Raw genomic sequence first — 55972 nt, 5'->3', positions numbered from 1 at the left:
CTTTTTCAGCTAAAATATGTCCATCTTCTTCTCTTACGCGGTAACGCTTTTGTTTCATTTTACTAACGATGCCTTCATATGTATGTTGATCTAATGTTTGATTTGTTTCGCTGAAAAGACGCTGCCTTCTCATAAAACCTTCTTTTTTGACAACCCCTTGATTTTTGAGTGCGCGATAAAGTGGAATCACTCGATCAAGGCTGCAAATCACAAGGGAAATTCCGATAGATGCGACAAGGGCTAAAAACCACCAAGAATTATAAAGATCATGGAATCCAAGGATGTAATATAACTTGCCAAACGACCCATATTGCTCCTCATAATAAGTGGAAGCTGATGCACCTGGCGGAATAAACCGCTCCTGCGGAAAAATAGTTCCTAGCGAAGAAGCTAACAGTGTGATGACAATGAGCCACACACCCACTTTTACGGAAGAAAAAAAGTTCCATACTTTATCAACAATCGTTTTGTTGTATGTTTGCGAGCGTCTTGCACTGCCGTCATATCTCATATCAAGCAGCTTTGATGAATTTTTCTCTTTTGCTGCAATGGGATTCCCGCATGATTCACATAGAACAGTACCGATTGGATTAATATGTCCACACTCGCACTTTACCTCTTTCATTCTATGACCCCTTTGGTTTAATCAAATTCATATATTCATAGACATTACGTTCTGTCATCGTCCCCTTTATGACTTTGATTACTTTGCCTTCAGGATTAATTAAAAATGTGGTTGGCAGCGGCGTAATATCATATGCCTCTGTCACTTGACGATCTTTGTCCATGGCAACAGGAAAATTCACGCCATAAGCATCCATAAAATTCTTCACAGCAATATTGGATTCCCCCACATTCACGGCAACAATTTCGACACCGCGATCCTTGAACACTTCATACTGATTTGCCATATAAGGGAATTCCTGCTTACATGGACCGCACCATGTACCCCAAAAATTGAGAAAGACGCCTTTGCCTTTTAAGTCCTTTAATTCAATCCGTTCCCCATCTACCGATTGAAGGACAAAGTTCGGCGCAATAGATCCTTCTTTGATTTGATCCTGTTTGGCAAATACTGAGTTATACATCGTATAACACAGTGCAGCAAGCATCACGAGGAGAATGCCCGTCCGTATGAAAAATCGTCTTTTCTTCATCTGAAGTACCCCTTCCCCATAGACATTCAGGTAAATTATAGCATTCTCCTTCTTTTGATGCTTCTTCATTTTTTGAAGTTTATGTGAAAATTAAAAAGCGCTTTTCCCATGATCCGCAATCGCTCTTAGGCGTTTTACTTCATGCGGCGTCAATTCTCTGCGATCTCCTGGTCTCATGCCTTCAATATGAAGGAAAGCATATTGCTCTCTTTTGAGTTTTAAAACGTCGTGACCGATTGCTTCAAACATGCGGCGAACCTGTCTATTTCTGCCTTCATGAATGGTTAATTGCACAATACATGTTTGCTTTCGTTTATCAATCGAGAGCATTTTGGCACGGGCAGGTGCTGTTTTTTTATGGTCTAACATGATTCCTTTTTCTAGCTTTCTAAGCAATTCTTTTGAAGGGATGCCTTTTAGTTTCGCTGCATACGTTTTATCAATTTCATATTTCGGATGCATGAGCTTATGAGCAAATTCGCCATCATTTGTAATCAAAATTAAACCGCTCGTATCATAATCCAACCGGCCGATTGGATACAGACGCTGCGGAACATCATCAAAGAAGTCTGTCACGACTTTTCGTCCTTTATCATCCTCGGCAGCTGAAATGACGCCGCGCGGTTTATAAAGCATAAAGTAAACCGGTTCTTCTCTTTCAAGCTTTAAGCCATTGACTTCAATTTTATCTGAAGAGCCCACCTTTACTCCGAGCTCTGTCACTGTTTCACCATTAACGGTAACTCGTCCTTCTTTAATTAATTCTTCAGCCTTTCGTCTAGAAGCGACGCCGGCATGGGCAATTACTTTCTGTAAACGTTCCATTTGTCTTTCACCTCATGTACTATCTTACTTGCTTGGCTTGAAACAAACAAGCATTCGTGGAAAAATAAGCGTTTCATCTGTCTAATTTCAACAAAAAAGCTGTTTTCCATCCACGAAATAAAAAAAGCACCTGATTAGGCGCCGCTAAATAACAAACTGACGATAATAATTGATGCAATGATCCCAATCAGGTCTGCAAGCAGCCCCACTTTCAGTGCATCTCCCATTTTTTTAATACCAACTGCTCCAAAATAGACGGTTAAAATATAAAGGGTCGTATCCGTTGACCCTTGCATAACGGCGGCAAGCTTGCCGATAAAAGAATCTGGACCATAAGTCGCAATTAAGTCTGATGTCATACCAAGCGCCGCTGTTCCTGATATAGGGCGTATCAAAGCAAGCGGCACCACTTCTGTAGGAACACCAATCGCTGTAAACACAGGTTTTAATAACTCCATGACAAAGTCAAGTGCCCCTGATGCTCGGAAAATCGTAATGGCGACAAGCATACCGACTAAATATGGAATGATTGAAAAGGCAATTTGAATGCCTTCTTTCCCGCCTTCTACAAATGTTTCGTACGTCGGTACTTTTTTAATCGTCCCTGCAATCAATATTCCTGCGATGATCAGTGGAATCAAAGCAAGTGACAGCCAGTTAATAAATGCCACAAGATCACCCCCGCCTGCTTCTGCGATAGTGGAAATAGCGATCAATCATAATCGCACCGATACCTGAAATAAGTGTCGCCAAAATGGTTGGGCCTACAATATCTGTTGGCTGATCTGCGCCATAGGTCATACGAATGGCAATGACAGTCGTTGGCACAAGTGTGATAGAGGATGTATTGACTGCTAAAAACGTAATCATAGACCGGCTCGCCTCATTTTTCCCGCCATTTAATGCTTTCATCTGCTCCATCGCCTTAATCCCAAGTGGAGTAGCAGCATTGCCAAGCCCAAAGAAATTTGCCATGAGATTGGACAGAATATACCCCATCGCTGGATGATTCGCAGGAATCTCAGGAAATAGTTTTGAGATAAAGGGCCGGCATAATTTACTAAAGAAATGTAACAACCCCGCTTCTTCTGCGATCTTCATCAATCCTAGCCAGAATACAAGAACACTAATCAACCCAATTGAAATGGTGACCGCTTCTTTTGATCCTTTAAAGACCGCTTCATTCACTTCATGCATCGTTCCGTTAAACATTGCATAGACAAGACCGATGACCGTGAGGAATACCCAAATCAGATTGACCATGAAGATCCGCCTATCGATGTCTGAAAGACAGACTTAAACATTTCTTGAAAGCTTTTTTGGGGCATTCGGTTGCGTTTGTTTTCATAAAAAATGGGGACTTGCTCAATTACCTGACCATCCAGTAAGAACGTCATTTTCCCTACTACATCTGGGATCGCTTCTTTGTTTTTCTCCCATTTCTTTTCAGGCGTCAGCATTTCCGTTTCGATTTCCACTAGTTTTTTCTCATCCTCATTTAGTAAATAGTCCACATCCCGCTTAATAAACGCTTTTTTTTCGTAAAAAGTCCCTTTTAACGAAGCGAGCCTGCCTTTTTCAGCAAGCACATACGTTTTATAGTGATCAAATGCATACTCAAACATTGAGATATGATCCTTCCAGTCATCCGGTGCATTAATCGTCACAGCAATGAGCGCAGCATCTCCTTTTGCAGCTGTGGAGACAAGTGTGCGTTTTGCAAGTTTTGTATATCCTGTCTTCCCTCCAGTCGAATATTGATACAAACCCGTGAGCAGCTTGTTTTTATTTTTCCAATAACCCTCGATTGTTTTTGCTTTATAAAAGGTGGTACCGGCAATTTTTTGATATTGCTGATGCTTCATGGCGTATTTCGTTAAGATTGCCATATCGTAAGCTGATGAATAATGGTTTTTATGATCATCGAGTCCATGCGGATTTTGAAAATTCGTATTCTCCATGCCTAGTTCAGAGGCCTTTTGGTTCATCATAAAAATAAACCCTTCTAAGCTGCCGCCAACATGTTCTGCAATGGCAACAGCTGCATCATTTCCAGAGCGCAGCATGAGCCCGTATGTCAAGTCTTCTAAGCTCACCTTCTGTCCTTCCTTTAAATAAATCGAAGAACCTTCCGCTTGAATCGCACGTTTTGACACTTTGACCATGTCGTTCATTTTTCCTGATTCAATGGCTAATACAGCCGTCATAATTTTTGTGATACTGGCGATTCTTCTTTTTTCGTGCTCGTCCTTTCCAAATAGGACTCTGCCTGACTGTCCATCTATTAAAATGGCGCTTCTCGCACTCACCGATAATGAGACGTCTGCTTGAGCGTGTGAGGAAAAAGGCAGTAAGAGTGTTAATAGAAGAAGGACTGCTGTTCCAATTTTTAAATATGGCATGTTCATTCACGTCCTTGTCCGTTTTGTACAAGTGTATGCGCGGCTGAAAAAGTTATGATGCCTCGTCCATAAAAAAAAGCAACTCTCATGTGAGAGTTGCCTTGTCTTCTTTATACCATTTTCATTTGCTGATGAGATGTTGTATATTCCAGCTCTTCTCTCATCGTTAAAAAATCTTTTTCTAATGAAGAAAACAAACGTTTGACCTCAGCCGATACTTCATGATGGAAAACAATGCAGCTTTTTCCTGTGTAGGCTGAACGGCTATCTTCATACCATGTATCCTTTTTTGGTGTAAAAAATTCTTCAATACATTGATGATAAATACGATGAAGCGTCTGCTGTGCGGCTTGCTGCGGGAATGTCTGCTGCTGCCTGATTTTCCTACAAACCGCCGCGGCATCCTCGCTATAAACTGCAAGCTTCCGCAATGTACTTAATATGTCACAATAATAGGCTTCCGCTTCCGGGTTTAATCGTTTCAAGCTTGATAAGGTAGCTTCGTTCAGAAAATCATTCACTTCAACTGCAACCTTTGATAAAAAAACGCCTGCTTGATCAACTTGAGCCTTTACATTCATATGTGCCATTTGTTTCGTGTTTACCTTCCCCTCATGGCTTTGTCACCATTTTATCTTTCAAATGAAGATTTTAGACCTAAAATCTTTTTTATATTTTATCATACATTTTTCCTTATTTTGAACTATTTTATCTCTTCAAATGTTTGATTGAAGTTTTCAAAAAAGAGATCAGCCTCTTCTTGTACCCCATCTGCTTCCACATTCTCTGGAAGTGGCGGTAATTCATCTAAGGCTTTTAAACCAAATTGCTCTAAAAAGGTAGGTGTTGTCCCATAAAGGATCGCTCGTCCCGGTCCATCGGCACGTCCTACTTCACAGAGCAGTGCTTTGGCAACTAAACTATGCAGCACTCGTTCTGATTTAACGCCTCTGATCTCCTCGACTTCGCTGCGTGTAATCGGTTGTTTATACGAGACAATGGCGAGCACTTCTAGCGCTGCCTGTGACAAACCTTTCGATGGTGTCTCTACTAATTTTTTTAAATATACGCTGTATTCTTTTTTCGTCAGCAGCATATATGAATCTGCATATTCAATGAGCTCAATTCCTCGTTCTTGTTTTTGATATTCTTCCTTTACGGCAGACATAATATCAAGCAACGCTGCCTCATCAACTTCAAGAACAGACATGAGCTGTTTTCTTGTTAAGCCTTCGTCACCTGCTGCATAAAGCAGCGCTTCTAAGATGGCTTTCCAATTCACGATATCAAGCGTCATGAATCGTTTCACTCCCTATGATATAAATATCTTCAAAGTTTCCTTCTTGCTCCAGCATGATTTGATGGCTTTTCATCAATTCGAGAACAGCAAGAAACGTCACGACAAGGTGTTCCTTTTGATCATGTTGAAATAAAGTCATAAAATTGGTTCGCTTTTTTGTTTTTCTTAAATGGTTCATAATCTCATTCATTTTGTCTTCAATCGGGATTTCTTGTCTTGTAATCTTTGATGGTGCTGGTGTTGTTATTTTTTTGCGGTTCAATACCTTTTGGAACGCACCTAACATATCATACACCGTGACGTGTAAGTTTGTGTCCTTCGCTTCTGCTTCTTTTGCAAATTCACTTAAATCACTTGGTGGTTTTGTGAAGGCGTTTTGCCGCTCTTCTTCACGTTCCTTCAGTTCTTGCGCTGCATTTTTATACTTGCGGTATTCAATTAATTTACCAATCAGCTCATCACGAGGGTCCTCTTCTTCTTCCATCAGGTCTTCATCAAACAGCTCTTCCTCTTGTTTTGGAAGAAGCATTCTGCTTTTAATGCTCAGGAGAGTTGCAGCCATCACCAAATACTCACTTGCAACATCCAGTTCAAGCTCCCTCATCGTGTGGACATATAATAAATACTGCTCCGTAATTTTAGCGACGGGAATATCATAAATATCAATTTCCAAACGGTTAATTAAATGTAAAAGCAAGTCCAGAGGACCCTCAAACGAATCTATTTTCACCTGATATTCCAGCATTCTTTTCTCACCATTTCTACTGTCTTCTAAGTACCGTTTTCATCGGCTAACCTTTAGTATAAGACACGATAAAGCTCTCGTCCAATATAATTTCGACCATGAGGCAGCAGGCAAAAAAAGAAAAACAGTGGATTCGCCCATACCAATGAGGGCATTTATACATAGAATACCATTGTAATCAGAACTGATGAAAAAGGAGGCCGTAACATTATGGGAGATGGTTATTACTTCGGCGGAGGATTTGCGCTTATTGTTGTGCTGTTCATCTTGCTGATCATCGTTGGCGCGGCTTGGGTTTATTAAAGAAACAGAGCGTCCTTTCATAAAGGGGCGCTCTTTCTTCTTTTCTTTTCGGTATGTTAGACTGATAGTGGAAAAGGAGATGACCGCTGTGTATCCTAAAGCGTACGTGGCTTTTTTACATGAATTTCATACGACAAGAGATTATTTTGAGTGTCATGAAATTCTTGAAGAATTTTGGAAAGAAGATCCTCCTCATCAGCGCAAAAAGTACTGGGTGGGTCTCATTCAGCTTGCTGTTGCTTTGTATCATCAAAGACGAGGAAATGGAAAAGGAGCAAAACGGCTGATTTCAAACAGCCTTCATATATTAGATTCGGACCGGAACGTACTAACAGAATTAGGTCTTGATGAAGAGGCATTTCTTTTACTGCTGAGAACACTGAAAAAGAAAATCGATGAAGACATGCCCTACGAAAGTGTGATGCTGCCAATCCGAGATGAAACGCTTCTTTCTTTATGCCAAGAGATGGCGGAAAAAGAAGGCTTAACCTTCGGACAGGAGAGCAACTTATCCCATACATTCTTAATTGAAAAGCATAGACTGCGTGATCGGACGGACGTATTGCTTGAACGTGAAAAACAGATGGAACGTAAAAAAAGCAGAGGCATATAACCTCTGCTTCAGCGTGTAGACAAACCCTCGCATTCGGTGTCAGTCCTGCGTGCCGGTGCTCACGAATATCGAATTCGCTCCGCTCCAGTACTCGTCCTTCCTAGACTGCAAAGGTTTCTATCACGCTGAAAAAAAGAAGACAAAGGGCTAAAATCAAGTTCATTTTAGCCCTTTGTCAACAATCTAAAGCAGAGGCATATAACCTCTGCTTTTACATGTGTGATATTTAGTTTGTTTCATTGTGACACTTATGAAAGAAGCCTTGCGTTAATTCATTTGGAATGAGTGTTTTCGTTTTGAATACTTCTTCCACGGCTAATACCATTTCCTTGCCGATGCCTTGGTCACGATGGGACGGATTGACACTAATATGTTCGATTTGTACTTGGTCGTCTGTTTTCAGCACACCAATCGCACCGACGATATCCTCACCATCTTTCCAAAGGAACAGCTGCCGATCTTCATCCATTTCATACGACTTTATCGTCTGCTGAAGCTGTTTGACGTCTTTCTCACCCGGCATAAAGGACAGGAGTCCCATGGCAATTTTTTCAAAAGACCTCTTGTAACGAATTAACATATATACCCCTCAATATTAAAATTATCCTATTTTCCAGCAAATGTCTTATGAATCACTTGCTCATCACACATTATAAACACTTTTAGGTTGTTTTTAAACTCTTTTTCATCAAATTAACGAAACGTTCGATTTAGGTTGGCCATTTCAATAGCCGCTGCAGCCGATTCACTGCCTTTATTTCCAGCCTTTGTACCGGCTCTTTCAATGGCTTGTTCAATAGATTCTGTTGTCAGTACACCAAAGATAATCGGCACCCCTGTTGAGATGGCACTTTGTGCGATTCCTTTAGCCGCTTCATTACAAACATAATCGTAATGTGATGTTGCCCCGCGAATCACGGTTCCAAGTGTAATGACTGCATCATATTTTTTTGTTTCTGCTAGTTTTTTTGCCATATACGGAATTTCAAAAGCCCCCGGCACCCACACGACATCAATATCGTCACCGTTTGCTCCGTGTCTGAGCAATGTATCTTCTGCTCCATCTAGCAGTTTGCTTGTAATAAAATCATTAAATCTAGCGACGACGATTCCAAACTTTAATCCTTCTGCTACTACATTCCCTTGTATTGTATTCATATGTTCATCATCCTTTTTTGTGATTTTTATTTTGTTTTCATTGTCGTTGTTTGCTTGTTTATATATGCCTGCAACGCTTCAATCGTCAGCATCTTTAAATCGTGTTCTTTTTGAATTTTTTGTAGTTCGGGTACGCGGGCCATGGTTCCATCTGCATTCATAATTTCACATATGACACCCGCTGGCACTGAACCCGCAAGTTTAGCAAGATCAACGGCTGCTTCTGTATGACCTGGTCTTTCTACTACGCCTCCCTCTTTCGCAATAAGAGGGAAAACATGACCTGGGCGGGCAAAATCTTCTGGTTTTGACTCTTTATTTAACATGGCCAAAATGGTCGTTGAGCGCTCAAAAGCACTTATACCAGTTGTCGTTGACGTATGGTCGATGCTCACTGTAAATGCTGTATGATGTGCATCCGTATTTCGCTCGACCATGGGATGCAGATCCAAGTGTTTCGCAATCGAGGCATGAACTGGTGTGCAAATAAGACCTCTTCCATGTAAAGCCATGAAGTTAATGACTTCCGGCGTTGCATGCTCAGCAAGTGCCACAAAGTCTCCTTCATTTTCTCTGTCTTCATCATCTACTACGATAATGATTTCTCCTCGTTTCAGGGCATTTACTGCCTCATCAACTGAATGATACATACAATCGCCTCCTAGAATCCGTGCTCTTTTAAAAATGATGGGGTTAATCGTGATGGCTGCTTTTCGTTTTGCTCTTTTGTTAAAAAGCGATAAATGTATTTACCGATCATGTCACATTCAATATTTACTACATCCCCCATAGATTTAGTCGGGAAAATAGTTCCTTCAAGCGTATGTGGAATGATAGAAACTGTCACATGAGCATCTCGTAAATCGAAAATAGTCAAGCTGACGCCGTCTATTGCGATCGATCCCTTTTTTGTGAGCATATCTGTGAGGGTCTTGTCCATTTTCAAATCATAGTAAATGGCATTACTCTTCTTTTCTACACGGGTAATCACAGCCGTTCCATCAACATGGCCTGAAACAAAATGACCGCCGAATCGTCCATTTGATGACATCGCTCGCTCTAAATTCACTTGGCTACCTGGTGCAAGCTGATCAAGTGATGTCGCTTTGACCGTCTCAGGCATCACATCTGCCGCAAACTGTTCTTTTGTGAAGCTTGTGACAGTGAGACAAACGCCATTGATGGCGATACTATCGCCTAGGTGAACATCTTCTAGTACACGACTGCACTTGATGATAATTTCCATGGCATCTGCGGATCTTTTGCTCAATGACTGGACTGTACCCACTTCTTCAATAATCCCCGTAAACATGTGATCCTCCCTTTCTCTTTCTTTTGTATTTCTCACTTTATGAAAAAGCGATGTTTGGGACATGTGATCGATTGAACACCTTCGTCGCTTTTTATGGTCCATACAAGGTAAATGAGGGATCACCTAATAAACACTGCATGCGATGACTATATTGACATACAGAAAGCCCCGGAAAAATTCCGGGGCTGTGGTTTTTTTGCATTAGAAATAAAACTATGATCAACACATATTTTTTGTTCATACATAGCTTTCGTTATCCTTCTCCCATCCAGACTTTCACTGTCGGCTTCAGCTTCTCACTGAATCAACCGTTAATAAATTAACGGGTCACGGGCTGTAAAGCATTTGCTTTATTACCGTCGGTCGGGATTTTCACCCTGCCCCGAAGGATACAATCGATATTTAGCTGTCCTTAGGGGCTATTATAGCGATCCTTGTGGTCAAATGCAACAATCAAGATTTATCACCTGTTCATAAAAAAAAGCCTCCCTATAGGAAAGGAGACTTGTTAATTGACGACTTTTACTACTTTTATAAGACCGTCTATTCTTTTTTCATTACTAAAGTATGCTTTAATACGATCGCCTTTTTTCAGATCGGCCACATCATCTTCAAATTTCTTTCCGTTAAAAATGATTTTCGTGCCATTTTTGGCTTGACCGTAATACTCATCACCATCAATTTTTGTAATGGTATATTCATAGATGGTGTAATCTTTATCATTATTCGTTAAACTTTCGCCAATGGCTGTTGGCACATCTTCAATTTTCATGCCATTCATGTATAAATAACCTGCGCCTAAACAAAGCAGTAAAACAAATAAGATTGCGATTTTTAATTTGATTTTCCCCATATTTAGAACCTCCATCATCTGCACTTCGCCTATTTGTATGTTCTATTCCTTCTTTTGATGAAATAAAACCAAAAAAGCTGATTTTCATTAATGGTTACTTATATAACGATTCAAGTGGACTTTTGGTTCCACCTTTTCATCATTACATATGATACGAATATGCGTTCTTTATTAAGGGGGTCTTTTTTCCTCTTTATCTGTTAGCAGGGTGAACAAGAAAAACGAGCTTTTTGATTATATTCTTTTCTCTAATGCGAATAGATCTTCCTCTAACAATTGAGATCTTTGAACAGCGATATTTCGGCTGTCACGAACCCCTTGATTATAATAGTAGCTTCCAAGATGTTTTGTGATAAATTCTAATATATTGATGGCTGCTAATTCACCAATCTCCTCTTCTCGTTCTTCAGCAAAGTAACGCTGAATGGCAATCATCATCTGGTTTTTTTCTTCTTTTGTTAATGGTTTCAAAGTATCTCCTGCTTTCTTTCAGCATGATCACACGCTTTTTAGATGTGCACTTTCACTTATTTTTAGAGCTACATATGGTGACACTCACGAATACGAATGTTTGTTCCCTTATCATATCACAAAAACGTGTCCATCACACCCTAAAAGAAAAAGCGTGCTTTAATCAATGGATCAAAATACGCTTTCTTTATATAGACTATTTATTTCAATATGGATAGTATCGTCGCTACAGAATGATCTACAAATGAACGCTCTGGGCGAGATTTCATGAGGACTGTAAGTCCAATAAAAGAAACAACCAGCGCCTGTGCTAAGGCTTTGGCATTCAGACTGCTTTCGAGCTCACCCGAGCGAATACCTTGTACAATTTTTTCTTCAAAAATGACCGAAAGATACATCTGATGCTCTCTTGTAAGAATTTCAAATTTCTCTTCGTGGGGGGCAAGCTCGACTATTGTATTGATGCAGAAGCACCCTTTACTCGGCCCATTTCCATATTCCTCTTCTACTAATTCAGCAAATAATATATGAAATGCTTCCTTTACAGATAGATTGTTTTGAAGTTTTGTTCGAATGTGGGCAGCATGCTGAGTTGTATATTTGCGTAATGCCGCTTCAAACAATTCCTCTTTATCACCGAACGCTGAGTATAAGCTTGGCCGCTGTATTCCCATTTTTGCAGTTAAGTCGCTTAATGTAGTCGCTCTATACCCCTTCTCCCAAAAAAGCAACAAGGCCTCATCCAACACTTTTTCCTCATCAAATTCCCGTTGTCGAACCATTATCAACCCTCATTTCTATCATAAAAATCTCTTCACTAAATCAATCATCTATTTCTTATAAGGATTTTTTACTCATCGGTATATTATCATTTTATTTTATTGACGTATCATTGTCAAACCGACTGCCCCTCTCAAGATCTTCACTACATCATCTTGACTTTAAAACGTTTCTCTGGTTATCCTTAACAGGAATCATTTTATACCAAACAGTATATTATACTATTTAGTACAAAAAGAGAGGATGACATGCATGAAAAAAGAAAAAATGAATGCCGTTGAACATTCTGATCTAGAAACGACTCATTTACAAATAAACACCCGATCAACGATGACTCGCAATATGGCTCTACTGTTTTCGACAGCCTCAGGGATGGCAGTTGCAAACATATACTTTGCACAGCCATTATTAGACTCCCTCGCAGCCGAGTTTGGTATCAGCTATTCATCCGTTGGTATGGTCATTATGATTACTCAGCTTTGTTATGCGCTAGGACTGCTACTGATCGTACCACTTGGTGATCTGTTCAACCAACGGCGGCTCATCGTAGCTCAAATGCTAGTATCCGTGTTATCTCTCATTCTAGTCGGTATCGCCCCTACCGCCACCGTCCTGTTCATAGGACTAGCTGCGGTGGGACTGCTCGCTGTAGTCACTCAGGTACTCGTAGCATTCGCAGCGACATGGGCCTCTCCTGAAGAACGTGGCCGCATAGTGGGCTTGGTTCAAAGTGGAATTGTGATTGGTATTCTTCTCGCACGAACGTTTGCTGGTGTACTAACCGATCTCGCCGGCTGGAGATCAGTCTATCTCGTTTCCGGCGTGATGATGCTGATCATAACTGGCGTGTTGTACCGGTATCTTCCGCGTGCTGACAGCAAGAGAGTCTCCATATCCTATGTGAACTTGCTCGCTTCAATGTTTATATTGTTCAGACAAGAACGAATTCTACTTATTCGTGGCGTACTGGGTTTTCTGATCTTTGTTGTGTTTGGCACGCTGTGGACTTCACTTGTGCTGCCTCTCAGCACTACGCCATACAATCTGTCACATACGGCAATTGGTGCATTTGGCATTGCTGGAGTTACCGGAGCATTAGGTGCCGCTCGAGCTGGAAGCCTTGCTGATCGAGGCTTAGGACAGTTAACAACGTGCATCGCCCTTGTCCTATTACTCTTTTCATGGTGTTTTATCTTTTTCACTGAATATTCCCTCATTTTATTAATCGTTGGTATAGTCATTCTTGACCTATCTGTGCAGGCCGTTCATGTGACCAATCAAAGTATGATTTTCATGGTCCGGCCTGAGGCGAGAAGCCGGCTGACTGCTGCTTATATGATTTTTTATTCCCTCGGCAGTGCGCTCGGTTCTATTGTATCAACTAACATATACGCAAACGCTGGCTGGAATGGGGTATGTTTATTTGGAGCCTCTATCAGCGCCTTAGCCCTTTTATATTGGATGATCACCTACCGCTTCACGGCACAGATCACAGGAACATCAGATGTAAAATAAAAAAACACCGCAATTAAGCGGTGTTTTGGATTAAGCATCGATCACTTCGACTTTTTCCATGCCTTGTCCTTGTTCCATATCAAGAACAGCTTCGATACCAGATGTTACTTTGCCAAAAACAGTGTGAACACCGTTTAAGTGCGGCTGTGGGTCATGTACGATAAAGAATTGGCTGCCGCCAGTGTCTTTACCAGCGTGTGCCATTGATAATGAACCTCTCTCGTGCTGATGAGGGTTTCCTTCTGTTTCACATTTAATTGTGTAACCAGGTCCTCCAGTTCCATTACCGTTTGGATCGCCACCTTGGCTTACGAACCCTGGGATCACGCGGTGGAATTTCAATCCATCGTAGAAGCCTTCATTCGCTAATTTTTCAAAGTTTGCTACTGTACCTGGAGCAGCCTCTGGGTAAAGTTCAAACTCAATTTTCTTTCCATTCGTTAATTGTATGTATCCTTTTTTCGCCATTTTTCACATTCTCCTTTCAGGTTAAACAACGCTCATTATAGCACATTTTCGGTGATGTTAAACATCCCCTGCTTGTCGAATGTGATTTACCTCTTTTGCCATCATTGATAAAATAAAAGAGCTTGATCCTTTTCTCCTAAGGAAATGATCACAGACTGAGCAAATCACTTCATCATATTGGAGGTTTCAAACATCTTTAAAAGAAAATTGAAACGTCAGACTGATTTGTTACGTCTATATGATGGAGTACGATTCAAATCATGTACTCAAAAGATGAGTTTCTCACCATCGAGAAACGCTTTCGACTTGAAGGAGGTCAACATGTTTAAAAAAACAATGCTTGGTATGATGGCAGCGCTCCTTTTACTGATTGGTGCGCCAAAAGTCAGCTTAGCGGATGCAGCTGTCGGCGATGTCATCGTCACACTCGGGCAAGACTTAACACCGGCTGATCGCCAGAAGGTGCTTGACGAGTTGAATCCACCTGAAAATGCGACAAAAATTGAAGTAACCAATAAAGAAGAGCACGAATATTTAGGAAAGTATATCCCTCGTTCTTCTATCGGGACGAGAGCATTATCATCTTCATCCATCACCATTGAAAAATCAGGTACGGGTCTGACCGTGGATACACATAACATTAAGACCATTACAGATGAGATGTATTTAAATGCTTTAATGACCGCAGGCGTGAAAGATGCAAAGGTTGTCGTGACGGCGCCGTTTGAAGTATCTGGTACAGCAGCACTGACAGGTCTATTAAAAGCCTATGAAGTGTCAAGCGACAAAGCCATTCCTGAAGATGTGAAACAGGTGGCAAACGAAGAACTTGTAACAACATCTAAACTGGGAGACTCTATTGGAAAAGACAATGCCTCTGCCCTGATTGCAAAAATCAAAGATGACATTGCCAAAAATGGAGTTCCTAAAACAACAAAAGAAGTGGAAGAAAAAGTAGATCAAGCCGCTTCTGATTTGAACTTAAATCTAACGCAAGACCAAAAAGATCAACTTGTCTCTCTCTTTGATAAGATGAAAAATATCAATATCGATTGGAAACAAGTCGGATCTCAAATTGATAAAGCAAAAGACAAGATTACAAAATTCATAGAATCAGATGAAGGGAAAAACCTTCTACAGAAGATTTGGGATTTCTTTGTCTCCATTTGGAACGCGATCGTTTCTGTATTTACTGGTGGAAAATAAATGTCATAGAAAAAGCTGCCTGATGATCAGGCAGCTTTTTTTAAGTCGATGATTTCACTTTTGATTGATAAGGTAAATCCAATTTGACAATGTCCTCATATGTCTCACGCTCAACGACAAGCTGCGCTTCCCCATCTTCTACAAATACTACAGCCGGGCGAGGGATGCGGTTATAGTTGTTTGACATGCTGTAGCCATAAGCTCCTGTACAAAAGACAGCTAACAAGTCTCCCTGTGATAACTCTGGCAGATCAATATCCCAAATGAGCATATCTCCACTCTCGCAGCATTTCCCTGCAATGGACACAGTTTGATCATGCGTTTGACTCATTTTATTGGCGCTTGCTGCTTCATATTTTGCTTGATATAAAGCAGGTCGAATGTTATCACTCATTCCGCCGTCAATGGCTACATAATCGCGAATGCCAGGTACATGTTTTGATGAACCAATCGTATAAAGAGTGGTTCCCGCATCTCCAACAAGTGAGCGGCCTGGCTCAATCCAAATTTCAGGCATCTCAAACTCATAGCGGGCTACATTTTCTTTCACCGCTTGAATAATTTTCTCCACGTATTCAGTTGCTGGAAGTGGTTCGTCCTCTTCTGTATAACGGATGCCAAAGCCTCCGCCTAAGTTCAGCACTGTGGAAATAAATCCAAATGATTCTCTCCATTCATCCAGCTTCAAGAAAATTTTATCTGCCGCAAGGACAAAACCAGCTGTATCAAAGATTTGAGAGCCGATATGACAATGAACACCTAAAAGCTCGATCACTTCTGATTCAAGTACTTGTTTGACCGCTTCGTCTGCTTGTCCATTATGAAGATCAAAACCGAATTTTGAATCTTCTTGACCTGTTGTAATATAGTCATGCGTATGTGCTTCAACGCCCGGCGTGATGCGGAGGAGTACATTCACCTGTTTTGATAGCTCTTGCCCAAGCTGTTCAATGAGGTTGATTTCATAGAAATTATCAACAACAATACAGCCGATTCCATGCGCTAATGCCATCTTTAATTCTTCTCTGCTTTTGTTGTTACCATGGAAATGAATTTTTTCTACTGGAAACCCGGCACAAATGGCTGTGTGCAGCTCCCCGCCTGAAACGACATCAAGTGATAAGCCTTCTTCTTTTGCCAGCTGGAACATGGCAATAGAAGAAAACGCCTTACTCGCATATGCCACCTGAGCCTTTAGTTCTTCTTCAATAAATGCTTTCTGAAAGCTTTTTGCACGCTCCCGTATTAAAGCCACATCATATACATAAAGTGGTGTCCCATACGTTTCAGCTAAAGAAACGGCATCAACACCACCAATTTCTAAATGTCCGAGTTCATTTTGTCTGCAAGTGCCGTGTAAATACAATGTCATTCCCTCTTTCTCCGCCTCGGCTGAAAAAAGACAGCTGCACAAGCTGCCTTTTGCCGTTTCTCAAAGTTAAAAATACAATATCACAATCTTCAGCCACTTTCAACGAGCGTTAAGAATTTGGCGGAATTTTTGATCTGTTCTGAGGGTGAACGATGCTCGGCCTTACTTTTGAGCCAGGAACAGACGTCCGAATGAGCACTTGCCACAAAGCCTTTCCATTAAAAGGAATAAACGGCCACATATAAGGCGTCTGTAAGGAACGAATGGATGTTAAATAAATAAGTAACAGCGTAAAACCGATGATCAGTCCATTCAGCTTAAAGATCGCTACTAGTGCTAATATGATCAGTCGGATGATTTTATTAGCGACACTCAGTTCATAACTTGGAGTGGTGAATGTGCCGATGGCTGCTAGCGAGACGTATAATATGACCTCTGGTGTAAATAAACCGACATCAATTGCAATTTGTCCAATTAAAACGGCTGCAATCAAACCCATGGCAGTCGACAAGGCGGTCGGCGTATGAATCGCCGCCATTCGTAAAAATTCCACCCCAAAATCAGCAAGGAATACTTGGAGAATGACAGGGATATGAGAAGGTTTGTTAAATCCAATATAGCTTAGATTGTCTGGCAGAAGATTCGGTTCTAGAATAAAAAGAAACCAGATCGGCAAAAGAAAAGTAGAACATAAGATGCCTAAAAAACGCACCCATCTTAAAAAAGTCCCAACCGCTGGCGCCTGGCGGTATTCTTCAGCATGTTGAACGTGATGAAAAATAGTGGTTGGTGTAATGATGACACTAGGGGATGTATCCGTAATGATGATGACATGCCCTTCTAATATATGGTTAGCGGCTACATCTGGGCGCTCGGTGTATCGCACAAGCGGGAAGGGATTATATCCTTGCTTAATGATAAATTCTTCTATTGTTTTATCAGACATCGTCAGTCCGTCAACTTTAATCCCAGACACTTCTTTTTCGATAATATCAACAAGATCAGGGTCAGCTATGTCTTCAATATAACAAACACAGACGTCTGCTTTAGAACGCTCGCCTACTTTAAGCATTTTGTATCGCAGTTTTTCATCCCGCACTCTTCTGCGAATGAGTGCTGTGTTCACAATGATGTTTTCAACAAAGCCGTCTCTTGCACCTCTGACAACCTTTTCTGTATCCGGTTCCTCCGGCATTCTGCCAGGGTAGCTCCTGACGTCAATAATAAATGCGTAATTTTCACCTTCGACAACGACTGCCACAAGTCCAGACAACACTTGATCCACTGCTTCATCAAGTGTTTCAACTTTTGAGACTTGCTGATTGACAAGACGGTTTTCTACCACACGTGCAAGATCATCTGATTCAGGTTCGTTGTCATTGATTTCAATCAGTTCTTTTAATAAATAGATCACATATTGTGTATCACATAATCCATTTACATAGTAAAGCTGGATTTCCTGATCATGGACATAAATTTTCCGAACGCCAAGGTCAAAGCTGAGACCCATCCCGACATTGTCTTTGAAAAAATCTTCATTTTTCTTCGGATCTCGGTACACGTGTACCTTGTCTTTCTTCATGGAAACCGCTCCTTTCTAAAATTAATTCGACTGCCTTCATTGTGATGGGGGACCCTTTGCTTAGATCATCTTTCCGTCCCATCTTGCCAATATCTCCAATGCCGACAACAATCGGAAGCTGTAGTGAATCGAGACAATACACTGTATCTCCACTCATTTTGTGTGGTTCCATTTCTGGAAGTCCATGTTTGTCAACGCCGTATTCTGTCAGTTCACCTTCCCGGTCAATGGAGACATGTACCTTTGTCCATTCCGCTTGATGGGTTTTAGATGCCACCGCAATGGCGCCAATCACTTCAATTTCAGGGTGACGTGCTACGTGCTTCATCGCCGTCTCCCCTGTTCCTTCACCTGTTAGGCCAGAATCATCAAACATGACAAACACTGGGTCATACGGCGTTTTTAAAATCATCTGGACCAGTTCTGGTCCTGTTCGTTTGCTCGGATTCCCTTTTGAGCTGGAAATACATCTTCCGCCGACTTTCTTTGCGACAAGCTCAATCGTTTTGGCAGCATATATATCTCCATCTGTCACTAAAATGACTTTGCGTCTTTGCCCCATATTAGGTTATCCTTTCGGTTTAAAGATAAGTGCAATGATAAATGAAAATAAAATTGCAGCTGATATTCCAGCAGAGGTTAACTCAAAAATCCCAATTCCGATTCCAATAAATCCGTGGACATCAGCCTGATGCATCGCCCCATGAAGCAAGCTATGACCAAAGCTTACGATAGGGACGGTAGCACCCGCTCCTGCAAATTCAATAAATTTATCATAAATACCAAACCCGTCTAAAATCGTCCCCGCCACAACAAAGGTCGTCATGACATGTGCCGGTGTGAGTTTCAGTACATCAAGTAAAAGCTGGCCGATCACGCAAATCAGTCCGCCTGCAACAAAAGCAATCAAATAATCCATTAGCTTTCTCCTCCTGCACGCTCAAATACAACTCCGTGCGCAATGGTTGGAATGGTCTCTTTTTGCTGAACCATCATTGGGCTGAGAAGCGCCCCGGTTGCTACAACTAATACTCTTTGTAAATTCCCTGCTTTCATTTCTTGAAAGATGTGACTGAATGTCACGACAGCTGAGCAGGCACAGCCGCTGCCTCCAGCGAATACATTTTGATCAGGTGTGTATATGATTAATCCGCAATCATCATGCTTCCGTCCAAGCTGAATGCCATCTTCTTTCAGAAGATCCTTTAAAATAGGCGATCCAATTCCAGATAGATCTCCTGTTAGGATGAGATCATAATCATCTACTGTTCTTCCTAAGTCTTCTAAATGTTGTTTGATTGTGTCTGCCGCTGCAGGTGCCATAGCTGATCCCATATCGAATGGATCTGTAATCCCAAGATCCATCACGCGTCCGACGGTGGCACTTGTAATTTGAATTTGGGAAGGTTCTTGGCTGATGACGACAGCACCGCTCCCTGTCACTGTACTTGTGGCTGTATCGGGTTTTTGCCCGCCATATTCTGTTGGATTACGAAATTGCCGCTCTGCCGTCGCATTGTGACTGCTTGTCGCAGCAAGTGCTCTATTGGCAAAGCCACCATCTATTAACGCTGAGGCAATGGCGACTGATTCCATCGATGTGGAGCAGGCACCAAATAAACAAAGAAACGGGATTTTGAGTTCTCTTGCCACATAGTTGGCAGTCACGTTTTGGTTCAGTAAATCTCCTGCCAGCAGAAGGTCAATATCACTTTTTTGCAAATTCGCTTTTGATAAGGCCATTGATATGGCATCATCCATGAGCTGCCTTTCAGCCATTTCCCAGTTCTTTTGATAACAGTGCATTTCATCATAGGTTTTATCAATGAGATGACCGATTGGGCCTTCTTTTTCTTTCGGTCCTGCAGCTGTTCCTTCCGCATTCACATAAAGCTTGTGTTCAAATACCCAAGATTGCTTACCTGTTAGTTTCACGTTTTATTCCTCCTACGAAAACATCTTTTCCAAGACGTATCGAATAATCCCTACGACATATGCCGAGACGACACCAAACACAATGACGTTCCCAGCCAGTTTAAACATGTTGGTCGCTACACCTAACACAAGCCCTTCACTTTTATGCTCAAGAGCCGCACTTGTCATGCTATTTGCAAATCCTGTCACCGGGACAGCTGATCCCGCTCCAGCAAACTGGCCGATTTTATCGTAAATACCAATACCAGTTAAAATAGCAGAAATTAAAATAAGGGTCGCCACCGTTGGATTCCCTGCTGTCTTCTCATTAAAATCAAAAAAAGTAATATAGAAATTTTGCAATCCCTCGCCTATCGCACAAATCAAACCGCCGACAAGAAAAGCCTTGATGCAGTTCAGTACATAAGGAGGTTTCGGCTGATACGTTTTCACTTTAGATGGATAGTTCTCTTTTAAACTTGACACGTGTTGTTCCCTCCACATTTTTAAATATAAATAAGCCAATGAAATAGCGAGCCAAACACCTTTCCTAAGACGATGGCCATGAGCAGCAGCACAATTTTCCCGTCCATTCCAATTCTTTTCGTTAAGATAGGAAGTACATTTAACACTTCAGTGAGTGCGGCAGCAAGCATGCCGACAAAAATGCCAGATAAAAGACCGATCGGTAGCGCCAGCCATTTGGATAAATGCAAATGGACTTGACTTAAAGTAGCCCAGCCGCCAACGACCGCTCCACTTATCACGGCAGCCTCATATCCTTGAATAAAACGCTGCGTTTTCGTTAATTGCATTAATCGAGGGATAATACCAAGCACTGTGAGAAACGCCACAAATCCTGCCCCTACCGTTAAACCGCCGCCGAGCCCAACAAGCACTACAAAAAGCCATTTACCGATCATGGATATCTTTCAATGTTTCTTTGTTTTCATTGAGTGCGACATAATGATCAAGATCGAGCTGATATTTAAACATTTCCACTTCAAGCGGGCTTGGCTCTTCGTTTAAACGCTTTTTAAACACATGATTGAAAAATAAAATCATGCCAAAACCGAGTCCAAAGCTATATGGAATTTGTAATAAATACGGATGCTCAACCGTGTTTCCAGTAATCATCTCGTAAAGGCGGATATGAACAAGTCGCATACTAACATCCTCATGGAAATTCATGATGGCAAGGGCCGCTCCGACAAATAAGAGAAGCCATACAAACACGAATAATACGGGGGACAGCTGGCGTTTGCCTGTGTCTATTTCAACAATGGCTTCTGAGCCTCCGACCGTTTGAATGTCGATGTCAGGCCATGTTTTTTTGATCGTTTTGACCACATGCATGATATCTAACACAACGATGTGACGATCCTTTTTGCTGACATGGTATATCGGCATTTTGTTCAGCTTTTGCACAGCACTGTCATCTCCAGTGATTTGGGCGATATCCTCTAAATAAATAAGCTGATCATTACCAGTCTTAATCCGATGGCGCAGCCGAATAAAGATTTGTCCGTCCATCCAAGTCACTTCCTATACGATGGGTTAAAAATAGTATGTGGTGAAAAATGGTTCTCATACTGAAAGAACTTGATTTACCGGTAATTACCACACAAAAAAAGCCAGCCGAATTGGCTAGCTGTCTTTTTGATCCATTTGCATTTGGATTTGTTTTAAAATCTTCTTTTCAAGCCGTGAGACTTGCACTTGGGAAATCCCGAGTCTTTCTGCTACTTCTGATTGTGTTTGGTCTTTATAATACCTTAAATAGACAATCAGTTTCTCACGCTCTTCTAATTCTTTAATCGCCTCTTTTAGCGCAATTTTATCAAACCATCTTTCTTCGGAATGATCGGCAATTTGATCGAGCAACGTAATCGGATCGCCGTCATTTTCATACACGGTTTCATGAATAGATGATGGTGAGCGGACCGCTTCTTGAGCAAGGACGACATCCTCAGGTGTGATGTCCAGATATTCAGCGATTTCCTGAACAGTCGGCATTCTGCCATGAGATTTAGACAATTCGTCCCTTGCCCGCCTGATTTTATTTCCAATTTCCTTTAAAGACCTGCTGACTTTGACGGTTCCATCATCACGAATGAAACGCTGAATTTCACCAATGATCATTGGAACGGCATACGTCGAAAACTTCACATCATAAGACAAATCAAATTTATCAACAGATTTCAGCAGGCCAATACAGCCTATTTGGAACAGATCATCTGGTTCATATCCTCTATTTAAAAAGCGCTGAACAACGGACCAAACAAGACGCATGTTTTTTTCTACGAGGAGGTCTCTTGCTTGTTGATCTCCGTCTTGGCTTTTTTTGATGAGCTGTTTCACTTCATCATTAGACAGCTGTGCTTTTTTTGCTTGCTTTTTTACCTCCACATCCATATGAGCAGCTCCTTAATTACAAAGCGCTTTGCTTTTTGATAGATGCTTTGTTAAGCGGATTGTTGTGCCCATTTCTGGAGATGAGTCCACCATGACATCATCCATAAAGTTCTCCATGATCGTAAAACCCATCCCGGAGCGCTCTAAGTCTGGTTTCGTCGTAAAAAGCGGCTGCCTTGCTTCCTCAAGATCTGAAATGCCCATACCTTCGTCTCGAATCGTCAGATACACAATATGGTCATCCAGCGTGACGCTAATGTGCACCTTGCCGTCTGGATTCCCGTCATACCCGTGAATGATCGAGTTCGTGACCGCCTCTGATACAACGGTTTTGATTTCTGTTAGCTCATCTAATGTTGGATCAAGCTGAGCAATGAATGCTGCCACCGTTACTCTCGCAAAGGATTCGTTTTGACTTAAAGCAGAAAAAGTCAGATTCATTTCATTTGTCATGATGCCACCCCCAATGTTTGCAGCGCAGTTTGCTCTGAAGGCTCCATACGAATAATTTTAAACAAGCCGGACATATCAAATAAACGGTTCACCGCTGGCGAGATCGCACAGACGACCATTTCACCGCCAAGCTGTTTAATTTCTTTGTATCTTCCTAAAATCACTCCGAGCCCAGAGCTGTCCATAAACGATAAATCAGCTAAATTCAGCACGATGTGGCGAATGTCCTCTGTTTCCAAATAATTCGTCACCTTTTGTCTCAATGTCTCTGCGGAGTGATGATCAAGCTCCCCTGTCAACCGAATGCAAAGTACGCTCTCTTTTATTTGAAAATCAATACCAAGGCTCATCTTTTCTTCCTCCTTGCTCTATTTTCGGATAAAGAATGTTTCTCTTTCTTCACATGCAAATCCTTCACCATGACAAAACTAGTGATCATTCGTCACATTTAGATGTTCTTTTCGTTCATAGCAAAAAAGACTGCCAGTTGCAGCAGTCTTTCACCTTTTACTTCCATTTAACAAATTCGGCCATAGCCCGTTTGAAGAACGTCCAAACACCGGCTTTTTCCATATCTTCTTTCGCTTCAACAGGACTTTCATGAAGCACTTTTCCATCTTTTTTCAAGATGATGGTGCCAAGTTTCGTTCCTTTTGAAAATGGGGCTGTGACATCTTGAGTTAATTTAATTTCTTTTTTGATCTGATCGACATTTTCGCCTTTTTTCGTTAGCAGAGAAATCGGTTCAGACGTGACAAGCTGAATTTTTTTCTTTTTCCCTTTGCTCACTTTGATCTCTGCTACGTCTTGACCTCGCTTGTACAGAGGATGCGTTGTATATTGATTAAAGGCGTAATCCATCATTTTGACGACTTGGGCATTTCTGTCTTTTGGTGTACTTGCGCCGAATACAACAGCAATCACGCGCATGTTCCCTTTTTTAGCGGATGCAGTTAGACAGTATTTCGCCTCGCCTGTAAACCCTGTTTTCACCCCATCCACACCTGGATAAAATTTAATGAGACGGTTTGTATTCACAAGCCAGAATTTTTTATCCGTGTTCTGACGAAGATAATCTTCGTATACACCTGTGAACTTGGTGATCTCTTCATATTTCAACAGCTCTTTCGCCATTTTTGCCATATCATGAGCCGTGCTGTAATGATCTTTTTCAGGAAGTCCTGTTGGATTTTGAAAGACCGTTGAGGTGAGCCCAAGCTCTTTCGCCTTTTTGTTCATTTGCTCAACAAACTGTTCTTCAGATCCAGCAATATGTTCTGCCATGGCAACTGAAGCATCGTTTCCTGACGCAATCGCAATGCCTTTTAGCATGTCTTTAACCGTCATTTCTTCTCCCGGTTCAAGGAAAATTTGTGAGCCTCCCATAGATGCTGCATGATCGCTCGTTCTTACTTTATCAGTCATTTTTAATTTCCCTTGATCCATCGCTTCCATGATGAGAAGCATCGTCATGATTTTGGTCATACTTGCAGGGGCAAGCTTTTCATCACTGTTTTTGTTGTAAAGCACTTTTCCCGTGTCACGTTCCATTAAAATCGCTGATTTGGCTTCATGCGCCAATTCTGATGTTTGTTTTTCTCCTGGCTTTTCAATCTTTTCTTTTGCCATCGCTGATGGTGAAACCATTGAGATAAGGATCATTAAAATAAACAATGCACATATATGACGTTTCAAGTGGCAGACCTCCATTATCGTAATCCTTTCTATTTTTTCCTCATAAAGGCTGTTTTATTCAGAGATCGTTTGATTGCCATAAAAAAAAGCCCTCTGTTTCATGAACAGAAGGCTTTTTCACACTAGCTATGAGAGTTGTTTGACAACATCTTTCACTAAATCAAGGAAACTTGCTTTCACTTTTTCCGTCACTTCGATCACTTCATCATGAGAAAGCGGCTGATCTAATATACCTGAAGCCGCATTAGAGATGCATGAAATACCAAGTACTTTTATGCCTGCATGACGTGCCACAATCACTTCTGGCACAGTCGACATACCGACTGCATCAGCGCCAAGCGTTCTGAGGAAACGAACCTCTGCCGGTGTTTCATATGAAGGGCCTGTCATTCCTGCATAAACCCCTTGCTGCACAGATATGCCTAAATGTTTAGCCGTTTTCTCTGCAAGTGCCAACAAATCTTTATCATACGGTGCAGACATATCAGGGAAACGAACCCCTTGACTGTCGTTTGGTCCAATTAACGGATTGGTTCCCATCATATTGATATGATCTGTAATCAACATAAGATCGCCAGGATGGAAGGACGTATTCACACCGCCCGCTGCATTTGTCACAATACATGTCTCAATGCCGATTTCTTTCATCACACGGACAGGAAATGTCACCTGCTTCATATCATACCCTTCATAGTAATGGAAACGTCCTTGCATGGCACAAACGACCGTGCCTTTCAGCGTTCCAATGACGAGCTGGCCTGCATGCCCTTCTACTGTTGAAACAGGGAATCCAGGAATATCTTCATATTTCAATTTGATTGGATTTTCAATCTCATCGGCTAAAATGCCAAGACCTGAACCTAAAATCAATCCAACTGTTGGTACATATGTCGATGCTTGTTTAATATATGCCGCCGCTTCTGAAAACTGTGCTCCCACGTGATTTCCCCCTATTTGAGTTTAGATAAAAAGCTTGTTCCGTATTTTGGCAGCGTTGATTTAAAATTATCTGCTACCGTTGCCCCAAGATCAGCAAATGTTTTCGCTGTTGGCAGCTCATTCGCTTCTTGATGCTTTTTGCTGTAAGCAATAAGCGGAACGTATTCTCTTGTATGATCTGTTCCGTGATGAACCGGGTCATTTCCGTGATCTGCTGTGATCACAAGCAGATCATCCTCTTTTAATAGATCAAACACTTCAGGTAGACGTGCGTCAAATTCCTCTAGTGCCTTACCGTAGCCTTCTGGATCTCTTCTATGTCCGAAAAGCGCATCAAAATCGACAAGGTTTAAGAAGCTCAGCCCAGTAAAGTCTGTTTTCAGCGTCTCCACTAGCTTGTCCATTCCATCCATGTTGGATTTCGTTCTGAGTGAAGAGGTGATTCCTTCACCATCATAAATATCAGAGATTTTTCCGATCGCAATGACATCAAGTCCATCATCTTTCAATTCATTCATGACGGTACGGTCGAATGGTTTTAATGCATAGTCATGACGATTTGGTGTTCTAACAAATGCCCCCGGCTCCCCGACAAATGGACGAGCGATGATGCGCCCTACCATATATTTTTCATCTAAAGTCAGTTCACGTGCGATTTCGCAAATGCGGTAAAGTTCGTCTAATGGCACAACTTCTTCGTGTGCAGCAATTTGCAGCACAGAATCTGCTGAAGTATAAACGATTAAATCGCCTGTTTTCATATGCTCTTCGCCAAGCTCATCCAGAATTTCTGTACCAGACGCTGGTTTATTTCCAATGATGCCGCGCCCTGTTTTTTCTTTTAATTCATTTAACAGTTCATCTGGAAAGCCGTCTGGAAAGACTTTAAATGGTGTGTCGATGTAAAGACCCATGATTTCCCAATGCCCTGTCATTGTGTCTTTCCCGTTGGATGCTTCTTGCATTTTCCCATAATACGCAAGCGGTTTTTCGTCCGCTGGAATTCCTTTAATTTCTTTAATATGACTTAGCCCAAGCTTCGCCATATTCGGCATATGAAGCCCGTTCATTTTTTCAGCAATATGTCCAAGTGTATCTGCACCTACATCATTAAAATCAGCAGCATCAGGTGCTTCCCCGATTCCTACTGAATCCATCACAATGAGGAAAATACGTTTATACTGATAATCAGGCATAAAAAAGCGCCTCCTTCAATATTCTTGTCCTTTCACCTTTCACAACTGGAGAGGTCAGACATCTCAAGTATAAACCGTTTTCAAGTCAATTGACAACCATAAACGGTCCAAACATAAAAAAGCATGATACACGTTCACCGTGCCATGCTTTACTTATGCCCTTGGATGGAATTTGTGATACACGTCTTTTAATCTTGTTTTTGTGACATGTGTGTAAATTTGTGTAGTAGAAATATCGGCATGTCCGAGCATTTCCTGTACGGCTCTAAGATCCGCACCGTTTTCAAGCAAATGTGTCGCAAATGAATGTCTGAGCGTATGAGGCGTCAATTCTTTTTGAATACCTGCTTCTATGGCTCGTTTCTTTAAGTTCTTCCAAAAGCCCTGCCGCGACATTTTTTTTCCGTGATGATTCAGAAACAAGGCATCGGCCGGCTGTTTTTTGAGCAGCTTGTTTCTGCCTTTTTCTATATACACTTCAATCGCACTTGCAGCAGCTTCACCAATAGGCACGATTCGCTCTTTTCTTCCTTTTCCAAAACAGCGGATAAACCCCATGGTCAGATGCACATCTGCAAGAGTCAGATCAAGCATTTCACTTACGCGAATACCTGTTGCATATAAAAGTTCGAGCATGGCTTTGTCACGGTAGTCAAATGGTGTTTGCTGCTTAGGTGTATCGAGCAGCTTTTCTACCTCATCTAATGATAGAACTTTCGGTAATTTCCGCTCTGTTTTTTGTGATTCAATGTTCCATGACGGGTCATCTGTTGTCACTTTTTCACGGAGCAAGAATTGATGAAAGGAGCGTATCGATGATAGATGACGGACGGACGTTTTACTCGATTTCCCCTCGTCTTTTAACTGTTTTAAATAATGAATAATATGAAGGCGTGTGACGTCTTTTACATCTGTCAATTGTTCATGCGTCATTAAAAAAGACAAATAGTTCTGTAAATCTCTTTTATAAGAGACAATGGTATTTTCAGAGAGTCCTCTCTCTACTGTCATAAAATGAATAAAGTCGGATAATTGATCCTTCAATGGTTTCTACTCCCCGTTTTGATAAAAATAAATCAATCGATCCTGCCACCTGTCTTGTTTCGGCTGATCCATTTCCATCACTTTTATCGCTGCACCTTCTGGTTTATCATAACGATGATAGCTTTCATATTCTGAATTTATCCATATCATAGCATAATAGAACAGGACGGTAAAACCAGTGAACAAGATAAATACTTTCATTACTTCACCTGTTGTTTTGAGCCATTTTCGCATGTTCTTCATGTCCTTTCTCGTGTTCTCATTACTTCAGCATATGCCAGGTGGGACAAGGAATATACAGCGAACATGCAAAAAACCTTTTCATTTTGAATGAAAAGGTTCCAATTCGGATTATTTGCCGGATTCATCATCATGACACCGGTGGCAAATACCATGGAATGTCAATCTATGATCCTTAATTTTAAATTTCCAATCGCGTTCAATAATTTCTTCAACATCTTCTAATAAATCATCTTCTATCTCATCGACTGTTCCGCATTCCATACAGACAAGATGGTGATGGAAGTGAGCGGCTCCTTCTTTGCGAAGATCATATCGCGAAACGCCGTCTCCAAAGTTAATTTTATCAACAACTTTCAGTTCAGTAAGCAATTCTAACGTCCGATAAACAGTAGCAAGACCAATTTCAGGAGACTTCTCTTTTACGAGGAGGTATACATCTTCTGCACTTAAATGGTCTTCTTCATTCTCAAGCAGTACTCTTACTGTTGCTTCACGCTGTGGCGTGAGCTTATAGCTGGAAGAATGAAGCTGTTTCTTAATTCGATCAATCCGATTTTCCATTGACTTTCCCTCCTACGCCACATTACTTGATCATTATATCAAATGATGTGCAGAGAGCCAACTATAATCATTTTAAATTGATAAATAAATTGATTATTATTTAATAACGATTATAAAATCATCAAAACAGAACACCTGCCAGCTTTTTCATCAGCATGAATGATAAGTATGATTCAAAGAAGGACGAAAGAGCAGCGAGGGTTAAAATCATCAGTAGAACAGAAGCATACCGGCCAAACCAATGGATTGGCGCTTGACTGATGGTTTTTTTCATAAAAAGCTGACCAATTAAACGAATGGAGAACGCAATCGCACAAGTTCCGATCACTAAATACGCAGGAATGAGCAAGATATTTTGAGGAAGCACCGAGACAAAAGAAAGAAAAAAACCGCTAAGCCCCATTTGATTGACTAAAAAACCGACAGTAAACCCAACTACAATCCCTTTTAGAAAGATCATAAGAAAAATAAGCGGCAGGCCAATGATGGAAATTCCGAGTATCCACATGAGGCCCAAATATTTCATATGATGCAAAAAGCTTTGCAAAAACATTTCTTTTGATTCTGCTGCTTTCTCATTCGTCAGTTGACCAAAAAATTGATTTAAATAGTAGAATAAATCCTCTTTCTGACTCATTGTCATACTATTGACGATAATGGCTCCAAAAATGACGCCCATTAAAAATAGTACAGAAACAAACAAATAAATCGATAAATGATCTTTCACGTGCTGAAGAAGATGTTCTTTCCAAGACTTTTTCCGCATGCGCCTTCCTCCCAAATAGTAAAGGTTACTAGATTCTATGAGAGAGCAGACGAAACATGACAGTTTTATAAAAAGAAAAACGAGAAAGCAGCTGTACACCGCTCTCTCGTTTCCTTTATCGTGCAGCTTTTTGTACGTTCACAAGCCCAGCGCCATAATAAAAAGGTTCGCCAAGTTTTGTTGCCGTTTTTGTCAGCCTTTCACGCAATTCATCATTTGTCAGATTCGGATGTTTTGATAGAATGACTGCCGCAGCACCAGCTACATGAGGTGATGCCATAGACGTTCCACTCTTATATCCATATTCGTTATGAGGAATGGTACTTAATGTTGAAACACCTGGTGCTGATACTTCCACTTCTTCCCCAACAGAGGAATCAAAGGCTCTTTGCTTTCGTTGATCCACAGATGCGACTGCCATGACAGAGCTGTATTTGGCCGGGTAATCTATCGTATTAAGTGACCCGTAGCTCCCAGCATTTCCTGCAGATGCGACAATGAGAATCCCGTTGTCATAAGCTCGATCTACCGCTTCTTTCAGCGCCTCCGATTCACTTGCTCCCCCCATACTAATATTGATAACATCCATCTCATTCTCAATCGCCCATTCAATGCCTTTAATGATCCAGCTATAGTAGCCGTCACCATTTTCATCTGCCACTTTCACCGCATAGATCGAAGCTTTTGGTGCCACACCAACGACGCCTACTTTATTATCTAATGCTGCGATCGTGCCTGCAACGTGAGTTCCGTGTTCATGCGGGTCAACGAGCGGATCGGACTCTGTTGGAACAAAGCTGACACCACCAGTTACATGTAAATCTTCATGCTTGCCGTCGATTCCACTGTCAAGAACAGCTACTTTGACATTCTGTCCGGCATATCCTCGTTTATGTACCTTTTGTGCTTTGATGCTTTTGATGCCATAAGGAACGCTTTGACCGCTTGTTTTTGCTTTTTGGTCTTCCTCAATAAAAGTAACTTCTTTTGCTTGATGTAGTTTTTCTTTTGATGCTTCGTTCAACGAAACTTTCATCATATCTATTTTCTCTATTGATTCTTTCACATGACCGCCAGCTTTTTCAACAAGCTGTTTTTGTGTTTTATCTTGAACGGAAGAAGAAAAACCAATCATATACTCTTTTTTTGCTTGATCCTTTGCAGATACATCTGATGCGCCGAATGTCATCGATGCCAGTAGCATACTTGCCATACAAAGCCCTGCTCCAAATGATTTGACCTTCACGATACCCACTCTCCCTTTCATTTCTTTTTGTCATTTAACTACATTTTTAGACAAAAAGAAACGACCGTTTGTCCTATTTTTTAAAATTTTTCCAATTATTTGATCTACTTGTCACAAAAAAGCAAAATAAAAATGCTTATGATCCTGTTCATAGCGATCATAAGCATTCCTGCCTTTATGTTTTTTCATCATATGCTGCAAGGCTTCTTGTTTTGTTTTTGTCTTTCTTTCGTGTGTACTAAAATGCGGCATATTTCCTCTCGATTGTTCTGGATTTCGGCTGTGCTGCCTTTGAAGGTGTTCTCTCTTTTTCTTTGCTTTGCTTTTTCCCATTTCGCAAAACCCCTTTCGTTGTCGTTATGATACATGAAAGCATCTAAAAAAGATAGACGTATACACGCCTATCTCAAATTGTTGACAAAAGGCTAAAATGTACTTGATTTTAGCCTTTTGTCTTCTTTTCAGCGTGATAGAAAACCTTTGCAGTCTAGGAAGGACGAGCACTGGCGCAGAGCGAATTTGACATTCGTGAGCACCGGAGCGCAGGACTGACAAAGAATGCGAGGGTTTGTCTACACGCTGAGATAGATGTATACACGCCTATCTTTCTTTTCTCACCATATCAAGATGCGGAATTCCATCCTCATCATAACAATCTGAGACAGCTACGAAGCCAAACGATTCGTAGAACGATTCCAAATAAGCCTGTGCTTGGATTTTAATCTTTGTTTCGCCTAATTCACTGAGCTTTTTTATCGCCTGATCGAGCAGGATCTTCCCGTAACCTTTTTTCCGGCCGGCCTTCGTCACAAGGACACGACCAATGGACGCCTCTTTGTACATGATCCCGCTTTGGAAAATGCGGCAATAAGCGACAATCGTGCCGTTCTCTTTGGCGATTACATGCAGCGCCTCTTGATCACGATGATCAATTTCAGGATAAGGACATGTTTGTTCTACAACAAACACATTCACTCTTTCCATTAAAATCAGGTAAAGGTCCTCTTTAGACAGTTGTTCAAATGTGTGACATGTCCATTTAAGTTGATTCATGATTGATATCCACCTTACCGTAGACTCCGCCTCCGCCAGCGATCAGTCCAACTTCACCTCTTCTTGCTTTGATGATGTAATCGGCTGTTTTCTCAGGCAGGACCGCTTTTAATTCTTGTTCTGTTGCTTGATGAAGAATATTCATCTCTGTATGAAAGACAGCTTTTAACTTTTCTAACGTTTTGGCTCCAACACCCGGAATAAAATGAAGGGGAAGCTGGTGAACATAAGGAGGCCTTATTCCTTTGTCACTTTCTTGGTCAGCAAGCTCCTTTAACCGCTCACTCACCCCTTTTGTCATTCGGGTATGGCCGCATGCTTGGCACTTTTCTTGATCCTGACTGTCAGGTCTTACCCCGCATTTCTCACAGGTCGTATGATAATACTTTCCGAGCCGCGGAGCGAGCCCATAATTTCCAGTGATATTTCTGCCATCTTTTCCTTGAAGCGCTAGCTCAAATTCAGCAAAGGAGGCATGATCCATTCGGATCTTCGTATATTCCCGCGCAATTTTCCCTAAAGAATGGGCATCTGAATTTGTTAAAAAAGGATAACGGTTTAGCTCACTTAGCTGGGAGGCCATAGACGTATCACAGCTAAGGCCAAGCTCAACAGCATCGATGAGTTCTGGATCGAATACTTCGGTTAAAGACGTATTGACCCCTTTGCCGTATAAACTTTTATGCGGCGTAAAAATATGGGCAGGAATAAATAATCCCCCTAGTTCCTTCACCTTATGCTGAAGCGTTCTCCCATCCACATATAACCGCTGTGAACTCAAATGCACATTTTTCATATGAAGAGAAAGCCATGCGGAAAACTCAGACATTTTACGAAGCGTGGGCATAAAGGCAAGCACATGAATCGGACCTTTTGATTGGTCATCATTGATTTCTAGCTCACTGCCTAAAAGCAAAACGGTCTTTCCAAATGATAACCCGCCATCGCTTAGTTCCGTGTATATGCCTTCCTCTACACCTTCTATCAATTCTTCTAGGACTTCAGGAGATTGTGCATCAATCACACCAATCATCCCCATCCCTTTACTTTGAGACGCTTCAATGAGAATTTGGTCAATGGTCAGTGACCTTGCACCTGTAATTTTGACAGCCCTGCCTGTTCTTGTTCGACCAATATGAATATGGATATCTGCAAAGAATTCCCTCATTTTGTAGACTTAAGTACCTCTTGCAATTGTAAGTATTGAATGGCATAGGCTGTTTTCGCATCATAAATATGTTGTTTCTCAATGAGTTGCAGCGCTTCTTCTAGTGAAACTTCCATCACTTCAACAAATTCATCCTCATCCAACTCGCGTTTTTCTTCAAGCGGGACCAGCTGATCGGCAAGGTAGATATGAACAATTTCATCCGCAAACCCTGGTGATGTATAAAAGGCTGTCAGCTTTTGGAGCGCCTGAGTTGTATAACCTGTTTCTTCTTCTAATTCTCTCAGTGCTGTATGTGCCGGCTCTTCTCCTTTTTCTAATTTTCCAGCCGGAATTTCAACGATGGATCTCTCCAGTGCTTTACGGTATTGCTTGACCAAAATGATTTTATTCTCGTCTGTACGTGCAATGACTGCTACTGCACCTGGATGTTTAATGATTTCGCGTTTGCCTGGTTTTCCGTTCGGCAATGCTACATCTTCAAGAACCAAGTCAATGATTTTTCCGTTATATAATGTTTTTGACGATAATGTTTTTTCTTCAAAGTCCTTCAATTTTGTCAGCTCCTCGTTCTACTTTCACTTTTTACTTCATTCATTTTAACATAGATGTTTTAGGAGGATCCAAAATGCGGATGCCCGCTTCAATGCGCCATTTGAAATCACCTAGCTTGAATTCCAGAATTGTTTCACTTAATGTGAAAGGATAGGAGTGTGATTGAATTGAAAAAAAGACGAATTGGCACCTCTGATCTCTTGGTTAGTGAGGCGGCACTAGGATGTATGTCCCTCGGGACTGAAAAAGAAAAAGCGCTCTCTTTATTAGATGAAGCCATTGATCTTGGGATTAACTATTTGGATACAGCTGATTTATATGATTTTGGAACAAATGAGGAAATTGTCGGGGAAGCCATTAAAAACAGACGCCAAGATTTGATTTTGGCCACAAAAGGTGGAAACCGCTTTGAAAAAGGCAAACCTGGCTGGGACTGGGATCCTTCAAAAGCATATATAAAAGAGGCAGTGAAACAAAGTCTGAAACGACTTCAAACAGATTATATTGATTTATATCAATTGCATGGCGGCACAATTGACGATCCAATTGACGAAACCATCGAGGCATTTGAAGAATTGGTTGAAGAAGGTGTCATTCGCTATTACGGCATATCGTCGATCCGTCCGAATGTCATTAAAGAATACGCCAAAAAATCAAATATCGTGAGTGTGATGATGCAATATAGTTTACTCGATCGTCGCCCAGAAGAATGGTTCTCTCTTCTTGAAGAACAAAGCATTAGTGTCGTGGCAAGAGGTCCTTTAGCAAAAGGATTATTAACTGAAAAACCCCTTTCGCAAGCAAGTGCGGCGATTCAAAAGAACGGGTATCTTGAATATTCATTTGAAGAGCTCCAGCAAATCATTCCTTCGTTAAAGAAAGTCGCTTATGACCTATCACTGACAGAGCTGTCCATTCAATACTTGCTCAAGCATTCTGCAGTCAGCTCTGTTGTTTTTGGCGCAAGCTCGGTGAAACAGTTAAAAGAAAATGTGGCAGCGGCAAATGCACGTTCATTAAGCGACCAAGAAGTTAAAGCTTTGTCATATTTCACAAAACAGTCTGTGTATGAGGCGCATCGTTTGAATCAATAGAAAGCAAAAAGAGATCACATGTATGTGATCTCTTTTTAGCGTATGTATATATGGATGTTCGTTTTCATGTTCTACATGCAAATAGGAGAACAACTTGCCACTTACGTTTTGTTTCCCGTTCATCCAACAGCAGCTAGCTAATCAAGATTTCCTCTAAGACTGAGGGGCTAAAAGCCCCCGTTGACTAATTAACTTTTGCTGCTACTTTCATAATATCCATAATTTCCAGCTTTGCCTTTAAAATAAAATGTAGTACCGAAATTATTGAAACTATTTGCAAAAACACCATTATCTGAGTACATACATAATCTATTCGCTTCTTTTTTAAAAGGAGTTTCGGAACAATCTACAATTTTAGTAGCCTTCGTACGCAGATCTGCATCCGTTGAATGATTTGTAGCAAGAGCTTGTCCAGAAATAGGTAAAAGCAAGCCTAAAGATAAAGCAACTCCAGTCATTGTTCTTCTCAATTTCATGTGAATCATCTCCATTCCCAAATTTTGTAATACACCTTAATTATAAGAGGAATGACTCTTTCCTAAAAGGGTCTTAACTACTATTTTTGGGATAAATAGGAATTTAAATAAATCAATACTCCTCATTTTAATTTATCGTTTATAAAATACGTTTTGTTTTGGTTTGAACGTAAAATCCTATTGTGCGATTCTGAAATGAAGTGATACGAGGGAGTCAGACGTGTTTTCTCTCAGGCTCATGTAGTATGTATTCATCTCAATGATATAACATAAAAAAGGGAGCATCGTAGCTCCCTTTTTTAACTTTTATACTTTCTCCAGTCTAAATGACTTTCATCTAGCAGCTCTGAGAAGCTTTTATTTTTTTCTTTTTCTTTCTGTTGCCGAAGGAGGTCTTGTCGTTTTTGTTCTTCTCTTTTTTCTGTCTCGGCGGCCAGATTCTGCTTCATTTGAAGGAGCTGCTGTTTCACATCATCCTTTATGCCGTCCTTTAGCTTTGCTTGATCTTGATTGGTCTTTTTCACTTTGCCTCTCTCCTTTTGCTTTAGTGTATCATCCGTTTTATTTGCTCAGCAAGAGTCACGCCAAACTCCCAACATGTGGTATGATCTTCATAGAAACCCTTCGGAAAGGAAGAATCAGCTTGAAGAAGAAATGGCTCGCTATACTCGCCTTGGTATTATTTCCACTCGCTGCAATCGGCATTTTTTTTACCAATAAAATGATGTATATACGAAAATTAACGGATGAAGAGCTCATCAAACGAGAATCAGATGAAGGGCACTATCATCACGAGGAGTTTCAACAGCTGCAAAAAGAGAAAGTTTGTATTCCTTCAACATTTGGTTATGATCTTCATGGCTATTTTGTACCGATCCCTCATACAACACGTACCATCGTTCTTTGTCACGGGGTTACAGTCAGTTTGATCAATTCCGTGAAGTATATGAAATTATTCCAAAAGCTTGGATGGAATGTGCTGCTTTATGATCATAGAAGACATGGGATGAGCGGCGGAAAAACAACGAGCTATGGATATTATGAAAAAGAAGATTTGGCTCAAGTCGTCAAGTGGCTGAGAAAAAGGCTTGGGGAAAAAGCAATCATTGGGATACACGGAGAATCGATGGGCGCAGTCACAACTTTATTATATGCTGCAAAACCGGATGCAAACGCCAATTTTTACATCGCTGATTGTCCTTTTGCTTCCTTTGAGGATCAGCTTCTGTATCGATTAAAAACAGATTTTCGTCTTTCAGGACGGTGGATTCTTCCACTAAGTGATCAAGTGTTGAAATGGCGGGACGGATACAGCATTCGGCAAGTTTCTCCACTTGATGTCATCGATCAGGTGAAAGAACCTATCCTTTTTATTCATAGCCTCCATGATGACTATATCCCTTGTGAGCAAAGCGAGCAGTTATACGCACGCAAAAAAGGTGATAAACGGCTATTTATTGCGCCACATGGTGCGCATGCGATGTCTTATAGTGACAATAAGGAAGTCTATGAACAAGAGGTCGAAGCATTTCTGGAAGCATTTCAATTCAATCAAAATGAAAGAGGAGAATGAACAGCCGTTCGTCTCCTCTTTTTGCTAACTTATACGATAGTCACCACTGTTGTATGGTGTCTGCCCGCCAGCTCCATATGGCTCTCTTCCGATTGCTGCTGACTCATGACCGATAACCCTGCAGTTGCTGCCAATAAAAGAACTATCAAACTCATTTTCATATAAATGACCTCCATTTTGAATTTTTGATATGGCTTGAATTTTCCTTTCGTAATACCGGGTAGAAACTTCAAATAATCCAAGCTCATTATAATAATGAGCCGCATCAAGTGCCAGTTCCTCAATATCTGGGTATAAACGCTTGTCCTCCAACAAATCTAATGTATCGTCTATGATTTTTATTTCTGCATCAACGTATAATGCTTTTAAAAACTGAAACTTGCAGATGTAAATTTCATCTTCTAATTCACAGGCTTTCATAATACCTTGTTGATAGAGGGTTAACGACTCTTCTATTTGTTTTTGTTTAAACAGGATTTGGGTCAGCATAAATAGTGGGTCTAGAGAGCGATTCAGATGGGTTAAATTCTCCTTTTCAAACACTTCAAGAGAGTCTTTGAGATAGCGACTTGCTGTAGCAAGATCGTTCATTTGGTAATAGCAGTTACCTAAGTTGAAAAGGGCCGAACCTATGACTCGAGGGTTTCCAATTGAGCGTGCTCGCTTTAGAGCATTTTTAAAGTAGGGCAATGCATGTTCATAGCATTTCAAATCATCATAGTTTGCACCGATGACAAATTCACAGTGGATGATTCTCAGCGTGTACGTTCTGTAGGCAGAGTACGTATCTAACGCTTGCAAAGCATAGTGCATCGAAAAGTGGGTTTGTTTCATGTGGTAGTATATTTCTGCTAATTTAAAATAAAATTCTGCTCTTTCTATATCATCTGATATGAGATTGAGCTTTTTTTCTGCGGAACGGTAATAAGCAATGGCGCTCAAATAGTTTCTCTGTTCAAATTCAAACATTCCTGTAAAAAAATGAACATAGTATTCAAGCATATCTGTTAATTTGGTCTGCGAATGTTCAATTGTTTCTAGAAGCTTCTTAATCTCCTCATCATTCGAGGCTTTTTTTGCCGGTTCAAAATATTCAAGCATGACCTTATGTCGAAAATCCATCAGCTGGTAAAAAAGCAGCAAGTTCTGATCTTGCTCCATCTCAAGGATTTCCTGCTCGATCTCGGCCTTTAGCTTCTCTGCTTTCATGACATGAAATCCGCAAATCTGCCTATACCATTCGTTTATTTTGATTCCAACCTGAGGCGATGACAGCTTGAGCTTCAATTCACCTTAGCACCTCCCTCCTCATGTACGATACATGTTGTATTCTATCATATTTCCTCGAATGGAAGAAATATGAAATGTCGTTTTTCGTAAAGTTTTCGGTATCCCGCAATAACCGCTTTCATTGCCGATTTTTCGGCATTTACAGTCTCTATTTTTCTCTTTCTATTTTTCTCATTTTGTTGAAATGTTTGTTAAAAATGACTTTTTATCGTTGAAAAATCTCATTTTTCAAATTAGACAGTTCTCCTGTTTGATGAGATGATGATGGCACAAAAAAAGCCCTCTTCAGCAAAGGGCTTATAACACATCTGTTACGTGTTCCATATTCTCTTTTATCCAACTGACTGCTAATTCAAGCGTTGGAAATTCTTCCGTTTCAAATGTGACTTCATCTTGGAGAAGCCAGACGTCCTTTTTTACTGAATCCATTCCACCGATTGACCAGTGCAAAAGGCTATATGGATGATTATTATTTAAAAACGACACCCACGTTTTATTTTGTGCCGTATTTTGTATCACTTTCAGCTTTTGATCCACTACGTTTCCACCTTACTTTACAAGTATACCCATTCTCGGGCTGAGTATTTGTTGAGGACTTTTCAACATAAGTGTATTGGCTTTTTCATTAAAATCAATCGTCATTTCCTCGTCAAAAAACACCTTTTGTGCTGTGTGTATATATAGTTTTAAATGTTGGCTATTTTTAAGTGGTTCCCATTCACCTGTTCTTTCACTTGTTAACCAAAGCATTGGTACGCCACTCACTGCACAGCCACAACCTTCTGAATCGTAGCGAAGCAGTAACTCCTTCGTTTCGTTTCCTGTTTGCTGTTTTTCTATATACGTTTTAGCCAGTTCTGTGATGTGAATATACATGGCGAACATCCTTTTTAAATTGATGCTTACATTGTAACACATAAAACACCATAAAACATGACACACGACTAAATCCGAAAGTCATACTCTTTGAAATACACCCTCTTCTCACTATGATTATATCTATCTATTGGCTCTTTCTGCATCCTGTTTTTTAGAATTATACTGATGACGCTATCAATTTTAAAAGAAGAAACAGGAGGTTTTAGATCGTGAAAAAAAGATTATCTCTCTGCTTTATCGGGGCGCTGATATTGATGTTGAGTTTCACTATGCCCAACATGAAAGCGGCATCTATCCTTGATGAAGTACGAGAAAGCTATGCGACTTATACGGGATCTGGTTACTCAGGGGGCGCCGCTTTATTAGACCCTATTCCATCTGACATGAAAATTACGGCTTTAAATCCCCATGACTATAACTATAAAGGGGTAAATGCGGCACTTGCAGGGGCTTACCTTGAAGTAACGGGGCCAAAAGGAAAAACCGTTGTGTATGTAACCGATAAATATCCAGAAGGAGCAAAAGGAGCTCTTGATCTTTCTCCTAATGCCTTTGCCAAAATTGGCAATATGGAAGATGGGAAAATCCCGATTAGTTGGAAAATTATAAAAGCACCGATTAGCGGAAATGTAGCTTACAGAATAAAAGAAGGTAGCAGTGAGTGGTGGGCTGCGATTCAAGTGCGCAATCATAAATATCCGGTTATGAAAATGGAATATTACAAAGATGGACAATGGGTGAACATGGAAAAGACCGACTACAACCATTTCCTTGGCTTTCATATGGGGTCTACATCTCTTCCTGTTCGAATCACAGATATTCGCGGGGTCATAGTAAAGGATCAATTACCCGCTCTTCCATCTACTGCTGCTTCACAGGCCTATATTGTAAAAGGCAATGTTCAGTTTCCTAATTAACGAGATGAAGGGGCAGCTTATTTAAGAGCTCCCTCTCTTCCTTCTTTATCCCAGCGATATGCCTCATTTTCTATTTCTTTTATGATTTCATTCTTTCCCGCCATATAGCTTTGTATATCTTCCGGATACTGCTTTGCTAATTGTTCCTTGACAGACGCATACGCTACAGCTCGTTCTGGGTGGAGTCTTAAGTAATCTCGAAACAATAAATGTCTTTTCACATCAGGATGATTTCTTTCATACACATGGACATGATGCGTACGATTCAAGCCACCCTTTTGAAAAAAACGTCTCCCTTTTATACCATTTTCACCAAGCGCTTCGTATCCAAGGTGTTCAAATCTCTCTTTTTTTCTATCGATCTCTTCTATATCGCTTACTTCTATTAATATATCTATAATTGGTTTGGCAACAAGTCCTGTAACTGACGTGCTGCCAATATGATATCCTTCTATCCAGATCTTTTGAATGATTTGCTTGAGTCGCTGCTTTTCTTGACGGAATTCTTCATGCCATTCGTTTTTGAATTCGACAACCTCAACCTTGCGTCGCGGTGTCCATTTCATTTTTGATAGGGTGAGCTCTTTTTCCACATGAATGACATTTGTTTCAAAAAACCCTAATTTTTCATATAGCCTTTTTGCAGGGGTGTTTTCCTGCCCTGTGGTCAGTTCTATCGGAACATTCTTCTCTATGATTGTGGACATAAGTCTTGTTCCAATACCCTGCTTTAGCGCTTTTGGATGCACAGCCAATCGACTAATGATCAAACAATCTTTCAGCTCTTCATAAGAGACTACACCTAATAAGAGATCATGTTGCTGAAAACCAATAAATTGCTCTTTTGCTTTCATGACATCTTGAATGGTCTCTTTTAATGGCGGAAGATCAGCATAGCCAATTTGTTCAGCTTCTTGTTGGTATGCAGCTAGTTGAATATGTAAGATCTGCTTTGCTACATCACTTATTGTGTGATCTAAATTGACAATCATTTCATTGCCTCCAGCTTCTTCACAAATAACACACGGTCTTCATGAATGCCATCGTAATCTGAAAAGACTGAGATGCCATCTACTGTTTTATCTCCCTTTTCTATCTGAAACCCGAGTTTTGTATGATAAGCAATGGAGACTTTATTGATAGGAGCTGTGACAGCTTTAATTGTTGTTCTTCCTTCCTTTTCAGCCGCTTCATAAAAAGCTTGATAGAGGATTTTACCTATCTTTAATTTACGGTGATCTGGGTGGACGCCAACAAAGTGAATATAGGCTTCATCCGAATGAGATTGTGATAAAAAACCAACCAAAAAGCCGATCAGCTCTCCCTTTTCAACGACAACAAAACTTGTTTGATGGAAATGTTCAAAAAAGAGCTTTGGCAATTTTGCACGCAAATCTCTGCCTCCCCACCAGCTTTGAATGACGGATGTGACTGCGTAAAAATCTGATGGTTTCACTTGACGTATCATGATGGCCTCGCCCCTTTTCCATTTTGGCTTTCCTTGCTTGAATCGTTTTTTTCTCAAAAATATGATTGTTTCAATAGTCTACCTGTCTGATCAAATGATTGTAAAGACAGTATGCCCGTCTTTTTTCATGTTCACTTGTTGGTTCTTCGTCTTTCAGCCGCCATCTCCTTTTAAATCTTCACACTTATTTCAAAAAGTCCACTTTTTGTGCGAAAGTTTCATTCATTTGTTATGTTAAGATGGTTCATATAGGAAATGTAACAAATGTTTATTGGAGATGATGAGATTGGTTTGGGTTGTTATTTCACTTGTTGTGTTTAGTCTTTTAAAGCTGCTTGTCACCTCTTTGCCTTCTGGTGTTGTTGAGCGCCTTTTTAGCCGCTATGCCGTACATGCTAAAGTAACAAGTGAGCAAACAAATATTACTTTTCAAGGTCGTTCGCTTGATAAGCAGCGAGCAGCTGAAGTCATTCAACATTTTAATGATGCGATCTTTATTGAACGCTATTATATTTACCCAGGTGATGAAGAACGTTTTCTTCATCCGAATGAAGGGCCAACGCCGCTTACTATGCAAACAAAGCATGGGAAACATGATGTCACCCTTTATCTGTTCCATTATGATGACCATGTGGATGTGGTTCGGCAGTTTACACATAAGCCAAAGAAAAAGCTGATGGCTTATCGTCTGCGTTCTGAACCGCTCCAAACATTCCACAACATGGCACATGCCTAACAATCGTTGCAGCAGACGAGACGAAGTGTTCACCACTTCGTCTTTTTTGTATGGACAGCTTTTGAATGATTTACCAGTATGAATTTCACCTCATGTTGTTTACAATAGATATAGAACATACGTTCTAAGAGGTGAAGTACAATGAATGAACGAGCCATTCTGCTTGTGGATATGCAGTCATTTTATGCATCAGTTGAGAAGGTGGAGGCGCCTCATTTGGAGAATGTGCCGCTCATTGTCTCTGGAGATCCAGAACGAAGAAGCGGAGTCGTTCTTGCAGCCTGCCCTCTCGCTAAAAAACGTGGCGTACAAAATGCATCAAGGTTATGGGAAGCACAGGAGAAATGTCCTGAAGCAGTGGTCGTACGTCCACGTATGCAGCGCTATCTCGATGTCTCTGTCATGATTACAGAACTGCTTGAACAATACACAGACCTTGTCGAGCCATATTCCATTGATGAACAGTTTCTTGATATTACAGGCAGTCTTACACTATTCGGCTCTCCACATGAGATCGCTCAACATATACAAACAACGATTATGAACCAGACTGGCATTTACGCACGTGTGGGCATCGGCCCTAATAAAGTGCTCGCTAAAATGGCCTGTGACCATTTTGCCAAAAAAAACAGATCCGGCATCTATGAACTGAGTGCCGACCGGGTTGCTGCTGATTTATGGCCGCTTCCAATTGGAAAATTATTTGGCGTCGGCAAACGAATGGAGCATCATTTGAAACGAATGGGCATCAGTACCATTGGCACACTTGCTGCTTATCCGTTAGACCAATTAAAAAAACGCTGGGGAATCAATGGGGAGCTTCTGCAGCGAACAGCTTTAGGACACGATCCCTCCCCAGTCACTATTCACACACATGATCAGCAAAAAGCCGTTGGGCACCATATGACCCTTCCCCGTGATTACGCATCTTTTGAAGAGATCAAAGTCGCTCTTCTTGAATTGAGTGAGGAAGTCGCTAGGCGGGCACGTTTTAAGCATTATCTCGGTCAAACGGTGTCTGTTGGTGTAAGAGGGGCTGATTTTTCACATCCAACAGGCTTTCATCGACAAATGAAGCTTCATTCACCGACACAGTATGGCTCAGATATTGCAGAGGCTGCGATTCAACTATGCCAGCAGCACTGGGATGGCCAGCCCATTCGCAGTGTAGGCATTACACTCTCACAGCTGCAGCCTGACAGCCACTATCAGCTGACTTTATTTGATCATCATTTGAAGAAAGATCAACTCAGCAAAGTATTTGATGAAATCCATCTGAAATATGGACCTGCGGCATTATTGCATGCTTCGTCACTGACAAGCGCAGGGCAGGCATATCACCGCGCCGAAAAAATTGGCGGGCATTACAAATAACGGAGGCGAACAAGCATGAATCCCAATAAATTAACACCTGGATACAACATCATGTGGGAATCAAGCCGAATGATGCTACCAGAGCACCGAGAGCAACTACTTGCTCAAAAACGAAAGAAAAAAGAATATACACCTCTTCCGCTCAGCTCCGATCAGCTAGAGGAAATGAATGTTTTGATCACACAATCGATTACCGAGGATCAAGCGATTTGCGTGACATATATCGCATCCGGTATGAAAGCTCAATTTTGGGGCTGGGTGAAAGCCATTCATTATGAAACACGCCGAATGAAAATCGTGAATGACGAAGATGTTCTAAACCTTTCCTTACATCAAATTATTGCCATCGATCTCAATTGATTTTCGCAAAACGAAAACATGATCATTGAAAAACCCGCTTCGTTTTTCTGAAAAAATCATGACCCATCAAGGCTTAAAACCTTGAAAACGAGGTATATGCTCTTCGAATGAACGGGACGGTTCAAGCTTCTCTGTCATTTGACGGATGACTCCTCCATCAAATTGTGTATTTAATTTGCACAATTTTTCATGTATGATTGGAACATCTTACAAACTCAGGGGAGACACAGCATGAAAAATAACTTACGCACTTTACATCCACTTAGTTGGACGATCATCATCGGCACGATATTTGGCCGAATGGCGACATCTATGAGCATTCCCTTTTTAGCCGTTTATTTGACACAAGTCAAAGGCGCCTCAGCCTCTTCAGCTGGATTGATCATTGCCGTCAGCTCTCTTATTGGGATTGTTGCGAGTTTTTACGGCGGCTATGTTTCCGACCGAATCGGCAGAAAAAAGGTCATGCTTTTATCCATCTTTGGCTGGACACTTGTCTTTGTTGGCTTCGCGTTTGCAGATGCCATTTGGGTCTTCTTTTTTATGAATGCTTTAAATGGACTGTGCCGGGCGCTGTTTGAACCAACGTCTAAAGCACTCTTATCCGATGTCACCCCATCGAGCATTCGGTTGTTTGTCTTTAACTTACGGTATACGGCCATTAACATTGGTGTCATTTTCGGCCCGCTGCTTGGCTTATATCTCGGGTCATCAAAAACGACTTTTCCATTTCTCGTCGCTGCCCTCATTTACTTGTTGTACGGGTTAACGCTGGCATGGCAATTTCAAAAGCACCCAGTGGCTGCTCCAGAAAGCACCAAACAAATCGGCGTCAAAAAAGCTCTTTCCATTATTCAGAAAGATACGGTCTTTAGCATCATCCTCATTGGCGTTACTTTATGTTCATTTGGCTATTCACACCTAAGCTCAACACTGCCTCAATATTTATCGGCATCCCCTATGATTGAGGATGGCCCTAAACTGTTTGGGTATCTTTTATCCTTAAACGCAGTGGTTGTCATTGTCGTTCAGTACCCGCTGATTATGATCGCTAAGCGCTATTCAACGATTTTGTCGTTAACGACTGGGAACGTGCTTCTAGCAGGCAGTTTGTTTGCCATTGCTTTTTCACAAAGTCTCGGCACGCTTGCTTTTATCATTGTCGTGTTTACGATTGGTGAAGTGCTGCTCTTTGCGATGATGGATCTGTTTGTAGACAATATTGCAAAACCTGAAGTGAAAGGATCATACTTCGGCGCAATGGGGTTTTCTCAGCTCGGCAGCGTCGTCGGACCGTTTGTCGGAGGATTGTGTATTGACTTATTTGGCGCAGCCCATCCCCTTTCTATTTTTTCAGTCTTGGCGATTGTCACCGCTGCAGGCGTTCCGTTTTTACTTATCGGATACTATCGCCTAAAAAAACGAACGGCGGCTGCCGTGGCTGTGAAAGTAAGTGGAGGTCATTAAAAAAACCGCTCTCAATTGAGCGGTTTTCTTTATACCCTGCGGATGGCGATCTCTTCCACCTTATGCTGATCGCCTTTTTTTAAAATCAAATCGGCTCTATATTTTGTCGGCAAAATATTTTCATATAAATTTGGCCGGTTCACTGTATTCCAAATCGTGCTTGCCATCTGATCTGCTTCTTCATCCGTCAAATCTTTGTATTTATGAAAGAAAGATTCAGGGTCTTGGAAGGCTGTTTCCCGCAGCAAACGGAACCGTTCTTTATACCAGCATTGAATTTGCGTCTCAGCGGCATCTACATAAATCGAAAAATCGAAGTAATCTGATACAAACACGCGCGGCTCATCCTTCAGATCATCCAGTGCCGGTGATTGCAACACATTGATCCCTTCAATGATGACAATATCTGCATCTTCTACTGTTTCATACACCCCTTCAAGACGGTCATAGGTCAGATGTGAATATACAGGTGCATGCACAGTTTGTTTCCCTGATTTTAATTCATTTAAAAACGAAAGTAGCGCTTTAACATCATAGCTTTCCGGGAAGCCTTTCTTTTCCATCAGCCCCCGATCTTTTAACTCTTTTTGAGGATACAAAAAGCCGTCCGTTGTTACGAGACTCACCTTCAGCCCATCTCCAAGCCTTGATAAAAGTGTTTCAATAATACGTGCTGTCGTGCTTTTTCCGACGGCCACACTTCCTGCAATCCCAATTAAAAAAGGGATTTTCGCATGATGCGGGTAGTTTAAAAAAGCATTGACATGCTGATTTTTTTGTTTTTCTGCAAAGACATGTAATGTCAGAAAACGAATAAGTGGTATGTAAATATCTCGCACTTCTTCTAGCGATAAGTAGTCGTTTAATCCTTGAAGTGCTCTCACTTCTTCTTCTGAAACAGATACCGGCATATATACTCCAAGAGCGGCCCACGCCTCTCTCGTATGGCGTGTATATAGTGTATTAAAATCTAGTCGTTCGTCACCCAAAGTCTTTCCCACCAATCTAAACTAAACTCATAACCAAAAAGACGATAATCCGATTGTAGCTTAAAATGAAGGCGCTGTCTTTATTTTTCAACGAAAGTTTGCTTCTTTTGCGAAAAAAAAGCATTAAATAAAGGAAAATGAGGGTAAATAAGAGTATTCAGTTTGATAGATAGAAGGGAGCACACCAAATGAAATATGTGATGATTGGCGGAGATGCAGCAGGAATGAGCTGCGCTATGCAAATATATAGAGAGGATCCAGATGCGCAAATTGTAGCTTTTGAAAAAGGAGAGATTTTCTCATATGGACAGTGCGGACTCCCCTACTTGATCGGCGGTCTCATTGATCATCACAGAAAACTCATCGCACGTAGCGCTGACACTTTTCGTGACAAATACGGAATTGATGCCAGATGCTTACACGAAGTGACCTCAATTGACCCGGAGCAAAAAACAGTATCGGGTATTCATTCTAAAACAAAAGAGCCCTTTACAGAAACGTATGACCGCCTGTTAATTGCGACAGGAGCAAGCCCCGTCACACTTGATCTAGACAGTCATTCATTAGAAGGCGTCCACGTATTAAAAACAATCCCGCATGCGCTGTCTATTTTAGACAATCTAAAAAAAGACGTCACACATATCACGATCATCGGCGGAGGATATATCGGCTTAGAAATGGCAGAAAATTTAAAAGGGCTAGGCAAAGACGTTCATATCATTCAGCGGGGTGCAACACTTGGCCCAGGCTTTGATCCCGATATGGCAAAATATCTGAAAGAAGAAGCGGACAATCAAAGCATTCACGTGGTACTTGGTGAAACAGTGCAAAAATTGAAGGGCAAGACACATGTAACAGCTGTTCAAACAGACAAACAGACCATTGAAACAGATATGGTCATCATTGCCGTTGGCGTCACTCCGCAAACATCCTTTTTAGACAGCACAGGAATTCAGCGACTTCAAAATGGCGCAATTGTTGTGAATGAATACATGCAGACCAATGTACAAGATATCTATGCGGCGGGTGACTGCGCAGCAACCTATCACCGTATCAAAAAGGAACTGGACTATATTCCGCTCGGCACGACAGCAAATAAACAAGGAAGAATCGCAGGCTTTCATATGACAGGAACAAACCGTGCGTTTCAAGGCGTAACCGGCACAGCGGTGATGAAATTTATGGACGTGACGGCGGGACGAACAGGTTTGTCAGAGAAAGAAGCAAAAGACGCGGGCCTTCCTTTCTCCACCATCACCATCGACAGCACTAACCACGCTGGATATTACCCAGATGCAGAGAAAATGAAAGTGAAACTGATTTACAGAAGCGATGATCACACCTTGCTTGGCGCACAAATCATCGGTAAAGAAGGTGTTGATAAACGAATTGATGTCATGGCAACTGCTCTTTATCAAGGGCTGACTGTGACAGACCTTGAAGATTTAGATATTAGCTATGCCCCTCCTTTTAACAGTGTATGGGATCCACTTCAGCAAGCGGCAAGACGAATATAGAAAACTTGGTATGAACAGATTTTATAGATGATCGTTCTACATCAATCAGAAGAAGCAGCCATGCTCACTTTTATCTCGTCAAAACAAAACACGAGAAACGAATCTACTTTATGAACTCTTTTACAGGAGTTCGGCATAGTATGATTGATTTATTTGTGAAGGATTTAAAAAAATTTCACCAGTATTTAAGCGAGCATAACGTCACCGTATCGGATATTCAAATATTAGCTGACCCAGACTTAGGCGGTTTTAGCTTCGAAGATGTTGATGGCAATGTCTTTGGCGTCACCAATATTAAGCCCCATCAAACAAAAAAAGAAACCAGCCTGTGACCGGTTTCTTTTTTTGTTATTTTTTCATCATCGCTTTACGTGCTGCTTTTTCAAATAAAAACGGGAATAATTGATACAACTTACTGCCAGCATTCATCCATCCTGGTAAATTAATCTCTCTTTTTTTCGTCATCATGGCGGATACGACCTTCCCTGCTACCTTGTCAGCACTGAGCATCATAAAATCAACATTTTTCACATATTCACCACTGCGGTCTGCAATGGTAAAGAAGTCTGTGGCAATCGGTCCTGGATTGACGGTTGTGACATGAATTCCGCTGTCTGCCAGCTCCATTCTGAGGCTGTTTGAAAATCCGAGAACCGCATGTTTTGATGCGGAATAGATGGCGGATTTAGGGGTGGCAATTTTGCCTGCCTGTGACGCAATATTGATAATATGCCCCTTCCCTCTTTGTTTCATCTCAGGAAGGACCTTTTTTGTGCAGGCAATTAAACCAAAGACATTGACCTCAAACATTGACACCATTTCCTCAATGGATGCGTCTTCGACGAGATCGAACACACCAAAGCCGGCATTGTTCACCAAAATATCAACAGCACCCACTTGTTGATAGGCTTGATCAATGTCCTCAAGCTGACTGACATCAAGCTGAACGATGTGACATACGCCGCCAGCACTTATAATCTTTTCTTTTACACCTGTGAGCTTTTCAATTCGTCTTGCCGACACAATGATTTCTGCTCCTTCGGCTGCTGCCAAGTACGCCATCTTTTCACCAATACCGCCTGAAGCACCTGTAATCCATATTCTCTTTCCTGTTAGTCGCCCCATTTATTTCACTCCTTCAATTGCTCGATAGTAGAGGGTTCCGTCTTTTTGCACTTCTTCAATATGTCCAGCCGCTAAAAGCACATCAAGCTGCCCGACTGTCTCAGACATTGTCAGAAATAATGCTTCTTCATACAGGCCCGGAAATAGGGTGCGACAAAGATGAAAGGCGGTCATTTCCTTTCGTTGAAGCAGCTGATACATCGTATTTGCCCGTTTTTCCTGTTTTTTAAATCTTTCTTCGATCAATTCGTGATGAGAGGTAATGAGCTGGCCATGCCCTGGATAAATCGCCTGAATGGGCAAATGCAATAAACGCTCGAGTGATGCTTTATATTGAAGCAGCGATTTTTGACGTTCTGTTCCTTTCACCGGCGCTTCCATTAACGGATTGGAAGAAATGGTCGTAAGCAGCAGATCACCGCCGATGAAATTCCCTGTTGTTTCATCTAAAAAAGAAAGATGAGATTGTGCATGTCCTGGGGTCTCCAGCACTTGGAAGTGCTCATGTCCCTTCAAACGATCGCCTTCTTTTATGACGTCATCGACATGTGCCGTACATGAATATGTATAGGACTGCCTCACCATTCTTTCACACTCACCTTGACGAAGCGGGACACCTAACTGCTGAAAAAAATCATTCATAAAATGGATTTGACGCTGTTTAAACGCTGCATCCTGACTAATATAGGGCTCATTCAACTCGTGTCCGATGACACGGACATGAGGTTTCATCAGATCTAAAAGACCGACATGATCTGCATGATGATGTGTTAAAACCACTTGATCAATATCATCTATTGATAAATGATGTTCCTTTAATTGCGTGACAAAGGCATGCTGCGCCTCTTGTGTCATCGGTCCGCAATCGACTAAGGTCACGGCATCGCCTTTTAATACATATGCATGGACATCCCCAACCGCAAACGGTGTAGGGATGGATAATTGAATCATTTCTTCTTTCACTTTTATACGTCATCTCCTGATTTTTGTCTCATAGATCATCTGAACTCACTCTTCTTTATTCATTGTATCTTGCAAAGGGCAGACTGTCATGCGGTTTAGATGGTCAATTTTTTTATCTCTCCCTATTGACACAAACTTGTCCATCGTTGCATAATGAACAACAAATATAAGATGCGCGATGACAAGGATTAGTAAGCAAAATAATGATGCAAGAGAGTGAGGTCCGCCGGCTGTAAGACTTCACCATCCTCTTATTTGCTGAACCTGCCCTTTGAGCTGTTAGGCAAACCTAAACGTTTCCCGCGTTAAGGGACTAGAGCTGAGTATGCATGATTGCATGCTAATTGAGGGTGGTACCGCGAAAAACCTTTCGTCCTTTGCAGACGAGAGGTTTTTTTATTTTCTACAAGGAGGAGTATCTTATGAGTAAAATTGGATTTATTGGTGCAGGCTCAATGGCCGAGTCTATGATTAAAGGTCTTTTAAAGAGCGGCATTATGTCAAATGAAGATATCATTGTCACAAATAAAACAAATGAAAAACGATTAGAAGAATTACATGCACGTTATGGAGTCAAAACAGATTTCGCTCGTTCCTTTATTTATGAAGAAGCCGATATGCTGGTGTTTGCTTTAAAACCAAAAGATGCGGAAAGTGGAATTTCTGAAGTAAGGCCCCATTTAAATGGACAGCTGATTATTTCTATTTTAGCGGGCATTTCTATTGAAACCATTCAGCATTATGCTGGCGCAAAAACGGCGGTGGTTCGTGCGATGCCAAATACATCAGCAGCCATACAACAATCAGCTACTGGCATTGCAGTCAGTGATGAAGTCACAGAGGCGCAAAAAGAAAAAGCAGTTCAGCTGTTTGAAACGATCGGTCATGTGACGGTTTTAGATGAATCACAGCTGAATGCGGTCACAGCCATTGCAGGCAGCGGTCCTGCCTTTATTTATCATTTGATTGAAGGAATGGAGCGAGGTGCATCGGAACTTGGGATGGACCAAGAGACAGCGAAATTGCTCATTTGTCAAATGATTGCAGGCGCTGCAAATATGCTTCAGGATAGCGGTAAGGAACCTGCTGAATTGCGCAAGGAAATTACGAGCGAAGGTGGAACGACAGAAGCAGGACTGAATACCCTTGCTTCCTATCAATTTGAAGAAGCGATTGTCGATTGTGTGAAAACAGCGACGAAACGTGCAGCAGAATTAAACGATATGTTTTCAGCGAGTACGTATAAGTAAGAGAGCAAAGCACCTGCCTTGATGACAGGTGCTTTTCATCTATCACTCGATGCTCTCATGGACATGATGGCTTTGATTTGATCGAGGTGATGAATTTCATGTAAAGCAATGGTTTCAGCTAATATTTGGACTGTCATCATCCCTTCTTCAGGATGGAGGCCAGAAAAATCCCATGTATCCTTTTCTAATAGTTGTAGTGTTTTGTTTCTGCTCTCTTTTAAGCGCTCGATCAATGCACTGACCTCTTGTGCTGTATACGTTTCATAAGCTCTTCCCTTCACATATATCTCTGGATCATATGATGCGAAAAGCGTGTGCTCATTTGATATTGCCTGCTCTATCCGCTCTGACCAGACTTCTTCTGTATCATACAAATGTCCAACAATTTGTTTAATCGACCACTTGCCTTCCCCAAAAGATTCATCTAATGTAGCCTCATCACATGTCCATACTAACTCCTCAAGCTTACGCAAACTCTCTTGAAGTGATGTCATGATCTCTGTTTTTGTTAGTACTCCTGTTTTCACTCTCACAATCCCCCTTCAAATATATGTAAGTATTATTCTATATCCTACTCTATTTCTTTAGACAGAAGGTGATTGATATCAAAAAGAAAAGCCCTATCATGACGATAGAGCTTTCACTTAATTCTTTTCTAATAAAGCATGAATTGTTGATTCTAAGAGCGACGGCAAAACGCCAAAAGAGAATGGGACATGCAGCCGTTCTGTCCATTTGTGCGCATCCTTTCCTAATGGACCAACGTTGATGACAGGAACGTTAAGAGCTTCTTTTTCTCCTTGTGGTAACGAGTAGCCTTTTTGGTATAGCGGCATGTTGGCTGTATAATCGTCTATATCTTGATTTTCAAGCTGTAAGTAGCTTAAATCAGATAAACCAGGAAAATATTTGACTTCTTCTACTTCGATTCCATAGATCTCTTTTGCTTCTCTTTGAATCTTCTTTAAGGTCGTTTGAATATGCAGATCGTTTGTTGAAGAAACTGATGGGTAAAATGGCGGACTATAAAACAACACAATCAGTGCTCCATCTTCCTTACAAAGGGTCGTCAGTTCCGATACAATTTTGGTTGAAAAATCACGATCCCCAAGCTCACCCCGGTTGGCAAAGGCGTAGTTGACAATTCGTTCGACCTCCTGCTTGCCGGATCGTTCAGCAGCTTTTTCGTACAGCTCATGATACGTTAACACCGTGATGTTTGTATCGATGGGTGTAAAATGTTTAAAGCGTTGAAATGCAGCGGTTTTCTGTTTGAGATTGGCTTCGATTTGGGCTGCTGCTTGTTTCGCAGTTTCATAGAGGAGCCCGTGAAGCTCTTCACTAGAGCGGTTCATCATCAGCACATTAAATAAAGAAACAGCCGTGTGAGGCGTTTGAACAGAGTAAGCTTCTTTCAAATCCTTTTGCATCAAATTGGTCGGAGGCGGTGTCACTTCACCATCTACTTCCTCACAATAATCACTATTCAGTTCTAACAGCCTGTTTAATTCAGATACCATAAAATTTGCATTTAATCCTGAGAAGGGCTCACCTACATGTGTTTCAATGCCTTTGCAGAAAAATCCCGCAAGTACCTTCCCTATACTACCTGTATAGATGTATTGATGCACATCCCCGGGATACTTTTCAAACATCGGCTCACTGTTTAAACAAGCGGTATACTCAAGGTCATACTTCTGCTTGAGCTCCTTTAGTTTCGGAACAGCCTCCAGCATCCCCTGTGAATTCACTTCTTCATCTGGCACTGTGACGAGCAGAATATTTCCTTCAAACCTCCCCGCCATCGCTCTTTCCAGCATGGAAAGCTGGACAGTCAGGCCTGCTTTCATATCCATGGACCCTCGTCCAAACAGCCAGTCACCTGAAGCTAAATCCTCTCTTGCCCTTTTTGGAAGAAGTGCACTTTTTTGAGAAAAGGACGCCATTAACTCTTCGGGCTTACACGCCATATTTTGAAATTCTCCGTAATCCTCTGTATCGACGACATCAAAATGGCTGAGGAGTAAAACAGTACGTGGCAGCGTACTTCGTTTGACAAGTGCCGTTAAAAAATATCGGCCATCTTTCATTGGATGCAAAGCCAAGTGATCAGGATGCTGCTCAAAATATGGCCGCTCCCTCAGCAAGTAATATAAATATTCCGCTAATGCGACTTCTCCCGTTGTACCAGATATGCTTTCATACTGCATAAGAGCTGTGAGTAGCTCCTTTAGTTCACTTTCCGTTTGCCATTTCATCCGTTAATCCCCCTTTGATGTCCATATCTTTCATTATACAAAATCATGTTCAAAAGCTATATGGTTTGAGCACCTTTTATGACGAATGTTTGAATGACTGTTATAATCGGCTATACCATTCTATGAGGAGGCGAAGGTAATTGGAAACAAAGCTTTTTTCACCTTGGACATTAAAAGGTGTCACACTCAAAAACCGCATCGTCATGTCCCCGATGTGTATGTATTCATCCTATGACCGTGATGGAAAATTACAGCCTTTCCACTTTGCACATTATATTTCTCGTGCGCAAGGTCAGGCCGGATTAATTATGGTCGAAGCAAGTGCTGTTTCACCTGAGGGAAGAATTAGTGATCAGGACCTCGGAATTTGGAGTGATGAGCACATTGAAGGGTTTGCCTCATTAAACGAACAAATCAAAGCGTACGGAACAAAAACCGCCATCCAGCTAGCCCATGCAGGACGCAAGGCTGAGCTAGATGGTGACATTCTTGCTCCATCCAGCATTCCATTTGACGAGCAATCTAAAACACCTCTTGAGATGTCTATCGATCAAATAAAAGACACCGTTCAGGCGTTTCAAGATGCCGCTGTCCGCGCCAAGAAAGCTGGATTTGACATCATTGAGATTCATGGTGCGCATGGCTATTTGATTAACGAATTTCTCTCACCGCTTGCCAATCACCGGACAGATGAATATGGCGGTTCACCAGAAAATCGTTATCGCTTCTTGAGAGAAGTTGTTGATGCAGTCAATGAAGTGTGGGATGGACCATTATTTGTCCGTGTATCCGCTTCTGATTACACAACAAAAGGACTAGATATTGCAGATTATATTGGCATTGCCGCATGGCTGAAAGAGCAAGGAGTCGATCTAATTGATGTGAGCTCAGGTGCTGTGGTGCAAGCCAGTATTAAAACATTCCCCGGCTACCAAGTCACCTTTGCTGAGAAAATAAGAGAAGGTGCCGGCATCCAAACAGCCGCTGTTGGTATGATCACATCTGGTGTACAGGCCGAAGAAATTTTACAAAATCAGCGTGCTGACTTGATCTTTATCGGCAGAGAATTTTTACGGGATCCGTATTTCCCCAAAACAGCCGCTAAAGAGCTTCGTACATCCATCGAAAGCCCGCGCCAATACGATCGCGCTTGGTAACATCTTTAAGCAAAAAGGTGTCTATTTTTTGAAATAGGCATCTTTTTTGTTTTTAAGAGAAACATCTTTGCCTTTTGTGCCGTCTTTTAGCTAAAGAACCACTTAGAGGAGATGGAAGAATGAACTCGGCATTGATTGAAAGAACGTATCATATAGATGGACATCACTTTTATACAAGGCATCGTCAAGGAAAAAAGCAAGCCACCATTATTTTTGAAGCAGGATATGGAATTTCAGGCGATACGTGGGCGAATATCGCTCGTGATATTGACCCAGAGCTTGGTGTTTTCTTATATGACCGTTTAGGTAATGGAAAAAGCAGTGAAAGCAAAGAAGGAAGAACTTTGCATGATCTTGCGGATGATTTAGATACACTCTTACATCAAGCCAATATTCAGCCGCCATTTCTCATTGTGGCGCACTCATTTGGCTCTCTTGTCAGCCGCTTATGGGCAAGCCGCAGAAAAGAAGATGTTATCGGTATGGTCCTTCTAGACCCAGCAAGTGAGGAGCAAGAGCAGGTCATTCTGCCGCTCTTATCAAAGGAAGAACGCACTTCATATATGGCGCAGTTCACAGCAGAATGTACACATGAGGACTTTGAGCAAATGCTGCGTACGATCAAAGAGGAGCAAACGCATTATGGGATGATGCCCCTTCTTGTCATTTCATCAGGCAAAAGCCGCTTGTTTCATCCAGCACATGAAGCTTGGCTCAGGCTTCATAAACGAATGCTCACATTATCATCCCAAAGCGGATGGATTCAGGCGCAGAACAGCTCGCACTATATTCATCACGATGAACCACATATTGTGCAGCTTGCGATTTATGATGTATGGTGTGCAGCAAAACAGCCTGTCTCTTATTATCAAACAGCTAACTAAAAACAAAAACTCCTTGACCGGACATCAGTCAAGGAGTTTTTTCATTATACCGTTGGTGCTGATTGACTTTTCTCAGACAGCAACTTTTCAATGCTGACAAGCTGAACGCATAACGTAAAGATGTCAATCGCCTGCTCTAGTTCTTCAAGTGTTGGGAACGTTGGCGCAATACGGATGTTCCGATCAAGCGGGTCGTTTCCATAAGGATATGTCGCCCCTGCCCCTGTTAGTGTCACACCGGCTTCTTTCGCTTTTTGCACAACAGCTTTTGCACAATGATCAAGTGTATTTAAGCTAATAAAATATCCGCCATTTGGTTTGTGCCACTCAGCGATGCCTGTTCCACCAAGCTTTTCATCAAGGATCGAAAGAACGAGGTCAAATTTCGGCTTAATAATCGCTGCATGCTTTTTCATATGTTCCTTCAATCCTTCTGGATTCTTGAAGAAACGAAGGTGTCTTAATTGATTGATTTTATCTGGCCCAATGGTTTGAACTGATAGCTGTTTTTGAATAAAGCTGACGTTGTCCTGACTAGATGCCATCAGTGCAACACCCGAGCCTGGGAACGTAATTTTAGAAGTAGAGGCGAACATAAACACACGGTTTGCATGTCCTGCTTTGTCTACTGCTTGAAAAATATCTTTTAACGTATCAGGCGTATCTGTTAGATGGTGGACTGCATAGGCATCATCCCAAAAAATACGGAAGTCGCCTGCTTTTGTCTGCATGGAAGCAAGACGGTCAACAACCTCATCTGAATACGTAATGCCGTCAGGGTTACTATATTTCGGTACACACCAAATCCCTTTGATGGCTTCATCTTCTGCAACCAATTTTTCTACCTGATCCATGTCAGGTCCATCCGACTTCATATCTACCGTA

69 protein-coding genes, 1 riboswitch and 1 other annotated feature (2 of these 71 cut by a window edge) are annotated in these 55972 nt (G+C 41.4%); of the genes, 16 read left to right on the top strand and 53 right to left on the bottom strand.

Annotated features, from left to right (window positions below):
* The 9 genes from resB to ACTJJQ_RS05920 form a co-directional block, all read right to left on the bottom strand.
* Positions 1-625 carry the 5' end (the start) of a cytochrome c biogenesis protein ResB gene (gene resB, locus ACTJJQ_RS05960; RefSeq protein ID WP_216894641.1) on the bottom strand. 1055 nt of this gene lie to the left of the window's left edge, so only the first 625 of its 1680 coding nucleotides appear in the window; its start codon is at positions 623-625; its stop codon lies off the left edge, out of view.
* A gap of 1 nt (position 626) precedes the next feature.
* The gene (gene resA, locus ACTJJQ_RS05955) at positions 627-1157 is read right to left on the bottom strand and encodes a thiol-disulfide oxidoreductase ResA (RefSeq protein ID WP_017359780.1); all 531 of its coding nucleotides are present in this window, start codon (positions 1155-1157) and stop codon (positions 627-629) included.
* 90 nt (positions 1158-1247) lie between these two features.
* Positions 1248-1982: a 23S rRNA pseudouridine(2605) synthase RluB gene (rluB, locus tag ACTJJQ_RS05950; RefSeq protein WP_007501012.1), complete on the bottom strand. Its 735-nt coding sequence runs from the start codon at positions 1980-1982 to the stop codon at positions 1248-1250.
* Positions 1983-2116: 134 nt separating this feature from the next.
* The gene (locus ACTJJQ_RS05945) at positions 2117-2653 is read right to left on the bottom strand and encodes a spore maturation protein (protein WP_017359781.1); all 537 of its coding nucleotides are present in this window, start codon (positions 2651-2653) and stop codon (positions 2117-2119) included.
* A 4-nt stretch (positions 2654-2657) separates the two neighbouring features.
* Entirely contained in the window at positions 2658-3245 is a 588-nt protein-coding gene (locus ACTJJQ_RS05940; protein WP_007501015.1) for a nucleoside recognition domain-containing protein, read from the bottom strand.
* Positions 3233-4384 carry a D-alanyl-D-alanine carboxypeptidase family protein gene (locus ACTJJQ_RS05935; RefSeq protein ID WP_017367523.1) on the bottom strand — a complete coding sequence of 384 codons (1152 nt, stop codon included), beginning with the start codon at positions 4382-4384 and terminating at the stop codon, positions 3233-3235. Before ACTJJQ_RS05935 ends, ACTJJQ_RS05940 begins: the two co-directional genes overlap by 13 nt.
* Before the next feature lie 110 nt (positions 4385-4494).
* Positions 4495-4974: a YpuI family protein gene (locus ACTJJQ_RS05930; RefSeq protein WP_017367524.1), complete on the bottom strand. Its 480-nt coding sequence runs from the start codon at positions 4972-4974 to the stop codon at positions 4495-4497.
* Positions 4975-5087: 113 nt separating this feature from the next.
* Positions 5088-5681, bottom strand: coding sequence for an SMC-Scp complex subunit ScpB (gene scpB / locus ACTJJQ_RS05925; protein WP_008344462.1), 594 nt, complete (start codon positions 5679-5681; stop codon positions 5088-5090).
* On the bottom strand, positions 5671-6429 hold the full coding sequence (locus tag ACTJJQ_RS05920; protein ID WP_440600022.1) for a segregation/condensation protein A: 759 nt from the start codon (positions 6427-6429) through the stop codon (positions 5671-5673). The genes scpB and ACTJJQ_RS05920 overlap by 11 nt, the downstream gene beginning before the upstream one ends.
* Positions 6430-6639: 210 nt before the next feature.
* Here ACTJJQ_RS05920 and ACTJJQ_RS05915 point away from each other — a divergent pair, with 210 nt between their 5' ends.
* Positions 6640-6732, top strand: a complete 93-nt coding sequence (locus tag ACTJJQ_RS05915) for a YjcZ family sporulation protein (protein ID WP_008359694.1) — start codon at positions 6640-6642, stop codon at positions 6730-6732.
* 88 nt (positions 6733-6820) lie between these two features.
* Positions 6821-7345: a DUF309 domain-containing protein gene (locus tag ACTJJQ_RS05910; RefSeq protein ID WP_072367786.1), complete on the top strand. Its 525-nt coding sequence runs from the start codon at positions 6821-6823 to the stop codon at positions 7343-7345.
* A 226-nt stretch (positions 7346-7571) separates the two neighbouring features.
* Here the strand turns inward: ACTJJQ_RS05910 and ACTJJQ_RS05905 are convergent, their stop codons facing one another.
* The 7 genes from ACTJJQ_RS05905 to ACTJJQ_RS05875 all read right to left on the bottom strand — a co-directional run bounded on the left by ACTJJQ_RS05905 (position 7572) and on the right by ACTJJQ_RS05875 (position 11921).
* The gene (locus ACTJJQ_RS05905) at positions 7572-7925 is read right to left on the bottom strand and encodes a GNAT family N-acetyltransferase (protein WP_017359785.1); all 354 of its coding nucleotides are present in this window, start codon (positions 7923-7925) and stop codon (positions 7572-7574) included.
* A 113-nt stretch (positions 7926-8038) separates the two neighbouring features.
* Positions 8039-8503 carry a 6,7-dimethyl-8-ribityllumazine synthase gene (gene ribH / locus ACTJJQ_RS05900; RefSeq protein ID WP_007501031.1) on the bottom strand — a complete coding sequence of 155 codons (465 nt, stop codon included), beginning with the start codon at positions 8501-8503 and terminating at the stop codon, positions 8039-8041.
* A 26-nt stretch (positions 8504-8529) separates the two neighbouring features.
* The gene (gene ribB, locus ACTJJQ_RS05895; protein ID WP_017359786.1) at positions 8530-9153 is read right to left on the bottom strand and encodes a 3,4-dihydroxy-2-butanone-4-phosphate synthase; all 624 of its coding nucleotides are present in this window, start codon (positions 9151-9153) and stop codon (positions 8530-8532) included.
* 11 nt (positions 9154-9164) lie between these two features.
* The gene (ribE, locus tag ACTJJQ_RS05890; protein WP_026050106.1) at positions 9165-9815 is read right to left on the bottom strand and encodes a riboflavin synthase; all 651 of its coding nucleotides are present in this window, start codon (positions 9813-9815) and stop codon (positions 9165-9167) included.
* A 252-nt stretch (positions 9816-10067) separates the two neighbouring features.
* A riboswitch (FMN riboswitch) is annotated at positions 10068-10209 on the bottom strand.
* Positions 10210-10323: 114 nt separating this feature from the next.
* A complete protein-coding gene (locus ACTJJQ_RS05885) occupies positions 10324-10668 on the bottom strand; it encodes a hypothetical protein (RefSeq protein WP_008344451.1) in 345 nt (114 codons plus the stop codon).
* A gap of 234 nt (positions 10669-10902) precedes the next feature.
* Positions 10903-11139: a DUF2164 domain-containing protein gene (locus tag ACTJJQ_RS05880; RefSeq protein ID WP_017359788.1), complete on the bottom strand. Its 237-nt coding sequence runs from the start codon at positions 11137-11139 to the stop codon at positions 10903-10905.
* 200 nt (positions 11140-11339) lie between these two features.
* A complete protein-coding gene (locus ACTJJQ_RS05875; protein WP_242730628.1) occupies positions 11340-11921 on the bottom strand; it encodes a TetR/AcrR family transcriptional regulator in 582 nt (193 codons plus the stop codon).
* Positions 11922-12171: 250 nt separating this feature from the next.
* On the opposite strand from ACTJJQ_RS05875, the gene ACTJJQ_RS05870 reads away from it, so the two are divergent.
* Positions 12172-13434 (top strand): MFS transporter, encoded by a 1263-nt coding sequence (locus ACTJJQ_RS05870; protein WP_440600069.1) that lies wholly within the window; start codon positions 12172-12174, stop codon positions 13432-13434.
* Positions 13435-13464: 30 nt separating this feature from the next.
* On the opposite strand, the gene ACTJJQ_RS05865 is transcribed toward ACTJJQ_RS05870, so the two are convergent.
* Positions 13465-13902, bottom strand: coding sequence for a peptidylprolyl isomerase (locus tag ACTJJQ_RS05865; RefSeq protein WP_007501040.1), 438 nt, complete (start codon positions 13900-13902; stop codon positions 13465-13467).
* 321 nt (positions 13903-14223) lie between these two features.
* On the opposite strand from ACTJJQ_RS05865, the gene ACTJJQ_RS05860 reads away from it, so the two are divergent.
* Positions 14224-15108 carry a DUF1002 domain-containing protein gene (locus tag ACTJJQ_RS05860; protein ID WP_008344446.1) on the top strand — a complete coding sequence of 295 codons (885 nt, stop codon included), beginning with the start codon at positions 14224-14226 and terminating at the stop codon, positions 15106-15108.
* A 40-nt stretch (positions 15109-15148) separates the two neighbouring features.
* Here the strand turns inward: ACTJJQ_RS05860 and lysA are convergent, their stop codons facing one another.
* From lysA to ACTJJQ_RS05745, 23 genes are all read right to left on the bottom strand, one after another.
* Positions 15149-16474, bottom strand: coding sequence for a diaminopimelate decarboxylase (lysA, locus tag ACTJJQ_RS05855; RefSeq protein WP_440600068.1), 1326 nt, complete (start codon positions 16472-16474; stop codon positions 15149-15151).
* 115 nt (positions 16475-16589) lie between these two features.
* A complete protein-coding gene (locus ACTJJQ_RS05850; protein WP_007501043.1) occupies positions 16590-18062 on the bottom strand; it encodes a spore germination protein in 1473 nt (490 codons plus the stop codon).
* A complete protein-coding gene (locus ACTJJQ_RS05845) occupies positions 18016-18624 on the bottom strand; it encodes a stage V sporulation protein AE (protein WP_035702864.1) in 609 nt (202 codons plus the stop codon). Before ACTJJQ_RS05845 ends, ACTJJQ_RS05850 begins: the two co-directional genes overlap by 47 nt.
* A gap of 6 nt (positions 18625-18630) precedes the next feature.
* The gene (spoVAE, locus tag ACTJJQ_RS05840; protein ID WP_007501045.1) at positions 18631-18981 is read right to left on the bottom strand and encodes a stage V sporulation protein AE; all 351 of its coding nucleotides are present in this window, start codon (positions 18979-18981) and stop codon (positions 18631-18633) included.
* Positions 18981-19997, bottom strand: a complete 1017-nt coding sequence (gene spoVAD / locus ACTJJQ_RS05835) for a stage V sporulation protein AD (RefSeq protein ID WP_024718928.1) — start codon at positions 19995-19997, stop codon at positions 18981-18983. Before spoVAD ends, spoVAE begins: the two co-directional genes overlap by 1 nt.
* A gap of 12 nt (positions 19998-20009) precedes the next feature.
* On the bottom strand, positions 20010-20462 hold the full coding sequence (spoVAC, locus tag ACTJJQ_RS05830) for a stage V sporulation protein AC (RefSeq protein WP_019743094.1): 453 nt from the start codon (positions 20460-20462) through the stop codon (positions 20010-20012).
* A gap of 20 nt (positions 20463-20482) precedes the next feature.
* Entirely contained in the window at positions 20483-20899 is a 417-nt protein-coding gene (locus ACTJJQ_RS05825; RefSeq protein ID WP_007501049.1) for a stage V sporulation protein AB, read from the bottom strand.
* A complete protein-coding gene (locus ACTJJQ_RS05820) occupies positions 20889-21509 on the bottom strand; it encodes a stage V sporulation protein AA (protein WP_203143419.1) in 621 nt (206 codons plus the stop codon). The genes ACTJJQ_RS05825 and ACTJJQ_RS05820 overlap by 11 nt, the downstream gene beginning before the upstream one ends.
* 114 nt (positions 21510-21623) lie before the next feature.
* Positions 21624-22391, bottom strand: a complete 768-nt coding sequence (sigF, locus tag ACTJJQ_RS05815; RefSeq protein ID WP_203143422.1) for an RNA polymerase sporulation sigma factor SigF — start codon at positions 22389-22391, stop codon at positions 21624-21626.
* Between the two features lie 12 nt (positions 22392-22403).
* On the bottom strand, positions 22404-22844 hold the full coding sequence (spoIIAB, locus tag ACTJJQ_RS05810; protein WP_007501052.1) for an anti-sigma F factor: 441 nt from the start codon (positions 22842-22844) through the stop codon (positions 22404-22406).
* Positions 22841-23194, bottom strand: a complete 354-nt coding sequence (spoIIAA, locus tag ACTJJQ_RS05805; RefSeq protein WP_008344431.1) for an anti-sigma F factor antagonist — start codon at positions 23192-23194, stop codon at positions 22841-22843. Before spoIIAA ends, spoIIAB begins: the two co-directional genes overlap by 4 nt.
* A gap of 157 nt (positions 23195-23351) precedes the next feature.
* Positions 23352-24506 (bottom strand): D-alanyl-D-alanine carboxypeptidase family protein, encoded by a 1155-nt coding sequence (locus tag ACTJJQ_RS05800; protein WP_440600067.1) that lies wholly within the window; start codon positions 24504-24506, stop codon positions 23352-23354.
* Between the two features lie 159 nt (positions 24507-24665).
* Complete coding sequence (locus ACTJJQ_RS05795; protein WP_008344425.1) at positions 24666-25478, bottom strand: purine-nucleoside phosphorylase; 813 nt, start codon at positions 25476-25478, stop codon at positions 24666-24668.
* An 11-nt stretch (positions 25479-25489) separates the two neighbouring features.
* Positions 25490-26674 carry a phosphopentomutase gene (deoB, locus tag ACTJJQ_RS05790; protein WP_251185242.1) on the bottom strand — a complete coding sequence of 395 codons (1185 nt, stop codon included), beginning with the start codon at positions 26672-26674 and terminating at the stop codon, positions 25490-25492.
* A 153-nt stretch (positions 26675-26827) separates the two neighbouring features.
* The gene (gene xerD / locus ACTJJQ_RS05785) at positions 26828-27718 is read right to left on the bottom strand and encodes a site-specific tyrosine recombinase XerD (RefSeq protein WP_007501057.1); all 891 of its coding nucleotides are present in this window, start codon (positions 27716-27718) and stop codon (positions 26828-26830) included.
* A gap of 6 nt (positions 27719-27724) precedes the next feature.
* The gene (locus ACTJJQ_RS05780; RefSeq protein WP_024718934.1) at positions 27725-27952 is read right to left on the bottom strand and encodes a YqzK family protein; all 228 of its coding nucleotides are present in this window, start codon (positions 27950-27952) and stop codon (positions 27725-27727) included.
* Positions 27953-28069: 117 nt separating this feature from the next.
* A complete protein-coding gene (fur, locus tag ACTJJQ_RS05775; RefSeq protein ID WP_003215577.1) occupies positions 28070-28522 on the bottom strand; it encodes a ferric iron uptake transcriptional regulator in 453 nt (150 codons plus the stop codon).
* 121 nt (positions 28523-28643) lie between these two features.
* Complete coding sequence (gene spoIIM / locus ACTJJQ_RS05770; RefSeq protein WP_017367532.1) at positions 28644-29288, bottom strand: stage II sporulation protein M; 645 nt, start codon at positions 29286-29288, stop codon at positions 28644-28646.
* A 115-nt stretch (positions 29289-29403) separates the two neighbouring features.
* Positions 29404-30534 (bottom strand): S8 family peptidase, encoded by a 1131-nt coding sequence (locus ACTJJQ_RS05765; RefSeq protein WP_008344415.1) that lies wholly within the window; start codon positions 30532-30534, stop codon positions 29404-29406.
* A gap of 111 nt (positions 30535-30645) precedes the next feature.
* Positions 30646-30867 (bottom strand): hypothetical protein, encoded by a 222-nt coding sequence (locus ACTJJQ_RS05760; RefSeq protein ID WP_008344413.1) that lies wholly within the window; start codon positions 30865-30867, stop codon positions 30646-30648.
* A 267-nt stretch (positions 30868-31134) separates the two neighbouring features.
* Complete coding sequence (locus tag ACTJJQ_RS05755; protein ID WP_440600021.1) at positions 31135-31587, bottom strand: GNAT family N-acetyltransferase; 453 nt, start codon at positions 31585-31587, stop codon at positions 31135-31137.
* The gene (locus ACTJJQ_RS05750) at positions 31574-32755 is read right to left on the bottom strand and encodes a TIGR00375 family protein (protein WP_050827375.1); all 1182 of its coding nucleotides are present in this window, start codon (positions 32753-32755) and stop codon (positions 31574-31576) included. Before ACTJJQ_RS05750 ends, ACTJJQ_RS05755 begins: the two co-directional genes overlap by 14 nt.
* A complete protein-coding gene (locus ACTJJQ_RS05745; RefSeq protein WP_272511680.1) occupies positions 32752-33309 on the bottom strand; it encodes an NUDIX hydrolase in 558 nt (185 codons plus the stop codon). Before ACTJJQ_RS05745 ends, ACTJJQ_RS05750 begins: the two co-directional genes overlap by 4 nt.
* A gap of 168 nt (positions 33310-33477) precedes the next feature.
* On the opposite strand from ACTJJQ_RS05745, the gene ACTJJQ_RS05740 reads away from it, so the two are divergent.
* On the top strand, positions 33478-34404 hold the full coding sequence (locus ACTJJQ_RS05740; RefSeq protein WP_268356526.1) for an aldo/keto reductase: 927 nt from the start codon (positions 33478-33480) through the stop codon (positions 34402-34404).
* Positions 34405-34592: 188 nt separating this feature from the next.
* Here ACTJJQ_RS05740 and ACTJJQ_RS05735 read toward each other — a convergent pair whose 3' ends face one another.
* Entirely contained in the window at positions 34593-34880 is a 288-nt protein-coding gene (locus ACTJJQ_RS05735; protein WP_171465553.1) for an LCI fold-containing protein, read from the bottom strand.
* 299 nt (positions 34881-35179) lie between these two features.
* Entirely contained in the window at positions 35180-35404 is a 225-nt protein-coding gene (locus tag ACTJJQ_RS05730) for a YqkE family protein (RefSeq protein ID WP_008343840.1), read from the bottom strand.
* Positions 35405-35523: 119 nt separating this feature from the next.
* On the opposite strand from ACTJJQ_RS05730, the gene ACTJJQ_RS05725 reads away from it, so the two are divergent.
* Positions 35524-36453: an alpha/beta hydrolase gene (locus ACTJJQ_RS05725; RefSeq protein ID WP_242730638.1), complete on the top strand. Its 930-nt coding sequence runs from the start codon at positions 35524-35526 to the stop codon at positions 36451-36453.
* Positions 36454-36477: 24 nt separating this feature from the next.
* Here the strand turns inward: ACTJJQ_RS05725 and ACTJJQ_RS05720 are convergent, their stop codons facing one another.
* From ACTJJQ_RS05720 to ACTJJQ_RS05710, 3 genes are all read right to left on the bottom strand, one after another.
* Entirely contained in the window at positions 36478-37740 is a 1263-nt protein-coding gene (locus ACTJJQ_RS05720) for a tetratricopeptide repeat protein (protein WP_024718943.1), read from the bottom strand.
* A gap of 300 nt (positions 37741-38040) precedes the next feature.
* The gene (locus ACTJJQ_RS05715; RefSeq protein WP_008343836.1) at positions 38041-38280 is read right to left on the bottom strand and encodes a YqkC family protein; all 240 of its coding nucleotides are present in this window, start codon (positions 38278-38280) and stop codon (positions 38041-38043) included.
* A gap of 12 nt (positions 38281-38292) precedes the next feature.
* Positions 38293-38619 carry an iron-sulfur cluster biosynthesis family protein gene (locus ACTJJQ_RS05710; RefSeq protein WP_024718944.1) on the bottom strand — a complete coding sequence of 109 codons (327 nt, stop codon included), beginning with the start codon at positions 38617-38619 and terminating at the stop codon, positions 38293-38295.
* Between the two features lie 212 nt (positions 38620-38831).
* Here ACTJJQ_RS05710 and ACTJJQ_RS05705 point away from each other — a divergent pair, with 212 nt between their 5' ends.
* A complete protein-coding gene (locus tag ACTJJQ_RS05705) occupies positions 38832-39539 on the top strand; it encodes an expansin EXLX1 family cellulose-binding protein (RefSeq protein WP_058336681.1) in 708 nt (235 codons plus the stop codon).
* Between the two features lie 17 nt (positions 39540-39556).
* Here the strand turns inward: ACTJJQ_RS05705 and ACTJJQ_RS05700 are convergent, their stop codons facing one another.
* On the bottom strand, positions 39557-40531 hold the full coding sequence (locus ACTJJQ_RS05700) for a GNAT family N-acetyltransferase (RefSeq protein WP_440600020.1): 975 nt from the start codon (positions 40529-40531) through the stop codon (positions 39557-39559).
* Positions 40528-41007, bottom strand: a complete 480-nt coding sequence (locus ACTJJQ_RS05695) for a GNAT family N-acetyltransferase (protein WP_440600019.1) — start codon at positions 41005-41007, stop codon at positions 40528-40530. Before ACTJJQ_RS05695 ends, ACTJJQ_RS05700 begins: the two co-directional genes overlap by 4 nt.
* A gap of 286 nt (positions 41008-41293) precedes the next feature.
* On the opposite strand from ACTJJQ_RS05695, the gene ACTJJQ_RS05690 reads away from it, so the two are divergent.
* The 4 genes from ACTJJQ_RS05690 (at position 41294) to ACTJJQ_RS05675 (ending at position 44944) form a co-directional block, all read left to right on the top strand.
* On the top strand, positions 41294-41743 hold the full coding sequence (locus ACTJJQ_RS05690; RefSeq protein WP_008343832.1) for a YfmQ family protein: 450 nt from the start codon (positions 41294-41296) through the stop codon (positions 41741-41743).
* A 141-nt stretch (positions 41744-41884) separates the two neighbouring features.
* Positions 41885-43117, top strand: a complete 1233-nt coding sequence (locus tag ACTJJQ_RS05685) for a DNA polymerase IV (RefSeq protein WP_017357932.1) — start codon at positions 41885-41887, stop codon at positions 43115-43117.
* 15 nt (positions 43118-43132) lie between these two features.
* Positions 43133-43477 carry a YolD-like family protein gene (locus ACTJJQ_RS05680; RefSeq protein WP_007501076.1) on the top strand — a complete coding sequence of 115 codons (345 nt, stop codon included), beginning with the start codon at positions 43133-43135 and terminating at the stop codon, positions 43475-43477.
* A gap of 231 nt (positions 43478-43708) precedes the next feature.
* Positions 43709-44944, top strand: a complete 1236-nt coding sequence (locus ACTJJQ_RS05675) for an MDR family MFS transporter (RefSeq protein ID WP_008343828.1) — start codon at positions 43709-43711, stop codon at positions 44942-44944.
* 29 nt (positions 44945-44973) lie between these two features.
* Here the strand turns inward: ACTJJQ_RS05675 and coaA are convergent, their stop codons facing one another.
* Positions 44974-45933: a type I pantothenate kinase gene (coaA, locus tag ACTJJQ_RS05670; protein WP_281201286.1), complete on the bottom strand. Its 960-nt coding sequence runs from the start codon at positions 45931-45933 to the stop codon at positions 44974-44976.
* A gap of 188 nt (positions 45934-46121) precedes the next feature.
* Here coaA and ACTJJQ_RS05665 point away from each other — a divergent pair, with 188 nt between their 5' ends.
* A complete protein-coding gene (locus ACTJJQ_RS05665; RefSeq protein ID WP_281201287.1) occupies positions 46122-47450 on the top strand; it encodes a CoA-disulfide reductase in 1329 nt (442 codons plus the stop codon).
* Positions 47451-47590: 140 nt separating this feature from the next.
* The gene (locus ACTJJQ_RS05660; RefSeq protein ID WP_440600018.1) at positions 47591-47782 is read left to right on the top strand and encodes a hypothetical protein; all 192 of its coding nucleotides are present in this window, start codon (positions 47591-47593) and stop codon (positions 47780-47782) included.
* A gap of 16 nt (positions 47783-47798) precedes the next feature.
* Here ACTJJQ_RS05660 and ACTJJQ_RS05655 read toward each other — a convergent pair whose 3' ends face one another.
* Together ACTJJQ_RS05655 and ACTJJQ_RS05650 are read right to left on the bottom strand one after the other, a co-directional pair.
* A complete protein-coding gene (locus ACTJJQ_RS05655) occupies positions 47799-48575 on the bottom strand; it encodes an SDR family NAD(P)-dependent oxidoreductase (RefSeq protein ID WP_007501086.1) in 777 nt (258 codons plus the stop codon).
* The gene (locus ACTJJQ_RS05650) at positions 48576-49538 is read right to left on the bottom strand and encodes an MBL fold metallo-hydrolase (protein ID WP_440600017.1); all 963 of its coding nucleotides are present in this window, start codon (positions 49536-49538) and stop codon (positions 48576-48578) included. It abuts the gene before it with no gap.
* A 169-nt stretch (positions 49539-49707) separates the two neighbouring features.
* Positions 49708-49919: a binding site (T-box leader), on the top strand.
* Positions 49920-49960: 41 nt separating this feature from the next.
* Here ACTJJQ_RS05650 and proC point away from each other — a divergent pair.
* A complete protein-coding gene (proC, locus tag ACTJJQ_RS05645) occupies positions 49961-50788 on the top strand; it encodes a pyrroline-5-carboxylate reductase (protein WP_008342285.1) in 828 nt (275 codons plus the stop codon).
* A 35-nt stretch (positions 50789-50823) separates the two neighbouring features.
* On the opposite strand, the gene ACTJJQ_RS05640 is transcribed toward proC, so the two are convergent.
* Both ACTJJQ_RS05640 and ACTJJQ_RS05635 read right to left on the bottom strand, forming a co-directional pair.
* Positions 50824-51315: a DinB family protein gene (locus ACTJJQ_RS05640; protein WP_440600016.1), complete on the bottom strand. Its 492-nt coding sequence runs from the start codon at positions 51313-51315 to the stop codon at positions 50824-50826.
* Positions 51316-51432: 117 nt separating this feature from the next.
* Complete coding sequence (locus ACTJJQ_RS05635; protein ID WP_440600015.1) at positions 51433-53046, bottom strand: M20/M25/M40 family metallo-hydrolase; 1614 nt, start codon at positions 53044-53046, stop codon at positions 51433-51435.
* A gap of 140 nt (positions 53047-53186) precedes the next feature.
* Between ACTJJQ_RS05635 and namA the strand changes: the two genes are divergently transcribed.
* Together namA and ACTJJQ_RS05625 are read left to right on the top strand one after the other, a co-directional pair.
* A complete protein-coding gene (gene namA, locus ACTJJQ_RS05630) occupies positions 53187-54203 on the top strand; it encodes an NADPH dehydrogenase NamA (protein WP_024718910.1) in 1017 nt (338 codons plus the stop codon).
* 119 nt (positions 54204-54322) lie between these two features.
* Positions 54323-55087 carry an alpha/beta fold hydrolase gene (locus ACTJJQ_RS05625; RefSeq protein ID WP_041091946.1) on the top strand — a complete coding sequence of 255 codons (765 nt, stop codon included), beginning with the start codon at positions 54323-54325 and terminating at the stop codon, positions 55085-55087.
* A 44-nt stretch (positions 55088-55131) separates the two neighbouring features.
* Here the strand turns inward: ACTJJQ_RS05625 and ACTJJQ_RS05620 are convergent, their stop codons facing one another.
* Positions 55132-55972, bottom strand: the 3' portion of a protein-coding gene (locus ACTJJQ_RS05620) for an aminotransferase class I/II-fold pyridoxal phosphate-dependent enzyme (RefSeq protein ID WP_440600014.1). Its footprint extends 467 nt past the window's final position; 841 of the gene's 1308 nt are visible here — the last part of the coding sequence; the start codon falls outside the window, past its right edge; its stop codon occupies positions 55132-55134.

Origin of the sequence: Bacillus sp. 22483 (assembly GCF_052044605.1) — a bacterium.
Lineage (GTDB): Bacteria > Bacillota > Bacilli > Bacillales > Bacillaceae > Bacillus > Bacillus altitudinis.
The sequence above is the reverse complement of the archived record's forward strand: the minus strand, read 5'-3'. Positions and strand labels throughout refer to the sequence as shown.

What these genes read in the sequence shown, in the direction of transcription:
- resA (WP_017359780.1), bottom strand. Translation starts at nt 1,157, where the DNA reads ATGAAGAAAAGACGATTTTTCATACGGACGGGCATTCTCCTCGTGATG.
- rluB (WP_007501012.1), bottom strand. Translation starts at nt 1,982, where the DNA reads ATGGAACGTTTACAGAAAGTAATTGCCCATGCCGGCGTCGCTTCTAGA.
- ACTJJQ_RS05940 (WP_007501015.1), bottom strand. Translation starts at nt 3,245, where the DNA reads ATGGTCAATCTGATTTGGGTATTCCTCACGGTCATCGGTCTTGTCTAT.
- ACTJJQ_RS05935 (WP_017367523.1), bottom strand. Translation starts at nt 4,384, where the DNA reads ATGCCATATTTAAAAATTGGAACAGCAGTCCTTCTTCTATTAACACTC.
- ACTJJQ_RS05930 (WP_017367524.1), bottom strand. Translation starts at nt 4,974, where the DNA reads ATGGCACATATGAATGTAAAGGCTCAAGTTGATCAAGCAGGCGTTTTT.
- scpB (WP_008344462.1), bottom strand. Translation starts at nt 5,681, where the DNA reads ATGACGCTTGATATCGTGAATTGGAAAGCCATCTTAGAAGCGCTGCTT.
- ACTJJQ_RS05920 (WP_440600022.1), bottom strand. Translation starts at nt 6,429, where the DNA reads ATGCTGGAATATCAGGTGAAAATAGATTCGTTTGAGGGTCCTCTGGAC.
- ACTJJQ_RS05915 (WP_008359694.1), top strand. Translation starts at nt 6,640, where the DNA reads ATGGGAGATGGTTATTACTTCGGCGGAGGATTTGCGCTTATTGTTGTG.
- ACTJJQ_RS05905 (WP_017359785.1), bottom strand. Translation starts at nt 7,925, where the DNA reads ATGTTAATTCGTTACAAGAGGTCTTTTGAAAAAATTGCCATGGGACTC.
- ribH (WP_007501031.1), bottom strand. Translation starts at nt 8,503, where the DNA reads ATGAATACAATACAAGGGAATGTAGTAGCAGAAGGATTAAAGTTTGGA.
- ribB (WP_017359786.1), bottom strand. Translation starts at nt 9,153, where the DNA reads ATGTATCATTCAGTTGATGAGGCAGTAAATGCCCTGAAACGAGGAGAA.
- ribE (WP_026050106.1), bottom strand. Translation starts at nt 9,815, where the DNA reads ATGTTTACGGGGATTATTGAAGAAGTGGGTACAGTCCAGTCATTGAGC.
- ACTJJQ_RS05885 (WP_008344451.1), bottom strand. Translation starts at nt 10,668, where the DNA reads ATGGGGAAAATCAAATTAAAAATCGCAATCTTATTTGTTTTACTGCTT.
- ACTJJQ_RS05875 (WP_242730628.1), bottom strand. Translation starts at nt 11,921, where the DNA reads ATGGTTCGACAACGGGAATTTGATGAGGAAAAAGTGTTGGATGAGGCC.
- ACTJJQ_RS05870 (WP_440600069.1), top strand. Translation starts at nt 12,172, where the DNA reads ATGAAAAAAGAAAAAATGAATGCCGTTGAACATTCTGATCTAGAAACG.
- ACTJJQ_RS05865 (WP_007501040.1), bottom strand. Translation starts at nt 13,902, where the DNA reads ATGGCGAAAAAAGGATACATACAATTAACGAATGGAAAGAAAATTGAG.
- ACTJJQ_RS05860 (WP_008344446.1), top strand. Translation starts at nt 14,224, where the DNA reads ATGTTTAAAAAAACAATGCTTGGTATGATGGCAGCGCTCCTTTTACTG.
- ACTJJQ_RS05850 (WP_007501043.1), bottom strand. Translation starts at nt 18,062, where the DNA reads ATGAAGAAAGACAAGGTACACGTGTACCGAGATCCGAAGAAAAATGAA.
- ACTJJQ_RS05845 (WP_035702864.1), bottom strand. Translation starts at nt 18,624, where the DNA reads ATGGGGCAAAGACGCAAAGTCATTTTAGTGACAGATGGAGATATATAT.
- spoVAE (WP_007501045.1), bottom strand. Translation starts at nt 18,981, where the DNA reads ATGGATTATTTGATTGCTTTTGTTGCAGGCGGACTGATTTGCGTGATC.
- ACTJJQ_RS05825 (WP_007501049.1), bottom strand. Translation starts at nt 20,899, where the DNA reads ATGATCGGTAAATGGCTTTTTGTAGTGCTTGTTGGGCTCGGCGGCGGT.
- ACTJJQ_RS05820 (WP_203143419.1), bottom strand. Translation starts at nt 21,509, where the DNA reads ATGGACGGACAAATCTTTATTCGGCTGCGCCATCGGATTAAGACTGGT.
- sigF (WP_203143422.1), bottom strand. Translation starts at nt 22,391, where the DNA reads ATGGATGTGGAGGTAAAAAAGCAAGCAAAAAAAGCACAGCTGTCTAAT.
- spoIIAB (WP_007501052.1), bottom strand. Translation starts at nt 22,844, where the DNA reads ATGACAAATGAAATGAATCTGACTTTTTCTGCTTTAAGTCAAAACGAA.
- spoIIAA (WP_008344431.1), bottom strand. Translation starts at nt 23,194, where the DNA reads ATGAGCCTTGGTATTGATTTTCAAATAAAAGAGAGCGTACTTTGCATT.
- ACTJJQ_RS05800 (WP_440600067.1), bottom strand. Translation starts at nt 24,506, where the DNA reads ATGATCCTTATCTCAATGGTTTCACCATCAGCGATGGCAAAAGAAAAG.
- deoB (WP_251185242.1), bottom strand. Translation starts at nt 26,674, where the DNA reads ATGCCTGATTATCAGTATAAACGTATTTTCCTCATTGTGATGGATTCA.
- ACTJJQ_RS05780 (WP_024718934.1), bottom strand. Translation starts at nt 27,952, where the DNA reads ATGCGAAAATGGCTCAAAACAACAGGTGAAGTAATGAAAGTATTTATC.
- fur (WP_003215577.1), bottom strand. Translation starts at nt 28,522, where the DNA reads ATGGAAAATCGGATTGATCGAATTAAGAAACAGCTTCATTCTTCCAGC.
- spoIIM (WP_017367532.1), bottom strand. Translation starts at nt 29,288, where the DNA reads ATGCGGAAAAAGTCTTGGAAAGAACATCTTCTTCAGCACGTGAAAGAT.
- ACTJJQ_RS05760 (WP_008344413.1), bottom strand. Translation starts at nt 30,867, where the DNA reads ATGGGAAAAAGCAAAGCAAAGAAAAAGAGAGAACACCTTCAAAGGCAG.
- ACTJJQ_RS05755 (WP_440600021.1), bottom strand. Translation starts at nt 31,587, where the DNA reads ATGAATCAACTTAAATGGACATGTCACACATTTGAACAACTGTCTAAA.
- ACTJJQ_RS05750 (WP_050827375.1), bottom strand. Translation starts at nt 32,755, where the DNA reads ATGAGGGAATTCTTTGCAGATATCCATATTCATATTGGTCGAACAAGA.
- ACTJJQ_RS05735 (WP_171465553.1), bottom strand. Translation starts at nt 34,880, where the DNA reads ATGAAATTGAGAAGAACAATGACTGGAGTTGCTTTATCTTTAGGCTTG.
- ACTJJQ_RS05710 (WP_024718944.1), bottom strand. Translation starts at nt 38,619, where the DNA reads ATGTATATTCACATCACAGAACTGGCTAAAACGTATATAGAAAAACAG.
- ACTJJQ_RS05700 (WP_440600020.1), bottom strand. Translation starts at nt 40,531, where the DNA reads ATGATTGTCAATTTAGATCACACAATAAGTGATGTAGCAAAGCAGATC.
- ACTJJQ_RS05695 (WP_440600019.1), bottom strand. Translation starts at nt 41,007, where the DNA reads ATGATACGTCAAGTGAAACCATCAGATTTTTACGCAGTCACATCCGTC.
- ACTJJQ_RS05685 (WP_017357932.1), top strand. Translation starts at nt 41,885, where the DNA reads ATGAATGAACGAGCCATTCTGCTTGTGGATATGCAGTCATTTTATGCA.
- ACTJJQ_RS05680 (WP_007501076.1), top strand. Translation starts at nt 43,133, where the DNA reads ATGAATCCCAATAAATTAACACCTGGATACAACATCATGTGGGAATCA.
- ACTJJQ_RS05675 (WP_008343828.1), top strand. Translation starts at nt 43,709, where the DNA reads ATGAAAAATAACTTACGCACTTTACATCCACTTAGTTGGACGATCATC.
- ACTJJQ_RS05665 (WP_281201287.1), top strand. Translation starts at nt 46,122, where the DNA reads ATGAAATATGTGATGATTGGCGGAGATGCAGCAGGAATGAGCTGCGCT.
- ACTJJQ_RS05660 (WP_440600018.1), top strand. Translation starts at nt 47,591, where the DNA reads ATGATTGATTTATTTGTGAAGGATTTAAAAAAATTTCACCAGTATTTA.
- ACTJJQ_RS05655 (WP_007501086.1), bottom strand. Translation starts at nt 48,575, where the DNA reads ATGGGGCGACTAACAGGAAAGAGAATATGGATTACAGGTGCTTCAGGC.
- proC (WP_008342285.1), top strand. Translation starts at nt 49,961, where the DNA reads ATGAGTAAAATTGGATTTATTGGTGCAGGCTCAATGGCCGAGTCTATG.
- ACTJJQ_RS05635 (WP_440600015.1), bottom strand. Translation starts at nt 53,046, where the DNA reads ATGAAATGGCAAACGGAAAGTGAACTAAAGGAGCTACTCACAGCTCTT.
- ACTJJQ_RS05625 (WP_041091946.1), top strand. Translation starts at nt 54,323, where the DNA reads ATGAACTCGGCATTGATTGAAAGAACGTATCATATAGATGGACATCAC.